General features: G+C 61.0%; 60 protein-coding genes and 2 tRNA genes (2 of these 62 cut by a window edge). 41 read left to right on the forward strand and 21 right to left on the reverse strand.

The genetic code is table 11. The annotated features are described in order from the left end of the window. The 31 genes from PDR5_RS05855 to recX form a co-directional block, all read left to right on the forward strand. Positions 1-1,387, forward strand: partial view of a phage tail tape measure protein gene (locus PDR5_RS05855; protein ID WP_064593828.1) — the 3' portion only. 815 nt of this gene lie to the left of the window's left edge; the window shows 1,387 of its 2,202 coding nt (coding positions 816-2,202); the start codon falls outside the window, past its left edge; its stop codon occupies positions 1,385-1,387. Then, complete coding sequence (locus PDR5_RS05860) at positions 1,384-1,767, forward strand: phage tail protein (RefSeq protein WP_064379038.1); 384 nt, start codon at positions 1,384-1,386, stop codon at positions 1,765-1,767. The genes PDR5_RS05855 and PDR5_RS05860 overlap by 4 nt, the downstream gene beginning before the upstream one ends. After that, on the forward strand, positions 1,760-1,972 hold the full coding sequence (locus PDR5_RS05865; protein WP_064593830.1) for a tail protein X: 213 nt from the start codon (positions 1,760-1,762) through the stop codon (positions 1,970-1,972). The genes PDR5_RS05860 and PDR5_RS05865 overlap by 8 nt, the downstream gene beginning before the upstream one ends. 9 nt (positions 1,973-1,981) lie before the next feature. After that, positions 1,982-3,010 carry a hypothetical protein gene (locus tag PDR5_RS05870; RefSeq protein ID WP_064593832.1) on the forward strand — a complete coding sequence of 343 codons (1,029 nt, stop codon included), beginning with the start codon at positions 1,982-1,984 and terminating at the stop codon, positions 3,008-3,010. Between the two features lie 59 nt (positions 3,011-3,069). After that, complete coding sequence (locus PDR5_RS05875; RefSeq protein ID WP_064593834.1) at positions 3,070-3,654, forward strand: phage tail terminator protein; 585 nt, start codon at positions 3,070-3,072, stop codon at positions 3,652-3,654. Then, positions 3,651-3,830: a DUF2635 domain-containing protein gene (locus tag PDR5_RS05880; protein WP_039771254.1), complete on the forward strand. Its 180-nt coding sequence runs from the start codon at positions 3,651-3,653 to the stop codon at positions 3,828-3,830. Before PDR5_RS05875 ends, PDR5_RS05880 begins: the two co-directional genes overlap by 4 nt. Further along, positions 3,830-5,326 carry a phage tail sheath subtilisin-like domain-containing protein gene (locus tag PDR5_RS05885; RefSeq protein ID WP_064593835.1) on the forward strand — a complete coding sequence of 499 codons (1,497 nt, stop codon included), beginning with the start codon at positions 3,830-3,832 and terminating at the stop codon, positions 5,324-5,326. Before PDR5_RS05880 ends, PDR5_RS05885 begins: the two co-directional genes overlap by 1 nt. A gap of 67 nt (positions 5,327-5,393) precedes the next feature. Continuing rightward, complete coding sequence (locus PDR5_RS05890) at positions 5,394-5,741, forward strand: phage tail tube protein (RefSeq protein WP_007908779.1); 348 nt, start codon at positions 5,394-5,396, stop codon at positions 5,739-5,741. Continuing rightward, positions 5,738-6,034, forward strand: coding sequence for a phage tail assembly protein (locus tag PDR5_RS05895; RefSeq protein ID WP_003222226.1), 297 nt, complete (start codon positions 5,738-5,740; stop codon positions 6,032-6,034). The genes PDR5_RS05890 and PDR5_RS05895 overlap by 4 nt, the downstream gene beginning before the upstream one ends. Positions 6,035-6,164: 130 nt before the next feature. Beyond that, entirely contained in the window at positions 6,165-8,060 is a 1,896-nt protein-coding gene (locus tag PDR5_RS05900; protein ID WP_156669309.1) for a phage tail protein, read from the forward strand. Then, on the forward strand, positions 8,047-9,282 hold the full coding sequence (locus PDR5_RS05905; RefSeq protein WP_064593837.1) for a DNA circularization protein: 1,236 nt from the start codon (positions 8,047-8,049) through the stop codon (positions 9,280-9,282). The genes PDR5_RS05900 and PDR5_RS05905 overlap by 14 nt, the downstream gene beginning before the upstream one ends. A 3-nt stretch (positions 9,283-9,285) precedes the next feature. Next, the gene (locus PDR5_RS05910; RefSeq protein ID WP_064593839.1) at positions 9,286-10,329 is read left to right on the forward strand and encodes a phage baseplate assembly protein; all 1,044 of its coding nucleotides are present in this window, start codon (positions 9,286-9,288) and stop codon (positions 10,327-10,329) included. 158 nt (positions 10,330-10,487) lie between these two features. Then, entirely contained in the window at positions 10,488-10,997 is a 510-nt protein-coding gene (locus PDR5_RS05915) for a phage baseplate assembly protein V (RefSeq protein WP_064593841.1), read from the forward strand. Further along, the gene (locus PDR5_RS05920) at positions 10,997-11,395 is read left to right on the forward strand and encodes a phage GP46 family protein (RefSeq protein WP_007954906.1); all 399 of its coding nucleotides are present in this window, start codon (positions 10,997-10,999) and stop codon (positions 11,393-11,395) included. The genes PDR5_RS05915 and PDR5_RS05920 overlap by 1 nt, the downstream gene beginning before the upstream one ends. Next, complete coding sequence (locus PDR5_RS05925; RefSeq protein ID WP_064593843.1) at positions 11,385-12,428, forward strand: baseplate J/gp47 family protein; 1,044 nt, start codon at positions 11,385-11,387, stop codon at positions 12,426-12,428. Before PDR5_RS05920 ends, PDR5_RS05925 begins: the two co-directional genes overlap by 11 nt. Continuing rightward, the gene (locus PDR5_RS05930) at positions 12,416-13,015 is read left to right on the forward strand and encodes a YmfQ family protein (RefSeq protein WP_011332730.1); all 600 of its coding nucleotides are present in this window, start codon (positions 12,416-12,418) and stop codon (positions 13,013-13,015) included. The genes PDR5_RS05925 and PDR5_RS05930 overlap by 13 nt, the downstream gene beginning before the upstream one ends. A 14-nt stretch (positions 13,016-13,029) precedes the next feature. Next, positions 13,030-13,965: a hypothetical protein gene (locus tag PDR5_RS30020; RefSeq protein WP_064593845.1), complete on the forward strand. Its 936-nt coding sequence runs from the start codon at positions 13,030-13,032 to the stop codon at positions 13,963-13,965. Positions 13,966-13,967: 2 nt separating this feature from the next. Then, positions 13,968-14,369 (forward strand): hypothetical protein, encoded by a 402-nt coding sequence (locus PDR5_RS05940; protein WP_064593847.1) that lies wholly within the window; start codon positions 13,968-13,970, stop codon positions 14,367-14,369. Between the two features lie 111 nt (positions 14,370-14,480). Continuing rightward, positions 14,481-15,632 (forward strand): hypothetical protein, encoded by a 1,152-nt coding sequence (locus PDR5_RS05945; protein ID WP_064593849.1) that lies wholly within the window; start codon positions 14,481-14,483, stop codon positions 15,630-15,632. Then, complete coding sequence (locus tag PDR5_RS05950; protein ID WP_064593851.1) at positions 15,629-16,144, forward strand: hypothetical protein; 516 nt, start codon at positions 15,629-15,631, stop codon at positions 16,142-16,144. Before PDR5_RS05945 ends, PDR5_RS05950 begins: the two co-directional genes overlap by 4 nt. A gap of 128 nt (positions 16,145-16,272) precedes the next feature. Next, complete coding sequence (locus tag PDR5_RS05955; RefSeq protein WP_064593854.1) at positions 16,273-17,352, forward strand: phage tail protein; 1,080 nt, start codon at positions 16,273-16,275, stop codon at positions 17,350-17,352. Between the two features lie 7 nt (positions 17,353-17,359). After that, a complete protein-coding gene (locus tag PDR5_RS05960; protein WP_064593856.1) occupies positions 17,360-17,926 on the forward strand; it encodes a tail fiber assembly protein in 567 nt (188 codons plus the stop codon). Between the two features lie 14 nt (positions 17,927-17,940). Further along, positions 17,941-18,861, forward strand: coding sequence for a gp53-like domain-containing protein (locus PDR5_RS05965; protein WP_064593858.1), 921 nt, complete (start codon positions 17,941-17,943; stop codon positions 18,859-18,861). Between the two features lie 2 nt (positions 18,862-18,863). After that, positions 18,864-19,304 (forward strand): phage tail assembly chaperone, encoded by a 441-nt coding sequence (locus tag PDR5_RS05970; RefSeq protein WP_064593860.1) that lies wholly within the window; start codon positions 18,864-18,866, stop codon positions 19,302-19,304. 29 nt (positions 19,305-19,333) lie between these two features. Further along, positions 19,334-20,536: a carbohydrate binding domain-containing protein gene (locus PDR5_RS05975; protein ID WP_064593862.1), complete on the forward strand. Its 1,203-nt coding sequence runs from the start codon at positions 19,334-19,336 to the stop codon at positions 20,534-20,536. Positions 20,537-20,547: 11 nt separating this feature from the next. Beyond that, positions 20,548-20,790, forward strand: coding sequence for a hypothetical protein (locus PDR5_RS05980; protein ID WP_064593864.1), 243 nt, complete (start codon positions 20,548-20,550; stop codon positions 20,788-20,790). A gap of 56 nt (positions 20,791-20,846) precedes the next feature. Continuing rightward, on the forward strand, positions 20,847-21,410 hold the full coding sequence (locus PDR5_RS05985) for a glycoside hydrolase family 19 protein (RefSeq protein WP_064593865.1): 564 nt from the start codon (positions 20,847-20,849) through the stop codon (positions 21,408-21,410). Beyond that, positions 21,392-21,922: a lysis system i-spanin subunit Rz gene (locus PDR5_RS05990; RefSeq protein ID WP_064593867.1), complete on the forward strand. Its 531-nt coding sequence runs from the start codon at positions 21,392-21,394 to the stop codon at positions 21,920-21,922. Before PDR5_RS05985 ends, PDR5_RS05990 begins: the two co-directional genes overlap by 19 nt. A 68-nt stretch (positions 21,923-21,990) precedes the next feature. Further along, positions 21,991-22,491 carry a CinA family protein gene (locus tag PDR5_RS05995; protein ID WP_039771296.1) on the forward strand — a complete coding sequence of 167 codons (501 nt, stop codon included), beginning with the start codon at positions 21,991-21,993 and terminating at the stop codon, positions 22,489-22,491. Positions 22,492-22,574: 83 nt separating this feature from the next. Then, positions 22,575-23,633 (forward strand): recombinase RecA, encoded by a 1,059-nt coding sequence (gene recA / locus PDR5_RS06000; protein ID WP_003222269.1) that lies wholly within the window; start codon positions 22,575-22,577, stop codon positions 23,631-23,633. An 8-nt stretch (positions 23,634-23,641) separates the two neighbouring features. Further along, positions 23,642-24,112, forward strand: coding sequence for a recombination regulator RecX (gene recX, locus PDR5_RS06005; RefSeq protein ID WP_064593869.1), 471 nt, complete (start codon positions 23,642-23,644; stop codon positions 24,110-24,112). Positions 24,113-24,190: 78 nt separating this feature from the next. Here recX and PDR5_RS06010 read toward each other — a convergent pair whose 3' ends face one another. Beyond that, complete coding sequence (locus PDR5_RS06010) at positions 24,191-25,309, reverse strand: TIGR00730 family Rossman fold protein (protein ID WP_064593871.1); 1,119 nt, start codon at positions 25,307-25,309, stop codon at positions 24,191-24,193. 349 nt (positions 25,310-25,658) lie between these two features. Between PDR5_RS06010 and PDR5_RS06015 the strand changes: the two genes are divergently transcribed. Further along, positions 25,659-25,853, forward strand: coding sequence for a hypothetical protein (locus PDR5_RS06015; RefSeq protein ID WP_011332745.1), 195 nt, complete (start codon positions 25,659-25,661; stop codon positions 25,851-25,853). Here PDR5_RS06015 and PDR5_RS06020 read toward each other — a convergent pair whose 3' ends face one another. Beyond that, positions 25,854-26,279 carry a PA3611 family quorum-sensing-regulated virulence factor gene (locus PDR5_RS06020; RefSeq protein WP_064593873.1) on the reverse strand — a complete coding sequence of 142 codons (426 nt, stop codon included), beginning with the start codon at positions 26,277-26,279 and terminating at the stop codon, positions 25,854-25,856. Between the two features lie 189 nt (positions 26,280-26,468). Here PDR5_RS06020 and PDR5_RS06025 point away from each other — a divergent pair, with 189 nt between their 5' ends. From PDR5_RS06025 to PDR5_RS06035, 3 genes are all read left to right on the forward strand, one after another. Further along, positions 26,469-27,212 carry a tRNA-uridine aminocarboxypropyltransferase gene (locus tag PDR5_RS06025; protein ID WP_064593874.1) on the forward strand — a complete coding sequence of 248 codons (744 nt, stop codon included), beginning with the start codon at positions 26,469-26,471 and terminating at the stop codon, positions 27,210-27,212. Positions 27,213-27,436: 224 nt separating this feature from the next. Continuing rightward, a complete protein-coding gene (gene erdR, locus PDR5_RS06030) occupies positions 27,437-28,087 on the forward strand; it encodes a response regulator transcription factor ErdR (protein ID WP_007954938.1) in 651 nt (216 codons plus the stop codon). A 75-nt stretch (positions 28,088-28,162) separates the two neighbouring features. Next, positions 28,163-28,525 (forward strand): diacylglycerol kinase, encoded by a 363-nt coding sequence (locus PDR5_RS06035; protein WP_003222276.1) that lies wholly within the window; start codon positions 28,163-28,165, stop codon positions 28,523-28,525. Here PDR5_RS06035 and PDR5_RS06040 read toward each other — a convergent pair. After that, entirely contained in the window at positions 28,522-29,448 is a 927-nt protein-coding gene (locus PDR5_RS06040) for a LysR family transcriptional regulator (RefSeq protein WP_011332748.1), read from the reverse strand. The genes PDR5_RS06035 and PDR5_RS06040 overlap by 4 nt on opposite strands. A 144-nt stretch (positions 29,449-29,592) precedes the next feature. Between PDR5_RS06040 and fpr the strand changes: the two genes are divergently transcribed. Continuing rightward, a complete protein-coding gene (gene fpr, locus PDR5_RS06045) occupies positions 29,593-30,372 on the forward strand; it encodes a ferredoxin-NADP reductase (protein WP_007908723.1) in 780 nt (259 codons plus the stop codon). 69 nt (positions 30,373-30,441) lie between these two features. Here fpr and tsaA read toward each other — a convergent pair whose 3' ends face one another. The 6 genes from tsaA to rimO all read right to left on the reverse strand — a co-directional run bounded on the left by tsaA (position 30,442) and on the right by rimO (position 35,411). Next, the gene (gene tsaA, locus PDR5_RS06050; RefSeq protein ID WP_172829470.1) at positions 30,442-31,140 is read right to left on the reverse strand and encodes a tRNA (N6-threonylcarbamoyladenosine(37)-N6)-methyltransferase TrmO; all 699 of its coding nucleotides are present in this window, start codon (positions 31,138-31,140) and stop codon (positions 30,442-30,444) included. Between the two features lie 113 nt (positions 31,141-31,253). Beyond that, entirely contained in the window at positions 31,254-32,024 is a 771-nt protein-coding gene (locus PDR5_RS06055) for an SDR family oxidoreductase (RefSeq protein ID WP_064593878.1), read from the reverse strand. A gap of 128 nt (positions 32,025-32,152) precedes the next feature. Continuing rightward, complete coding sequence (locus PDR5_RS06060; RefSeq protein WP_064593879.1) at positions 32,153-32,620, reverse strand: DUF1456 family protein; 468 nt, start codon at positions 32,618-32,620, stop codon at positions 32,153-32,155. Between the two features lie 74 nt (positions 32,621-32,694). Next, on the reverse strand, positions 32,695-33,405 hold the full coding sequence (locus tag PDR5_RS06065; RefSeq protein WP_011332751.1) for an rRNA pseudouridine synthase: 711 nt from the start codon (positions 33,403-33,405) through the stop codon (positions 32,695-32,697). Between the two features lie 83 nt (positions 33,406-33,488). Then, the gene (locus PDR5_RS06070; RefSeq protein WP_064593881.1) at positions 33,489-33,962 is read right to left on the reverse strand and encodes a GNAT family N-acetyltransferase; all 474 of its coding nucleotides are present in this window, start codon (positions 33,960-33,962) and stop codon (positions 33,489-33,491) included. Between the two features lie 111 nt (positions 33,963-34,073). Continuing rightward, the gene (gene rimO / locus PDR5_RS06075) at positions 34,074-35,411 is read right to left on the reverse strand and encodes a 30S ribosomal protein S12 methylthiotransferase RimO (RefSeq protein WP_064593883.1); all 1,338 of its coding nucleotides are present in this window, start codon (positions 35,409-35,411) and stop codon (positions 34,074-34,076) included. Between the two features lie 347 nt (positions 35,412-35,758). Between rimO and PDR5_RS06080 the strand changes: the two genes are divergently transcribed. Beyond that, positions 35,759-37,600: a potassium transporter Kup gene (locus PDR5_RS06080; RefSeq protein ID WP_442963859.1), complete on the forward strand. Its 1,842-nt coding sequence runs from the start codon at positions 35,759-35,761 to the stop codon at positions 37,598-37,600. Between the two features lie 67 nt (positions 37,601-37,667). On the opposite strand, the gene PDR5_RS06085 is transcribed toward PDR5_RS06080, so the two are convergent. From PDR5_RS06085 to PDR5_RS06105, 5 genes are all read right to left on the reverse strand, one after another. Beyond that, positions 37,668-37,994, reverse strand: a complete 327-nt coding sequence (locus PDR5_RS06085; RefSeq protein ID WP_064593889.1) for a DUF3077 domain-containing protein — start codon at positions 37,992-37,994, stop codon at positions 37,668-37,670. Positions 37,995-38,554: 560 nt separating this feature from the next. Further along, positions 38,555-39,850 (reverse strand): virulence factor family protein, encoded by a 1,296-nt coding sequence (locus PDR5_RS06090; RefSeq protein WP_064593891.1) that lies wholly within the window; start codon positions 39,848-39,850, stop codon positions 38,555-38,557. Next, the gene (gene mprF / locus PDR5_RS06095) at positions 39,850-42,489 is read right to left on the reverse strand and encodes a bifunctional lysylphosphatidylglycerol flippase/synthetase MprF (RefSeq protein ID WP_064593893.1); all 2,640 of its coding nucleotides are present in this window, start codon (positions 42,487-42,489) and stop codon (positions 39,850-39,852) included. The genes PDR5_RS06090 and mprF overlap by 1 nt, the downstream gene beginning before the upstream one ends. 279 nt (positions 42,490-42,768) lie before the next feature. Further along, positions 42,769-42,845: transfer RNA gene (locus PDR5_RS06100), tRNA-Met, on the reverse strand. Between the two features lie 204 nt (positions 42,846-43,049). Beyond that, positions 43,050-43,126 (reverse strand) — tRNA-Met (locus tag PDR5_RS06105). Between the two features lie 280 nt (positions 43,127-43,406). Here PDR5_RS06105 and dinB point away from each other — a divergent pair. Then, positions 43,407-44,468, forward strand: coding sequence for a DNA polymerase IV (dinB, locus tag PDR5_RS06110; RefSeq protein ID WP_039771321.1), 1,062 nt, complete (start codon positions 43,407-43,409; stop codon positions 44,466-44,468). Between the two features lie 45 nt (positions 44,469-44,513). On the opposite strand, the gene PDR5_RS06115 is transcribed toward dinB, so the two are convergent. The 4 genes from PDR5_RS06115 to PDR5_RS06130 form a co-directional block, all read right to left on the reverse strand. Further along, on the reverse strand, positions 44,514-45,467 hold the full coding sequence (locus tag PDR5_RS06115; protein ID WP_039771323.1) for a hypothetical protein: 954 nt from the start codon (positions 45,465-45,467) through the stop codon (positions 44,514-44,516). Positions 45,468-45,484: 17 nt separating this feature from the next. Next, positions 45,485-47,200, reverse strand: a complete 1,716-nt coding sequence (locus PDR5_RS06120; protein ID WP_064593895.1) for a proline--tRNA ligase — start codon at positions 47,198-47,200, stop codon at positions 45,485-45,487. A gap of 115 nt (positions 47,201-47,315) precedes the next feature. Continuing rightward, entirely contained in the window at positions 47,316-48,875 is a 1,560-nt protein-coding gene (locus tag PDR5_RS06125; RefSeq protein WP_064593899.1) for an AmpG family muropeptide MFS transporter, read from the reverse strand. A 43-nt stretch (positions 48,876-48,918) separates the two neighbouring features. Then, entirely contained in the window at positions 48,919-49,260 is a 342-nt protein-coding gene (locus PDR5_RS06130) for an MGMT family protein (protein ID WP_011332761.1), read from the reverse strand. 177 nt (positions 49,261-49,437) lie between these two features. Here PDR5_RS06130 and PDR5_RS06135 point away from each other — a divergent pair, with 177 nt between their 5' ends. After that, on the forward strand, positions 49,438-50,445 hold the full coding sequence (locus tag PDR5_RS06135; protein WP_064593901.1) for a DUF481 domain-containing protein: 1,008 nt from the start codon (positions 49,438-49,440) through the stop codon (positions 50,443-50,445). Between the two features lie 117 nt (positions 50,446-50,562). Here PDR5_RS06135 and PDR5_RS06140 read toward each other — a convergent pair whose 3' ends face one another. Then, entirely contained in the window at positions 50,563-50,772 is a 210-nt protein-coding gene (locus PDR5_RS06140) for a cold-shock protein (RefSeq protein ID WP_002554837.1), read from the reverse strand. Between the two features lie 353 nt (positions 50,773-51,125). Between PDR5_RS06140 and dcd the strand changes: the two genes are divergently transcribed. After that, positions 51,126-51,692 carry a dCTP deaminase gene (dcd, locus tag PDR5_RS06145; RefSeq protein ID WP_007954988.1) on the forward strand — a complete coding sequence of 189 codons (567 nt, stop codon included), beginning with the start codon at positions 51,126-51,128 and terminating at the stop codon, positions 51,690-51,692. A gap of 106 nt (positions 51,693-51,798) precedes the next feature. Continuing rightward, positions 51,799-52,008, forward strand: a complete 210-nt coding sequence (locus PDR5_RS06150) for a hypothetical protein (protein WP_011332763.1) — start codon at positions 51,799-51,801, stop codon at positions 52,006-52,008. A gap of 39 nt (positions 52,009-52,047) precedes the next feature. Here PDR5_RS06150 and pdeM read toward each other — a convergent pair whose 3' ends face one another. Beyond that, positions 52,048-52,704: a ligase-associated DNA damage response endonuclease PdeM gene (gene pdeM, locus PDR5_RS06155; protein WP_064593903.1), complete on the reverse strand. Its 657-nt coding sequence runs from the start codon at positions 52,702-52,704 to the stop codon at positions 52,048-52,050. Beyond that, positions 52,704-54,381 carry the 3' portion of a ligase-associated DNA damage response DEXH box helicase gene (locus PDR5_RS06160; protein ID WP_064593905.1) on the reverse strand. 809 nt of this gene lie beyond the right edge of the window, so only the last 1,678 of its 2,487 coding nucleotides appear in the window; the start codon falls outside the window, past its right edge; the stop codon is at positions 52,704-52,706. The genes pdeM and PDR5_RS06160 overlap by 1 nt, the downstream gene beginning before the upstream one ends.

A 54,381-nucleotide genomic window follows, 5' to 3' on the forward strand; every position in this document is an offset into this window, starting at 1 on the left:
GCTTAACAGTGGCACGAAAAAAGACGATGCCGGCAATGCGCTGAAGAACATTTCCGATGCACTGGGTAAGGGTGATCAAGCGTCCACTACCGAAAGGGGCGCCTGGGAGCAACTGGGGCTGGATCCAAAGGCAGTGGCCGAAGCCATGCGTGATCCTGATAAGCAAAATGCCCAAGGCGCCGTTCTATCGGTGCTTGCGGCGCTGAATGCCAGACCGGTGGAACAGCGCTCGACATTGGCCCGGACCTTGTTCGCGGACAGTGGAGAGGCCGCGTTGTCGCTGTCCCAGGACCTGGGCAAGGTGAATGAAGCCTTTTACCTCGTGAGCGACAAAAGCCAATACGCGACATCGAAGCTGGGTGATAAAAGCTCGGTAAGAGAGTCTGCACAGGCACTTGCCGATACTCAGCAGGGGCAGTGGAACATCAGGAATGCCCGTGAGGAACGTTTGGCGGTCGCCAAAGGCAATGCACTGGCGCCGGATATCGAAACGCCCGGTGAGAGCCATTCGATAGACAGGCTGAGCGATCTGGCCGAAACCTACCCGAAAGCCACGGGTGCTGTTCTGACGGCGACGGCCTGGATTAAACCGGTGTTCGACGCCGTGACCGATGCGGTGGTCGGGGAGCTGAAAGATCGTGTCGGCAAAGGGATCGTGGATAGAGCCGCCCGTTATCTTCCCGGTCGTTCAAGGGTCGGTTTGTCCGCAGCAACCTCTGCGACTGCCGTGGCTGAATCTCAGGGCCTGGCTCTGACCGGTCGCAGTGCCAGCGCTGGCAACGGTCTGAAAATACTCGAACAGACTGCAAGGGTTGCTACACCGCGGCTGGAGCCTGTGCTTGCATCGGTGCAGCCGGCCTCGCGCTGGATGCCTTGGCAGGCGAAGGCGGCGATTGGGGCTTCGCTTGTCGCCGAAGGTATTGCCAGCGGTGACAAACAACAGATTGGCAAAGGACTCGGTGCCGCCGGTGGTGCGTGGGCCGGCGCAGTCGCCGGCAGCTCGATCGGCGCCTCCATAGGAAGTGTGGGACTGGCGCCGGGCATGGCACTTGGCGGTCTGATTGGTGGACTGGTCGGGGGATGGCTGGGCGCTGAAGGAGGAGGTTTTTTGGGTGAGAAACTGACGACCACCGCGCCGGACAAACTCGCCCCGCCGGCCGAAGTCGCTAAAGACCTGGCGGGTGCACAGACGCAGAACCAGCAGGTTTCCTTCTCTCCGACGATCCAGGTCACCTGTCCTGCGCCCGACACGGCCCAGCAAATTCATTCGATCATCGAGCAACAGCTGTCCGGCCAGTTTCATGGCCAATTCATGCCGCTGCTAATGGGCGGTAACCCACTCGGGACGCGCCGCGATGCAGCCCTGACTGACGGAGCCGGTACATGAAACAACAAATGGCACTGGGCAGTTTCATCTTCGGTTTGTCCCGGGATTTTGCGTACAGCACGCTGTCGCGAAAATCCGAGGGTGGCTGGACCGAGTTGCAGATCCTCAACAGCAAACCCAGATCCCATCAGACAGGGCAGAAGCCTGAAACCCTGACCATCTCCGGCACCTCGATGTACGCCGTGGGGATGGAACGGCTCGATGAACTGCGTGCGCTGCAAGCACTGCGTGCACCGTTGCCGTTGATTGACGGCATCGGCCGCAACTGGGGTTTGTGGCGGATCAACAGCATCGACGAAAACCAGAGCGAGGTCATCGATGACGGCACCGCGATGGTGATCAAGTGGGTCATCGGATTGTCGGAGTTCAACAATGCGTAAGGTACGAAGCGTGGCCGGTGACTCGCTGAATCTGTTGCTCTACCGCGAAACCGGTCGCAGCGATGACAGCGCCGAAGAAACCCTCTGGAAACTCAACCCGACCCTGGCCGAGCACGGCCCGATCCTGCCGGCAGGTGTCTGGGTGACGCTGCCGGAACTCGACAGCAGACCGGCCGCAATCAAACCGGTTCTGGCCTGGGATTAAGGAGGCTGCATGGCACAGGGATTTACGCCGGCGATTGAAATCTACGGCGCCAACAAGGACCTGCTCAACCAGCGCCTGATCAGTTGGGAACACATCGATGCCGCTGGAATGGAGTCCGATCAACTGACGCTGGTGCTCGATCTGGAAGGCCTTGAAGGCTTGCCGACCCTGGGCGGAACCATCGGCCTGCGAGTGGGCTATCTGGAGACCGGACTGGTGGAAAAAGGCCAGTTCAAGGTGACCCGACTGACGCCGACGCTGTTCCCGCTGCGCCTGACGCTGGTCGCGACCGCCGCGCCTTTCAGCGGCAAGGACGACACCGGATTCAAGGAACGGCGCACGGCCAGTCATGGCCCTATAACCCTTGGCGGACTGTTTCGCGAGCTGGTCTCGAGACACGGATTCTCGCCGCGTGTGGATCCCGAACTGGCGCTGATCAGGATCGCCCATGTCGACCAGTCGAACGAAACCGACATGAGCTTCATCACACGCCTGGCGAAAAAGTACGACGCGGTGGCCAAACCGTTCAACGACCTTTACGTACTGGCGAAACCGGCACAGCTCAAAAACCTGTCGGGCCAGGTCATACCGGACGTCAGGCTGTCGGTCACCCACAACAATCGACCGGGCGATCACGCCTTCATCAGCGCCACGCTGGAAGAGACTGCCCGCACCCAGAATCAGGGTTGCAAAACCTCATTCTGGGACGGTGCTCTCGGCAAGCTGCGGGAGGTGATCACCGGTTCCGAACCCTACAAGGTCATTCGCCAGAAACTGGCCAGCGAAGAAGAAGCCAAAGCCATCGGCGAGGCCGAAGTGCGCAAGATGCTGCGCGAGAAATACAAGCTGAAGGTCACCTGCCCGGGCGATCCACTGCTGGCAGCCGAAGGTCTGCTGGTACTCGACGATACCTGGCCGGACTTCATGCGCGGTCGCTGGTCGATTGAAAAGGTCACGGCCAGCGGCAAGCGCGAGGAAAGCTATCGCTGCCTGATCGAAGCGACCGGCCGGGATCCCGAGGCAAAAGCCAAGGACTGATCCCCCGGTCTCACCGCCACACCTCTCTGTGGTCATTCACAAAACCTGGAACGCTCCCCATGAAGATCTCCCCGATCCTCACGCAGCTGCGTGCGCAATGCCCAAGCCTTGCCGGCCATATCGCGACAGGTGTCGACCTGGCGCTATTGCAAGGCGACCCGAATCTGCCGATGCCCTCGGCCCATGTTTCACCGCTGGCCGACGTAGCCAGCGCCAGCACCGCACAGAACTCCTACAGCCAACCGATCCGTGACCGCTTCGAAATCATCCTGGCACTCGATGCCACGGACGCCACAAAAGCGCTGGATCTGTTGCACGACCTGCGCGCCGAACTGTGGCGTGCGCTGGTGGGTTTCAAACCCGATTCCAACTACAGCGCCATCGTTTACGACGGCGGCGAAACGGTCTCGATCAACAGCAGCCGCGCGTTCTACCGGCTGCGCTTTTTTGCCGAGTTCCAGCTGGGCCGCAATCTGCCAAGTCAGCCTGCGGAGAGTTGGCACGAACGCGAACTGGACGGTTTGTCGTCCTTTACCGGGGCCACCGTGCGGGTCGATGCGATCGACCCGGCCGACCCCAACCTGAAACGCCCGGGCCCTGACGGGCGCGTGGAAATGACTTTCTCTGGAGACGTAACCCCATGAGCAACCGCATCACCGTAGTGCCGGCCCCTGGCCGTGCCGTGCCGGACCCGGAAGCCGGCGACCTGCTGCCACTGGAAGGCCGTGAAGTGCTGGACAGCGCCTGGTGGCGCCGGCGTCTGGCCGACGGCGATATCACCCTCAAAACCGCAACAGCCAAACAAAAGGGAGCCAAATAATGGCGATCGGATTCAGCAACATCCCTGCGGACATTCGTGTACCGCTGTTCTATGCCGAAATGGACAACTCGGCCGCCAATAGCGCGTCCTCGTCCATGCGCCGCCTGATCGTGGCGCAGGTCAACGACAACATCGCTCCGAGCGAAGTCGGCAAACTGGTGCTGGTCTCCAGCGTGGCGCTGGCCAAGAGCATTGGCGGCCAGGGCTCGATGCTCGCGTCGATGTACGAGACCTTCCGCAAGGCCGACCCGATCGGTGAGATCTGGTGCCTGCCCCTGCACAACGCCACCGGCGCCATCGCCAAAGGCGTATTGACCCTGACCGGCACCGCGACTCAGGCCGGCGTGCTCAACCTGTATGTCGGCGGCGTTCGCGTCCAGGCCACCGTGGTCAACGGTGCCACCGCTGCCCAGGCGGCCACCGCCCTGGCACAGAAAATCAACGCCACCGCCGATCTGCCGGTGAGCGCTGCGGCCGCTGAAGGCGTCGTCACTCTGAACGCCAAATGGACCGGCGAGAGCGGCAACGACATCAGCCTGCAATTCAATCGCCTGGGCAAGAGCAACGGCGAAGAAACCCCGGCCGGCCTGACCACCGCGATCACCGCCATGACCGGCGGCGTCGGTGTGCCTGACCAGGTTGAAGCGGTTGCGGCATTGGGCGACGAGCCATTCGAATTCATCGCGCTGCCATGGTCCGACCTGGCCACCCTCAACACCTGGCAAGCGGTGATGGATGACAGCACCGGTCGCTGGTCGTGGGCCAAGCAACTGTTCGGTCACGTCTACAGCGCCAAGCGCGGCACCGTCGGCACGCTGGTGGCAGCCGGTCAGGCACGCAACGACCAGCACATGACCATTCAGGCGCTGGAACCGGGCGTTCCGCAACCGGTGTGGGTACAAGCTGCAGCACTGGCCGCGCGCACTGCGGTGTTCATCTCCGCCGACGCCAGCCGTCCGACCCAAAGTGGCAGCCTGCCGGGCGTCGATCCGGCCCCGGCGAGCGAGCGCTTCACCCTGACCGAGCGTCAGTCGCTGCTCAACTACGGCATCGCCACCGCGTACTACGAAGGCGGCTACGTGCGCATCCAGCGCTCGATCACCACCTACCAGAAGAACGCTTACGGCCAGGCCGACAACTCGTACCTGGACAGCGAAACCATGCACCAGTCGGCGTTCATCGTGCGTCGTCTGCAAAGCGTGATCACCAGCAAGTACGGTCGCCACAAACTGGCTTCCGACGGCACCCGTTTCGGCGCCGGCCAGCCGATCGTCACCCCGGCGACCATTCGCGGCGAGCTGATCGCCCAGTACGCCAAGCTCGAACTCGAAGGCCACGTGGAAAACGCCGAGCTGTTCGCCGAGCACCTGATCGTCGAGCGCGACGTGCAGGACCCGAGCCGCGTGAACGTGCTGTTCCCGCCGGATTACATCAACGGTCTGCGCGTGTTCGCACTGCTCAACCAGTTCCGCCTGCAGTACGACGACGTCGCCTGATCGGCCCGTTTGACACTGTGATTTCAGCCCACCTTGCGTGGGCTTTTTATTTGAAGGGAGTAACACCATGGGTCAACTGATTGCAGGCACCTGCTACGTCAAGGTCGACGGTGCACAACTGACTATCAATGGCGGCTGCGAAGCCCCGCTGATGGCCGTCAAACGCGAAACCGTCGTGCCGGGTTTCTACAAGGAAACCGACATCGCGCCATCGTTCAAGGTGACCGCGCTGCACACCGCCGACTTCCCGTTGAAGAAGCTGATCGAAGGCACCGACATCACCGTCACCTGCGAATTCAGCAACGGCAAAGTCTACGTACTGGCCGGTGCCTACCTGGTCGAAGAGCCAGTCTCCAAAGGCGATGACGCCACCATCGAACTGAAATTCGAAGGCATCAAGGGGACCTGGCAATGAGCGGCGCCGTGAAGCTTCAGGTTGCGATCGAAGCTCACGGCGAGCCCCTGACCGAACTCGTCCTGCGCCGCCCGACGGTGCAGGAAGTGCGAGCGATCAAGGCGCTGCCGTACAAGATCGACAAGAGCGAAGAGGTCAGCCTCGACATGGACGTGGCGGCCAAATACATCGCCGTGTGCGCCGGCATTCCGCCGTCGTCGGTCAACCAGCTGGATCTGGCTGACCTCAACGCGCTGAGCTGGGCCGTTGCGAGTTTTTTCATGAGTGCGGCGTCGGAGCCATCACCGACCTGATTTCGGTCGCCTATGACCTGGCCTGGTTCTGGAAGGTTGACCCCGAACAGATGATGGCCAGGCCACTGGATGTGCTTCGCGAATCGCTGGAGCACGCGCAACGGATCAATGCGATGCAGCAGGTGCAGTGATGGCAGAAGAAACCAAAGCTAAAGCGTCGGTGCTGCTTACCGGCATCGACGAACTGTCACCCAAACTCGGCGCCCTGCGAGTGAAGGTCGATGACTTCAAGAAAAACCTCGAACAGACCGGCCTCGGCAAACTGGACATCAGCGGTCTGTTCAAGGGCGGCAGCGTGATTACGCCGTTCGTGGACGGCATCAAGTCGGCTGCGGCGTTTCAGGGCAAATTGACCGAGGTCAGCGAGACGGCGAAAACCGTCGACCTGCCGGACACTCCCAAAGCCGCCGCGCAGAACATGAACGTGTTCAGCGCATCCATGGAGAAGGTATCCGCTGCGGTGGACGCCGCACTGGTGCCGGCGGTGGGCGCATTGGTCGTCGGGCTGGAGCCGATGCTGACCCAGGTCGGCAGCCTGCTGGCCGACAACCCGAAACTGGTCGAAGGCCTGGCAGCGGGGGCGATTGCGTTTTCCGCCATGCAAACCGCCGTGACCGGCATGACCCAGGTGATGGACGTCATGAGCATGGTGCTCAAGACCAACCCGATCATGCTGATCGCCATGGGCATTGCCGTGGCGGCCGGTCTGATCGTGGCCAACTGGACACCGATTTCCGCGTTCTTCACCGGATTGTGGGAGGGCGTGAAAAACGCCGGAGCCAGTGCAATGGCGACGTTGCGCTCGGTGCTCGACTGGCGGCCGCTGGATGCACTGGCGGCGTTGTGGGAACCGGTCACCGGTTTCTTCTCGGGAATCTGGGACAAGGTCAAGGCTGTGACCGCGCCGGTGATCGACTTCTTCAAGTCGGTTTTCTCGTGGTCGCCCGCAGGCTTGATCCTGGAAAACTGGGGACCGTTGACCGGTCTGTTTTCGGCAATCTGGGAACTGCTCAAGGCCTTGAGTGTGCCGGTGATGGCGTTCCTCAGAAACCTGTTTGACTTCTCGCCAATGCAGATGATCGACAGTGCATGGGGCGGTGTGGTCCGGTTCTTCGAACCGATGTTCAGCAGCCTGCGAAAAGCCGCGCAACCGGCCAAAGAATTCCTGGTGTCGTTGTTCGACTTCTCGCCGATGCAGATGATCACAAGCGCTTGGGGCGGTGTTGTTGCGTACTTTCAGCCGGTGTGGACGACGCTGCAATCGGCCGTGCAAATCACCCGTGATACGCTGCGGGCACTGTTCGATTTTTTCCCGATGGAAATGATCACCAGCGCCTGGGGTGGTGTCGTCGGATTCTTCGAACCGATCTGGACGGCACTGCAAACGTCAGTGCAACAGGTCAAAGGCTTTTTCACCGGTCTGTTCGAGTGGTCGCCGCTGGAGCAGATTGCGCAGTACTGGCAGCCCATCGGTGAGGTTTTCTCGGCGCTGTGGGGTGTTGTGCTGGCGCTGTCCGCGCCGGTTGTGGATTTTTTGCACGGCCTGTTCGAATGGAAACCCCTGGATCAGATCATCGAGAGCTGGGGGCCGATTGTCGGGTGGTTCGGCGAGCTGTGGCAAAAGCTGCAAACCGTCATTGCACCGATCAAGGAACTGTTCGACGGTGGCTTCGCCGGGCTGATCGCCAAGGTCACCGGCAAGGTCGAAACCCTGACCGAAGCGCAACGCCAGACCAATGCCGAAGGCAAGGGCGAACTGGCGCCAGCGTTCTTCGGTGCCAGTGCGAAATCCGAGGGTGGCAGTGCGTTGCAGGGCGGTTCGTTGCCGCAATCCTCAGGCGCCCTGATCCAGCAAAGCGCCGCCAACAACCGCACGCAACTCGAAGGCGGCCTGACAGTACGCTTCGAAAACGCGCCGGCGGGGCTACGCACCGATCAACCGCAAACCAATCAACCGGGGCTGGCGCTCAGTTCGCGCATCGGCTATCGCTCGCTCTCCATGGGAGGTTCCAATGAACTGGCGTGACCGTTTGTTGCCGGCATCCTTTCGCGGTGTCGGTTTCTGGATCGACCAGGCGAAAACCCCGGTCGGTCGCAAAGGGCAGCTGCACGAATATCCGCAACGCGACCTGCCGTTTTTCGAGGACCTCGGCCAGCAGGCCAAGACCCACGACCTGACGGCGTTCATCATCGGTGCCGATTGCCTGGAGCAGCGCGACAAGCTGCTCCAGGCCCTGGAGCAGGGCAGCGGCGAACTGGTGCATCCTTGGCTGGGGCGCTTGCAGGTCAAGGTCGGCGAGTGCGACATGACCCACACCCGCCAGGACGGCGGGATGGTGACGTTCAGCCTGAAGTTCTACCCCGACCGGCCGCTGCCGTTTCCGACGGCGACGGTCAGCACGCAAAAAGTCCTGCTGATCAAGGCCGAAGGTTTACTCGGCTCGGCGGTGGCGCGTTTCGAACAGGCGATGACCCTGATCAAGGCCGCGCGGATCGGCATCGCCAATCTGCGCAACAGCCTCACCGGCGTGTACGACGTGATCAAGGAGCAGCTCAAACCGCTGATCGCGCAGTACAAGCAGATCACCGAGCTGGTCAGGGCCGTGAAGGAGCTGCCCAAGGAAGTGGCGGCGGAGTTCAAGGGGTTGCTCGGCGATATCAAGGAGCTGAAGGCATTCGCGAAGGAGGGCTACCGTGGCGTGATTGCCGACGTGTCCCAACAGATCGAAGCCATCCGCAAGGCCGACGCGCCGAAAATCACCACCGGCAAGGACACCAACGCCGCGGCGCAAGCGATGGCCAACCTGGTGCAGGACACGCTGATCGTCAAAGTGGCGCAGTGGGTGGCCTCGATGCCGGTGGCGTCGACGCCGGTGAAACTGACCTCGACACCTTCGCTGGACCAGCAATCGAAGCAGCCGGTCACGCGTCAGGAAGTGCCGGTCACCGACGATCTGCAAACGCTGCAAAAAGAGTTGAGCGAAGCGCTGCAAAAGGCCCAGGACAAGGCCGACCCCGCGCACTACCAGGCCATCGCCGATGTGAAGGAAGCGCTGATCGCGCACCTCAAGGCCGTGGCTTCATCCGGTGTGCGACTGGTCAGCAAAACCTTTCAGGAAACCTTTCCGGCAGTGGTCGTGGCCTACAAACAGTTTGGCGACGCCACCCGTGTGACCGAGGTCATTCAGCGCAACGGTCTGTCTCATCCGAGCTTCCCACCCAACGAAGTCAAAGTTTCCAGGGAGTAAGCCATGAGCGAGATGGACAACCGCGTCACGCTGACCGTCGACAACATGGAATACGGCGGCTGGAAAAGCGTGCAGATCACCGCGGACCTGGAGCGTCAGTTCCGCACCTTCAAACTCGACATCACCTGGCAATGGCCGGGGCAGACCTTGGATCAGCGGATCAAGGCCGGCGACCCGTGCGAAGTGCGGATCGGCCAGGATCTGGTGCTCACCGGTTATGTGTTCAAGGCGCCGATCAGCTATGACGGGCGGCAGATCAGCCTGAGCATCGAAGGCAGTTCCAAGACCCAGGATCTGGTCGATTGTGCGGCGCGAAACATTCCCGGCCAATGGCAGGAACAGCCGCTGTTGAACATCGTCCAGGCCCTGGCCGGGGAATACTCGCAGTTTGTGGTCAACGAGATTCCCGAGACCGCACGCCTGAGCAAACACACCATCGTTCCGGGTGAAACGGTGTTTCAGTCGATCGACCGTTTGCTCTCGCTGTACCGGGTGTTTTCCACCGATGACGCCGAAGGTCGGCTGGTGCTGGCCAAACCGGGCAGCGGCGGCCGCGCGAGCGATGCGCTGGAGCTGGGCAAGAACATTCTCTCGGCCAATGCGCCGATGGATCACAGCCAGGTGTTCTCCGAATACCGGGTGATCGGCCAGCAAAAGGGCAACGACAAGAAGAGCGGGGCGGCGGTCAGCGAGGTTGAATCCAGCGCCACCGACCTGAGCTTCAAGCGTCGGCGCACCACGATCATCAACGAAGGCTCGCAACTGACGTTCGAACTGGCCCAGCAGCGGGCCCAGTGGGAAAGCGCCACGCGCATGGGCCGGGCGCTGACCACCACGTATCAGGTGCAGGGCTGGCGCCAGTCCAACGGCGATCTGTGGCGCCACAACACGCTGGTGAAGGTCAAGGATCCGGTACTCGGTTTCGATGGCGACATGCTGATCTCCAAGGTGACGTATTCGCTGTCGGCACAAGGCTCGGTGACCACGCTGCAAGTGGCGCCGCCGCATACCTTCGATCCTGACCCGACGCCCCCGAAAAAAACCTGAGCCTGACGCCGAACCTGACTGGCATCACCTGGCCCTGTGGGAGCGGGCTTGCCCGCGATAGCGGTAGTTACCGCAAACACTACTTTGCCTGACACACCGCCATCGCGGGCAAGCCCGCTCCCACAGGTTTTGTGTTGGCAAAGTCCTGAGGACAATTCATGAGCCTACTGACACGCCTGCTGGCGCGCGGCACTGTCGTGCTCGCCAATTCGGCATCCAAGCTGCAATCGCTGCAAATGCGCCTCACCGCCGGTGAAGTGAACGACGACCTGGAGCACTTCGAACCCTACGGTTTCACCAGCCATCCGCTGGCCGGTGCCGAAGGCGTCGTCACGTTTCTCGGCGGCGACCGTTCCCACGCCATCGCCCTGGTGGTCGCCGACCGCCGTTACCGCCTGCAATCGCTGGCGGCCGGCGAGGTGGCGATCTACACCGACGAGGGCGACAAAATTCACTTCAAGCGGGGGCGGATCATCGACATCGAAACCGCCACGCTCAATATCCGCGCGAGCACCGCCGTGAACTTCGACACGCCGGTGATCAACCAGACCGGCAAGATCGTCTCAACCGGCGATCAGTTGGCCGGCGGCATCAGCCAGATCAAACACGTGCACGTTGGCGTGCAGGCCGGCAGTGGCCAGACCGGCGCGCCGGCGGGAGGTCAGTGATGCTGTTCAGTCAGAACCTCCACGCCGCGCTGACCCGTGCGGTGCTGATCAGCCTGTTCACCTGGCGCCGTGCCGCCGACGACGATGCCCTCGATGACGAGGAGCGTTTCGGCTGGTGGGGCGACACCTTTCCCACCGTGGCTGACGATCGCATTGGCTCGCGGCTGTGGCTGCTGCGCCGGGTCAAGCTGACCCGCCAGACCCAGATGGACGCCGAGTTCTATGCCCGCGAAGCCTTGCAATGGCTGATCGATGACGGCCACTGCAGCGCCATCGACATCATCAGCGAACGCCTCGACGCCCAGCGCCTGAACCTGCGCACGGTCCTGACCCTGGCCGACGGCGAACGCCTGGACATCAACCCCGATAACAGTTGGCAGGTGATCTATGCCGTTTGAAACCCCTTCGCTGCCGGTGCTGATCAAGCGCACCCAAAGCGACCTGGCCGGCGATTCGCTGCGCCAGTCCGATGCGCAAGTCCTGGCCCGCACACTCGGCGGCGCCGCTTATGGCCTGTACGGCTACCTCGACTGGATTGCCGAGCAGATCCTGCCCGACACCGCCGATGAATCGACCCTGGAACGCATCGCCGCACTGCGCCTGAACCAGCCGCGCAAACCGGCGCAGGTCGCCACCGGCAACGTCAGCTTCAACGCGACGGCGGGCGCGGTGCTGGACGCCGATACGTTGCTGCAGTCGAGTGACGGCCGCACCTTCAAAGTCACCGCCACCCGCACCACCGTCAATGGCGTCAACAGCACCAGCATCGCCGCGCTGGAGGCCGGCAGCCTGGGCAATGCCGAGGCCGGGCTGGCGTTGACGCCGGTGCAGCCGATCACCGGCGTGGTCGGCAACAGTTTTGTGGTGCTGGCGCCGGGGCTCAATGGCGGCGTGGCGCGGGAAAGCCTGGAGTCGTTGCGCTCGCGGGTGATTCGTTCCTACCGCGTGATCCCTCACGGCGGTTCGGCCAGCGACTACGAGACCTGGGCGCTGGAAGTGCCGGGCGTGACTCGTGCCTGGTGCCGAGGCGGCTTCCTCGGGCCGGGCACCGTCGGCGTGTACATCATGCGCGACGATGATCCGCAACCGGTGCCGAATGCCGAGCAACTGGCCGAAGTGCAGGCCTACATTGAGCCGCTGCGCCCGGTGACCGCCGAAGTCCATGTGCGTCCGCCGGTGCAGAAACCGGTGACCTATCAACTGAAGCTGACCCCCGACACCACTGCGGTGCGTGCCGCCGTCGAAACCCAGTTGCGCGACCTGCATAACCGTGAAGCCGACCTGGGCGAAGATCTGTTGATCAGCCACATCCGCGAAGCGATCAGCAGCGCGGCGGGTGAAACCGATCACGTGCTGTCGGCGCCGCTGGCGAACGTGGCCGCGGGTGACAGCGAACTGCTCACCTTCGGGGGTTGCGTATGGCTGCCATAAGAACCGCCGCGCAATACCAGGCGCAACTGCGCGCCTTGCTGCCGAGCGGTCCGGCGTGGGATCCGGAGCGCGTGCCGGAACTCGAGGAAGTGCTGCAAGGCGTCGCCGTCGAACTGGCGCGCCTCGACGCCCGCGCCGCCGACCTGCTCAACGAGATGGACCCGGCCGGCGTCAGCGAACTGGTGCCGGACTGGGAACAGGTGATGAACCTGCCCGACCCGTGCCTCGGCGCCACGCCGCTGTTCGACGACCGCCGCCTCGCCGTGCGCCGCCGCTTGCTGGCGGTCGGCAGCCAGGCCGTCGGCTACTACCTGGAAATCGCCAAAAGCCAGGGTTACCCCAACGCCACCATTACCGAACTCGAAGCCCCGCGCATGGGCCGTTCGCGTTTCGGCGCGGCGCATTGGGGCACCTGGGAAGCGCAGTTCATGTGGACGCTCAACACCGGCGGCCGCTTGCTGCTCGGCCGGCGTTATGGCGCGAGCTACTGGGGCGAACGCTTCGGCGTGAATCCGGGCTCGGCGCTGGAGTGCCTGATTCATCGGGCGGCACCGGCGCACACCAAGGTGCATATCAACTATGACTAGGAAGGAGTGACGGGATGGATTATCCGAAGAGTGTGCCCAGCTCCGGGCTGGTGGATGGACGGTTTGTCGATGAAAACCCGCTGACCGGAACACCGGGCTCGTTGATTCCCGCAACTTGGGGTAATGGTGTAACGGAAGAGCTGCTGAACGTGATCCGTGCGGCGGGGATGGTCCCCTCCGAAAGCGAGTCGGATCAGTTGCTCAAGGCACTGAAGAATGTCTTGTCTCAGGATGCGATGCCGTTCGCCGCATTGGCTTTTCCAACAGTGGCCACTGCCGACGGGCGCATTCCGGTCAGTGCTGCGAGTGCTGCCGCTGGCGGCACCGTGTCAGTGCCGGGCGGTGTGCTGGTCTGCCTCGGCGAAGAAATTGGCGCTGGCATGACGGCCCGCCCGCGTACGTTGCTGACCTCTGCGTGGACCTCCGCCGGACTGGATATCAACAGCACCTATTTTCTACGGATGCAGATCCGCAACGGGGCACTGGTCTGCTACACGCAAAAAGGTCTCGATACCGATGTGATCCCGGCAGGGATGAAGGCGGGAACCGGGAGCAGTGGCGGTGGTTTCGACTCCACCTGCATCGACATGCTGGTGGCCAGAGTGGTGACCGCAGGAGCCGGGACTTTACCCAAGCTCACGCTGTTGGCGAACAAGGCCCGCATGGAAGCGGTCGGTGTCTGGTCCGGTGCCAATGGCAATTACTCGGTCCCGTTGAACTGGGCGCGCAAACCTCGCGCGTACATTGCAGGGATTTATGATTTTGATGACAACGTCAAAACCGACTATGGCGTGATCAGTGAGGAGATCGGGGTCAACTTTGTCGGTACTCAGTTCATGCCAGAGGGTGGTTTTACTGACCGTTATACGGCGCGTGTAGCGATCGCTGCGTGGTCACAGAACCTGAGCACTTCAGGCCGAATCAACGCTCGCGTCAGATGGGAGGTATGAGGATGAAGGCCATTATCGAAAATGGAGTGGTGACGGCGCTGATGACGGGGGACGTCGATTGCGGCATTCCGGTGCCGGTCGGCCTCCCGGTTTCCACCGGATGGCTGTTCGACAACGAGCGCTTCAGTGCGCCGCCGCAAGTCGATGTTTCGCCGGATGCGCAAATCGAGGCAGAGCGTCAATGGCGCATGGCTGAGCTCATGGCCACTGACTGGCTGGTGACCCGTCATCGCGACGAGCTGGACGTCGGGGCGCAACCGTCCCTGAGCAACAAACAGTTCTCGAAATTGCAGGCCTGGCGTCAGGCGCTGCGCAACTGGCCGGCCTCCAGCGACACGCCGGATAACCCGTCGCGCCCCGAACCGCCCAAGTGGCTGGCGCGGTTGCCCCTTCGGGCACAGTGAACAAGCGCTCCACCTCTGGCCCGACGCCCGCCCTGTGCGGGCGTTTTTCATCGGTGCGCAAGCTGACAGCCGATCGCTGGAGCCACAGCGAATACCTACAGGAATTGAACAGTGGACTACCCAAAGAGTGTCCCCAGCGCCGGTCTGGTGAATGGGAAATTTGTTGATGAGAACCCGCTGACCGGGACGCCGGGATCGTTGATTCCGGCGGATTGGGGGAACAGCGTCACGCAGGAAATTATCAACGTGATCAAGGCCGGGGATCTGAACCCGGACGAGAAGAAATACGATCAACTGCTGCAAGCGATTCAGAGCGTTTCGGCCAAGGGCTGGAGTCTGGATTCAGCATTGCCCGTCGGCTCATTGCCGTTGCCGACCGTCGCGACGCCTGATGGGCGCTTGCCGATCACGCCAACGGCGGTGTTGACCAGCGGCGGACGTGTGTCGATTCCTGCGGGCGTGTTTGTGAGCATTGGCCAGGAGGTGGTTTCAGGCCAGTTGGGCAGGTCTCGCACGTTCACCACTCAGGCCTGGAGCAGTGCGGATCTGTTGCCGGCCACCGGCTACTTCCTGAGGGCACAGGTCATTAGCGGTGCACTGACGTTCTACATGCAGCGCGGAACGATCTATGACCCGGCACCTGAAGGATTGAAGGGCACCGTCAACAGTGCAGCAGGGGGTGGTTTTCAATCCACGCCGCTGGATATGTGCCTGGCCTGGGTGGTGACTGCCGGGCCCGGCTCGGTACCGATCGTCAGACCGGTCTACAACCGCAAGCATCTGGCATGGAGCCAGACCGTCAACGGCAATGGCGTGGTCTATTTGCCTGTCGATCCCCACACCCGAGCGGCTCGACTGGTGGTGGGCAACCCGACACCGCATCCTACAGGCATTACCGGCGTGTCCTTTGCACCGGGCGGTTGGTTGGGCGGCAACTATTGCTACCTGAATCCGACCGTGGGGACTTCGGGCAACTGGGACGGTTGGTCCACTGCAGGTGCGATGGCGTGCATCTTCACCAGCAACGTGCTCAACGACACAACCGTATCGACCCTGACAGCGAGCTTCGACCACAACGAATTGCGCTCTCTCTGGCAGGTCTATCAGGCCGAGCACACTTTGGGCGCCAGTAATGCTTCCAGCGATGAACTGCTGTTCAGCATGGGTCTGAAAAACCTGTCACCCGGCGACTACTCCAATGGGATCGCCATCAATTTCAGCTCTGCGGTCAACGTCAATTTTTCATGGGAATTGATCCGATGAACATCATTCAGGAACTGCATCAATTCGAAGAGGGGTTGCGTCCACTTCAGCCGTCCGCTGCCCATGACTGGGATGGAAAAACCTGGGTAATGGACAGCGCACGAGGCAGTCAGCTGGATCAGCAGGAAGGCGAAGGGCTTTGCGTTCGGGTCGATGCGGCCGCCGACAGCGCCCGTGCGGTGCTGGCCGGCGATCCGCTCAAGGCGCTGGAGTACGCTCAAGCGGCTGTCGACGCGCAGTCCTTTCAGGACGCGGGCTACCCGAGAAACGATGTGCCACTGTCCGTCGCAGCCTGGGTCGCCAGAGGGCGCAGTGCCAGGCAGGCAGCCGATCAGATTCTCGACAAGGCGACCCGGCTCAGCAACAGCCTGCTGACCCTGCGCACCTTGCGCCTGAAAGCCAAGACCCGGATCCGCACCTTAGCAACCAACAGTCAGATGGATCAGGCCCGCGCTGCTGCCGATGAGGCGCTGCAGGCCATTCGTGAACTGATCGCCAATCCGACCTCGTAACCGCAGTCAGCGTTATCCAGGCCCACTTCATTGTGGGCTTTTTATTTTCAGGAACAGAAACGTCGGCACCGTCGCGAAGGCTTGCCCGCTGCTGCGTTTGATTTGTCATTACAGAGGAACGAACACCAATGGACTATCCAAAAAGCGTCCCCAGCGTCGGCTTGGTCGATGGCCGGTTCGTCGATGAAAATCCGGTGGCGGGAACGCCGGGTTCATTGATACCGGCGGTGTGGGGCAACAGCGTAACCCAGGAAATCCTGAACGTGATCACGGGGGCCGGAATGACGGCTGCCGAGGCGGATACCGGTCAGTTGTTCAAAGCCATTCAATCGATCATCGGTGCTACCAGCCCAATGCGCTCGGTGGTAACGCGGCTTGTCGCTTCGAAGGCTCTGAGCGACCAGGAGCTGGGTCTGGTATTGATCGATGGCAGCCCCGGTGCCACGACGATCACCTTGCCCGGCGCTAATGTCGGGTTGGGTGTGCGCGACGTGATTGTTCGTCGTGTCGACAACAGCGGCAATCGAATGGTGGTGCAGGCATCCGGAACCGACCGGATCCGTTTTCACACGCATTTGTCTGCTAGCGGATACCCGTTTCTGGTGCTGATGGGTGGCGGTGACTGGTGGCATTTGCGCAGCGACGGCGCGGGTAGCTGGTGGCCGGTCGGACGTTTGGACGGTTCGTCACTGGGCCACATTGCCTTTGAGACAACTCTCTCGGTCTTACCGGGTGGCTATGCCGCTTTGAATGGCTCGTTACTCAGCCGCTCGGACTGGCCTTGGCTTTGGGACCACGCGCAACAGTCCGGCATGTTGCGTTCCGAAGCTGATCGTGCCGGTGCATGGTCCTTGGGGGATGGAGCTACAAACTTCCGATTACCAGAAGCCCGTGGCGAGTTTCTAAGGGTACTGGCTGAGGGTGGCCTGATTGATCCGGGACGTATGCCGGGCTCTTGGCAAAAAGGCTCGTTGGTCCAGGGCGACAATGGCATTGGCGACAATATCTTGTTTGCTACGCACATCAGTACCCAAAAGGCCCAGTTGGGGTTCGATATGGGGAATTACACCGATTACTCCGGCTCCACCGTCAAATACATCACCCCTTCTGAGACTGTTTCGCCGATTTCGGACGCAGACCTGTTGAATCATGGCGGCATCACGCGTCCTCGAAACATCGCCTATCCGGGTCGGATCAAACTTATCTGAGGTGCTCATGTTTAATTACTTGTTTGATCACGTGGGCTGTCTGTCTGGTCCCGTTGAGTTTGTCGAAACTCCTGGTCTTGGCGTCCAGTTGCCCAGTAATTCGGTGCAACTGCCTTTTGAATTGCCATCGGCTGGAAGTGGTCGTGTCTGGGCTCTGGTGAACAACATTCCTCGTGAGGTAAGCGATCACCGAGGAGTGGTTTACAGAACGGACAGTGGGGCGAAACAGATGTGGGGTGAACCAGGTGAATTACCGGATTACCTCACTGCCGAGCTCTGGCCTGGGGAGGGGTATATCTGGAACGGTCAGGCATGGAAGCTCGATGAAGCGGCACACTTGTCCGCGATCAAGTCTGTCCTTGTCGACAAGCGCGACACGCTGCTGCGCGACGCCATCCTGCGCATCGCTCCCCTGCAATACGCCGAGGACATCGGCGACGCCAGCCACGAAGAGCAACTGCAATTGCTCGAGTGGAAGCTCTACAGCGTGGAGCTGAACCGTATCGAAAAACAGGCCGGTTTCCCGGAGCAAATCACCTGGCCTTCAGTGCCTGGCACCCGCACAGCAGATTGATAAGGAGATGAATCTTGGACTATCCCAAAAGCGTACCCAGCGTCGGGCTGGTGAACGGGCAATTTGTCGATGAGGATCCCGTCGCCGGAAAACCCGGCTCGCTGATTCCTGCCGCTTGGGGCAACGGCGTCACGCAGGAAATTCTCAGTGTCGTACAGGCCGCCGGCATGACGCCCAACGAGGCGAACACTCATCAACTGCTCGACGCACTGCGCAGTCCGGGGTTGTTCACGACGGCTGCGCAATTCGATGTCAGCCGATCGGCTGCAACGGCCGAGTTTGTCCAGCGGGCGCTGGGCAACTACGCCAGCGCTCGCGGCATCTCCGGCTCGACCCAACTGACCCTGGCCGATATCGGCTGCTCGATCGGGATGGGCGGTAACGCTGCGTACACCGTGACCTTGCCGGACGCCACTGCAGTGCCCAGCGGCGCGACGATCAGCCTGCATTGCCGAAACAGCGCAGCGGTCACGGTTGCCAGTAAAACCGGTACGCAGATCAGCCCCCAGGGGGCCTATCTGGGTTCGATCACGATGAACGCGGGCGAGAGCGCAACCTTCGTCCGGGAGTCGGGTGTCTGGGTCGTTTACGGCACCGCAGCGTTGAAGTATTCGGCGCTCTATGCGTCGCAGTTCGCCACGGCCGGATATCAGAAACTTCCCAGCGGCTTGATCGTGCAGTGGGTGACCGGGGGCTCCGATGCGAATGGAGTCATGACGGTGTCGTTGCCGATGATGTTTTCCAATGCTGTCCTCGGCGGGATCGCCAATGAGGGTTATCCGGCAGGCTGGGGCAGTTCCAACGTCACTGTCTGGGCATTCGACGGGGCCAACTCCACGACATCGACGGTTGTTGCCAGGGTTCGCAATGTCCTGGCGTCGAGTGTGAAGGCTGAACCTGGAATTTCGGGGCGCATATTGGTTTGGGGACGATAACCATGGCTATTTATTTTCATGCACAGACACGCGGCTTTGAACTGGTCGACAGCCCCTATCCGGAACCACCTGAAGGCGCCGTGGAAATCACCCGCGCCCAATACGCCGAACTGTTTGCCGGGCAGGCAAGCGGCAAGGTCATCAGCGCCAGTGCCAGCGGTCAGCCCGTATTGAACGACCCGGTCATCTCCCCGCAGGCACTGGCTTCCCGGGAGCGCGCGTGGCGCGACAACGTCCTGCAAGACACTCAATGGCTGGTGTGGCGTGACGCTGAAGAGCTGGAAGTCGGCGAGGGCACGACGCTGCGTACCGAAGAATTCAAACAGCTTCTTGCCTATCGGCAGGCAATGCGCGACTGGCCCAATGATCCGGAATTTCCGGATGCCCAGGCTCGCCCTGTAGAGCCCGACTGGCTTGAAGGCTTGCTGCGGTCGAACGGCTGAACCGTTGACCCGATCAATGAGGAATCAAAGTGGATTATCCGAAAAGCGTTCCCGGCTCAGGCCTGGAGAATGGCAAGTTCGTCGATGAAGACCCGATTGCCGGAAAACCGGGATCGTTGATCCCGGCCAGTTGGGGCAACAGTGTGACCCAGGAAATTCTCAACGCGATCACGGCCGCCGGCCTGACGCCGGATGAGGAGCAGACCGATCAACTGGCCCAGGCCATCCGGCAACTGGCGAAACCGGATCCGTTGCAGCAGTTTCCTGTGCAGGTGTATCGCAAGAATCTGTTGATCAATGGCGGATTCAATATCTGGCAACGCGGCACGACCAATCAGGCGCCGAACATCGGTGGGTATGTGGCGGATCGCTTCCGGTGCGACTGGAACGGCAACGCTGGTGTCAGCATTTCGCGCCAGGAATTTGCCCTCGGTCAAACGGAAGTCGTGGGTGAACCCGCTTATTTCCTGCGCTGGCAGCAGGCCACCGCAGGCACGGGAGCAACGGTGCATAAAGTCGCCCAGAGCATTGAATCGGTCAGGACCCTGGCCGGACGAATGGCGACAGTCAGCTTCTGGGCGCGATCCGATGCGACGCGTCCTTTGCGTGTCACGATTGCCCAGCAATTCGGGGCGGGCGGTTCGGAGGGTGTCGTGAAGGTTGTCGACGTCTTTCAACTGAGTACGTCGTGGAAGAAATACAGCGCAACGTTTCAGGTGCCAACCATCGCCGGGAAAATGCTAGGCGTGAATGACTGCCTGACCTTGTCGTTCGATCTGCCGCTCAACGTGTTGCAGACCGTCGATCTGGCACAGATGCAATTGGAGGAGGGGCCGGTTGCGACAGCGTTTGAATACCGTCCGGCGGCGGAAGAGCTGAGCCTTTGCCAGCGTTATTTTGAGAAGTCTTTTGCTAACCGTCTGCAGATCCGTTCGAACAATGGTGCCGCAACCTGCATTGGTAACTTCACCCAGGCTGCGGTAGCCAATACCGGTCAGTACGGTATGAGCATCGATATGCAGGTGCTCAAGCGCGTACAACCTACCATCGTGCTGTATTGCCCGGGAGATGCGAGCAATCAAGTCTGGCATCAGGGCCTGATGAAGGCGTGTACGGGAACCGTTTTGCAAAGCGTGACCGAGAGAAGCTTTGCCATTGCCACTGTGACTCCTGTCGGCAGTGTTCCCGGGCAGATTTTGCAGATCGAATGGACCGCGGACGCGGAAATCTAGGAGGCAAGTCCATGAGCTATCAGCTCACATCGTCTGGCGTTCTGCGCCTGGGTGATTCAGCGTTCATTCCACAGGATCCGACCAACCGTGACTGGCTCGAGTACCAGGAGTGGCTGGTTTCCGGGGGACAGGTACTGCCTCTGGATCTGCCGCTCGAGAGTGCGACGGCCAGCCAGGGCATGCTGGGGTTGTTCAAGCGAATGATCCAGGTTTCCCCGGACAGCACGCTGAAAACTGAGGTAAACAATGGCTGATCAGCTTTGGTCGCCAACCGTGATTCAATCGGCGCATCCAGGGAGGACCGAGCATTATGCAAATCACTGAAGACAACCTACTCAACATCATGCCCAACGCCCGCCGCCAAGCGGGCGTTTTTGTTTCTGCGCTCAACGACGCCATGGCGCGCCATCGCATCGACACGCCCAAGCGAGTTGCTGCGTTTCTGGCGCAAATCGGCCACGAGTCGGGGCAATTGCAGTACGTGCGTGAACTGGGCAACAACCAATACCTGAGCAAATATGACACCGGTACGCTGGCGTTGCGTCTGGGCAACACGCCCGAGGCCGATGGCGACGGGCAGAAGTATCGCGGTCGTGGACTGATCCAGATCACCGGTCGCAGCAATTACCGCCAGTGCAGTCTCGGGCTGTTCGGCGATGAACGTCTGCTGGCGCTGCCGGAACTGCTGGAGCAACCGCAATGGGCGGCCGAGTCCGCCGCGTGGTTCTGGGCGCAGAACGGCCTGAACGAGCTGGCGGATCAGGATCAGTTCAACAGCATCACTCGGCGAATCAACGGCGGGTTGAACGGTTTGCAGGATCGCCTGGAACTCTGGGGGCGGGCGAGGGCGGTGCTATGCCTGCCTTCGGTCTGAGCGTCTGGCGGCTGATCGGCCTGATGCTGCTGGCCGCAGGGTCGGCGGCGCTGGCCTGGCAGTTTCAGGACTGGCGCTACGGTCGCCAATTGGCCGAACAGGCGCGGTTGCACACCGAAATCCTCAATCAACTGACCCTGACGGCCGCCACCGCGCAACAGGCCGAACAGGACAAGCGTCTGGCCCTGGAGCAACGGCTCACGGCCAGTGAACAAACCCATTACCGAGCTCTGAACGATGCCCAACGTGATCAGGATCGCCTGCGCGATCGTCTTGCCACTGCTGATCTGCGCCTGTCAGTCCTCATCGACGCAGGCGACGCTGCCCAAGGCTGTGGTGTGCCAGCCGCCTCCGGCACCGGCGGCGTGGATCATGCAACCGTACGCGCCCGACTTGACCCGGCGCATGCTCGACGAATTGTCGCCATCACCGGCGAAGGCGACCGCGGACTGATTGCCTTGCAGGCCTGTCAGGCCTATATCAGAGCGCTGGCGCCTGCACATTTTGAATAAGCTTGTGTATTGAAAGCGCAACCGGCTCGTGTACGGTGGTACCCATTCCATCCGATCCGGAGCGCGCCGTGAAAGAAATCACTCAACTGGCGGCCGAACTTGGCCGACGTCTGCAATTGCTTAACGCTCACGTCACGACGGCCGAGTCCTGTACCGGTGGCGGGATTGCCGAAGCCATTACCCGCATTCCTGGGAGTTCGGCGTGGTTCGAGGCGGGTTACGTGACCTACTCCAACCGCCAGAAAACCCAGCAACTGAATGTACCGACGGAGCTGTTCGGCACCGTGGGTGCAGTCAGTCGCGAAGTGGTCGAGGCCATGGTGCGCGGCGCCCAGGAAAAAAGCCTGGCGCGGTTTGCCGTGGCGGTCAGCGGCGTGGCCGGTCCGGACGGTGGTTCGCCGAACAAACCGGTGGGCACCGTCTGGCTGGCGTGGGGCGTGGGCGACCAGGTTTCCAGCGAGATCCAGCACTTCCCCGGCAACCGCGACGAAGTCCGCCGACAAACGGTGAAGGCCGCGCTAGAGGGCTTGCTGCGACTAGCGGCACGAGAAATCGAAAATCAGGGGTAGGCGATCCGTGAACGCTGTGGAATAATACTGGCTACTTATACAGGTGTTGGCCGTCAGGCCTTATTGATTACGTGAGGACTTTAATGGACGACAACAAGAAGAAAGCCTTGGCTGCGGCCCTGGGTCAGATCGAACGTCAATTCGGCAAGGGTGCCGTAATGCGTATGGGCGATCAGGACCGTCAGGCGATCCCGGCCATTTCCACCGGCTCTCTGGGTCTGGACATCGCTCTCGGCATCGGCGGCCTGCCAAAAGGCCGTATCGTTGAAATCTACGGTCCTGAATCTTCCGGTAAAACCACACTGACGCTGTCCGTGATCGCCCAGGCTCAAAAAGCCGGCGCGACCTGCGCCTTCGTCGACGCCGAACACGCCCTCGACCCTGAGTACGCCGGCAAGTTGGGCGTCAACGTCGACGACCTGCTGGTTTCCCAGCCGGACACCGGCGAACAGGCCCTGGAAATCACCGACATGCTGGTGCGCTCCAACGCCGTAGACGTGATCATCGTCGACTCCGTGGCCGCTCTGGTACCGAAGGCTGAAATCGAAGGCGAAATGGGTGACATGCACGTGGGCCTGCAAGCCCGTCTGATGTCCCAGGCGCTGCGTAAGATCACCGGCAACATCAAGAACGCCAACTGCCTGGTGATCTTCATCAACCAGATCCGCATGAAGATCGGCGTGATGTTCGGCAGCCCCGAAACCACCACCGGTGGTAACGCGCTGAAGTTCTACGCCTCGGTTCGTCTCGACATCCGCCGTACCGGCGCGGTGAAGGAAGGCGACGAAGTGGTCGGCAGCGAAACCCGCGTCAAGGTTGTGAAGAACAAGGTTGCTTCGCCGTTCCGTCAGGCCGAGTTCCAGATTCTTTACGGCAAGGGTATTTACCTGAACGGCGAGATGATCGACCTGGGCGTACTGCACGGTTTCGTCGAGAAGTCCGGCGCTTGGTATGCCTACGAAGGCACCAAGATCGGTCAGGGCAAGGCCAACTCGGCCAAGTTCCTGGCGGACAACCCGGAAGTCGCGGCCAAGCTTGAGAAGCAACTGCGTGACAAACTGCTGTCGCCAGCAGTGATCGCCGACTCCAAGGCTTCTGCGGTCAAAGAGACCGAAGACGACCTGGCTGACGCTGACATCTGATTGCACCGATGACAACTGCCGTACTCGATACCCTCGTCGCGGTGCGGCGAACCGCCATGGACCTGCTCGCACGTCGCGAGCACGGTCGAGTCGAGTTGACGCGCAAACTGAGTCAGCGTGGCGCTCCCCCCGAGATGATCGAAACCGCCCTCGACCGTTTGACGGAAGAAGGGCTGCTTTCCGAAGCCCGTTATCTTGAAAGCTTTGTTTCCTATCGCGCCCGCTCCGGTTACGGCCCTCTGCGGATTCGCGAAGAACTGAGCCAACGCGGTTTGCAACGCGCCGATATCGAACTCGCCTTGCGTGAGAGCGGTATCAACTGGCAGGAGCAGCTAACGGACACGTGGCAACGGAAGTTCTCCGGACAGCTTCCCGGCGATGCCAAGGAACGCGCCAGACAAGGTCGATTCCTGGCGTACCGGGGATTCTCGATGGAGATGATCAACCGCTTGTTCAGCGGCAGAGGGATGGACGATTAAATCGCTCCAGCTTCAGCTCAGCTTCATCTAAAAAGTAAACGGCCCGCTATTTCGATAGCGGGCCGTTTTTTTTTGCCTTCACGTTACCTTCGACGGTTCGCGGGTGCGTTGCGCGGTCTGGGGTTTTGACTGGGCCCAGTTTTCCGGCTGGTTGATGTAGTCCACCAGCTCCCGCAGACGCCCGTGATTTCGGGCATTGAACGCGAATGCCAGGCGCGTCAGGTGGCTGAATTGAGCCTCGTCGTGTTCTTCGCCGGCGTAGGCGTGTTGATGGAACTGATCGCTCAGGCACAGATCGGCAAAAGCCTCCTGCATATGGTCGAGGGCCTGATCGCTAAGTTTGTGATTCATGCGAATGACAAACTGGCGCTTGAGCCAGCGGCTGGAATGGAAGTTGCCGTAGAACTGGTTGATCTGCTCCACCGCCTCTTCAACGTTGTAGACCAGGCGCATCAGCTTCATGTCGGTCGGCAGGATGTAGCGGTTTTCCTCCAATTGCTGACGGATGAAGTCCAGCGCGCCTTGCCAGAATGTCCCGCCCGGTGCGTCCAGCAGCACCACCGGCACCAGGGGGCTTTTGCCGGTCTGGATCAGCGTGAGCACTTCCAAAGCTTCGTCCAGGGTGCCGAACCCGCCTGGGCACAAGACCAGCGCATCGGCTTCCTTGACGAAGAACAGCTTGCGGGTGAAGAAGAAATGGAACGGCAGCAGGTTGTTGGTGCCGTCCACGGTGGGGTTGGCATGTTGTTCGAAGGGCAGGGTGATGTTGAAGCCCAGGCTGTGATCGCGACCGGCCCCTTCATGGGCGGCGGCCATGATTCCGCCGCCGGCACCGGTGATGACCATCATGTTCGAGCGAGCCAGCGATGCCCCGAGTTCCCGAGCCATGGCGTAAAGGGGATGTTCGACCGGTGTACGAGCTGAGCCGAACACCGTGACCTTGCGTCGTCCCTTGAACTGTTCGAGCGTGCGAAAGGCCTGCTCCAGTTCGCGCAGGGCTTGCAGGGTGATCTTGGCATTCCAGCGGTTGTGATCTTCCTGGGCCATGCGCAGCACGGTCAGGATCATGTCGCGGTAGATGGGGGAATTCGGGCTGTTGGGTGAAACCAGGTTGAGTTGTTCTTCGACCTTGCTGATGAGGTCGTGGCCGCTTTCCTGAAAATGACGGCTGAGCAGGTCATTCGGTTGGTAAGGCATGCAACTTCTCCTTCTGCACAGAGCTTCCGGCCCTGACGTGCGACGTCAGTGCCGCGCTGCAAGAAAACAAACAGCCGGCAGCTCCTTCCTGCCGTAATAAAAGATCGGAATACGTTGAATCTAGACCCTCAATGCATTTTTCGCTCACTGAGCATCGCGCCGCAAAGTCTTTGCTGGCAACTGCTTATTGCCGCTTTGCGAGGTGTTTTCACCGCTCGTCCGATGCAGCGTCGAGGGCTGAATGCTCTGATTTACTAAGTTAAAGGCGCCTTACGACAACTTTGCGTCAACGAGCGTACGCAAGGTGCACGCTATTCAAGGATTTGCGGGTGGCAAGGAGGCGGGACACATGACCAGAGTCATTCTGGAGATCGATGCGCAGCTGTATCGATTGTTGAAAGCATCGGCCGAGACCAACCATGTGAGTCTCGAAGAGGAGTGCTGCCGACGCCTGGCGGGAGGGGAGCGCCGCTCGCGTTACTTGCAGGCCTTGCTGGCCGAACTGCGCGCCGAGGATGAACAGCGGCGCGCCACGTCGAGATGATTACTTCTTCTTCGCTGGAGCCGCTTTCGGGCAATCCGATTCCTGGTAGCTGGCGGAGCCGATCGCCTTGTTGCTTTTCACTTCGGTGAAGTCATAACGCATGATCGCGCCCTTGGCCATCAGCTTGCGGTACGACGGGTTGTTGCAGACCGAGGCGCCCAGCTGAAAATACACGGCTTTGGGATCGGCGCGCATTTTGTCGGCGTGGCTCTTTTGCACGCTCAGGTGATTGACCAGCGTGGTGCCTTCGACGGTGTAGCCCTGATCAAGAATGTCTTCGTTGATCGCCCGTGGCGTGCCGACGCTGCTTTGTGCGGCGACATTGCGCAGCTCTCGGTTCAGATTCTGCTCACTCAGGGACGCAGCCTGAGCGCTGAAGGACGAAGCCAGCAGAATGGCAGCGGTGGGAACGATAAGGCGCAGCATGAAACTCTCCTGGTTCAGTGACTGGTGGTTCGACCAGCCACGTGACTGTGCGTTCAGTGGCGGCGAATTATAGGGGAGCCGGTCGGGAGGGTACAGGCTTGTCCCCATCGCTCTGGTAAACTGCCGCCCTTTATTGCCTTGCCGAGTGTCGTTCGTGTCGAGTTTTCCTGTCTGCCGGTGCCGCCTGCGATGAATCATGCCCCCAACGCCGTGGCCCGCCTGCGCGACCAGCGCGAGGATGAAGGCATCAAGCCGATCCAGGCCCGTGGCTTTCGCTCCCCGCGCTGCCGCGATTGCCGGGTGATCATCAGCCATTGCCTGTGTGCCTGGCGGCCCACGGTCGATGCGCGCTCGGGCGTTTGCCTGATCATGACCGGCAAGGAAGTGTTCAAACCCAGCAACACCGGCTGGTTGATCGCCGACATCGTGCGCGACAACCATGCCTTTATCTGGTCGCGGACCGAGCCCGACGAGCAACTGCTGGCGCTGCTGAACGACCCGCAATGGCAGCCGTATCTGGTGTTTCCCGGCGAGTACGTCGAACCTTCGCGGGTGACCAACACCGTGGATCTCGATAGCAGCAAGCGCCCGCTGTTCATTCTGCTGGACGCGACCTGGACCGAAGCCCGGAAGATTTTCCGCAAGAGCCCGTATTTCGACCGTTTGCCGATCCTCAGCCTGTTGCCCGACAAACTGTCGCGCTATCGCCTGCGCCGTTCGACCCGCAGCGAGCACCTGTGCACCGCCGAAGTGGCGGCATTGTGCCTGGAACTGGCCGGCGATTCGGACGCGGCGTCGGCGCTGGATGCCTATTTCGATGTGTTCAGCCAGCATTACCTGGGGGCCAAGCAGCAACTGGACGTCGATGTGTCGACGCCGGCCCACGCCGAATTGCTGCCCTATATCCGAAACGCGGCGCCAGTACCGGCCTGATCCTGGCCCATACTGCTAAAGCAGTGGCCGTGCGGCTTGACCACCTAGGCTTCGCTGGTCATGCTTGGCGCCGATTGGGGTGCGGCCAAGGTTTGAAACGCCGTTTTTGTTCGTGATTGGCGTTGAACGTGCCCCTGTGGATGCCGCTGCCGGGCGGTATCTGGATTTGCTTTGGCACGACCCGAATGCGCGGGCCTGCCATCAAAAACAGGATCATTTGAAAAATGGCCACATACGACATCCTGATTGCCGATGATCACCCTCTTTTTCGTAGCGCACTGCATCAAGCGGTGACGATGGGCCTTGGCCCGGATGTACGCATGGTAGAGGTGGCGAGCATCGCGGAGCTGGAAACCCGCCTGACCGAAAAGGCTGACTGGGATCTGGTGCTGCTGGACCTGAACATGCCGGGTGCTTTCGGGTTTTCCGGGCTGGTGATGCTGCGCGGCCAATACCCGCAGATTCCGGTGGTGATGGTTTCGGCCCAGGAAGAAGCCTCAGTGATGGTCAAGTCCCGGGAATTCGGTGCCAGTGGTTTCATTCCCAAGTCCAGCGACCTGAGCGTGATTCAGGAAGCGGTGCGCAAAGTGCTGGACGGCGACGTGTTCTGGCCGCCCCAGGCGTTCGAGGCGGTCAGCGTTTCGGATGAAGCCAAAGCCGCCAGCGATGGCCTTGCGAGCCTGACACCGCAGCAGTTCCGGGTGTTGACCATGGTCTGCGAAGGTTTGCTGAACAAGCAGATCGCCTACGAGCTGAGTGTGTCGGAAGCGACCATCAAGGCCCACGTCACGGCGATTTTCCGCAAGTTGAACGTGCGGACCCGGACCCAGGCAGCTTTACTGCTGCAACAACTTGAGTCAATTCCGAGCCAGTAAGCACTGGCGTCTTCACGCTTTTTTGACTTTCGTTGATCTAGCTTCCCCACTTCCTTTCGGTCGGTTATCTACTTTATGTCACCTTTCAAGGGCCAGACGGGCCTGAAACGCATCCTCAATGCATCCGGTTATTCGCTGGACGGCTTGCGCGCCGCCTTCACCGGCGAAGCCGCTTTCCGCCAATTGGTACTGCTTAACGTGGTGCTGATTCCGCTGACGTTTTTCCTCAATGTCAGCCGGGTCGAGCAGGCGCTGCTGATCGCGGTGTGCCTGCTGGCGCTGATCGTCGAGCTGTTGAATTCGGCGGTGGAGGCGGCTATCGACCGCATCTCGCTGGAGTTGCACCCGCTGTCCAAGAACGCCAAGGACATGGGCAGTGCCGCACAATTCGTGGCACTGAGCATGATCGCGCTGGTGTGGGCGGTGATTCTGCTTTAAGCGATGCTCGGCAGAACGATCTCGTCGCTGCGTTGCACCCCGGCGGTGAAGGCGCGGCACAGATCGAGGAATTCGCGCATGGCAGAGGTCTGGTACTTCTGCTTGTGCCAGATGAAATAGAACTGCCGCGCCAGATCCAGATCCGGCGTCTCCACCGGCACCAGGCTGCCGCGCCGGAAGGCGTCACGCAGCGCCAGACGCGAGATGCAGCCAATCCCCAGGCCTGATTCCACGGCGCGCTTGATCGCTTCGGTGTGTTCCAGCTCCAGCCGGATGTTCAGCGCGCTGCGGTGATGCCGCATCGCCTGATCGAAGGTCAGGCGCGTCCCCGAACCCTGTTCCCGCAAAATCCACGCTTCATGGGTCAGTTCCTCCATGGTCGCGCTGCCGCGTTTGGCCAACGGATGTTGTGGGGCGCAGAACACCACCAATTCATCCTCGACCCAGCTCTGTACTTCGATGTCCGGGTGGCTGCAATCGCCCTCGATTAGACCCAGATCAATTTCGTAATGCGCCACTTGTTGCACGATATTGGCAGTGTTCTGCACATGCAGCTTTACCTGACTTTCCGGGTGGCGCTGCATGAAACCGCCGATCAGCAGCGTCGCCAGGTAATTGCCGATGGTCAGGGTTGCGCCCACCGACAGTGAGCCGAAACCGGATTTGCCGTTGAGCAGGTCTTCGATTTCCTTGGCCTGATCGAGCAGGGCCACCGCTTGCGGCAACAACTGTTTGCCGAGGGCGTTGAGGCTCAGGCGTTTGCCGGCGCGATCGAACAGCTGGCAGCTGGACTGGCGCTCCAGTTCGGTGATGGACGTGCTGGCGGCCGATTGCGACAGGTTGAGTAGACCCGCAGCACGGGACACGCTTTCCTGCTGGGCGACGGCGACGAAGACTTGCAGTTGACGAAGAGTAAATCGCATATCGATATAACCGATAACCCTTATCTTAATAATCCAGTTAACAGATATTGTCGGCGCTATTAGAATGCGATGCAATTGCGCACCGTCGGCATTCTTCAACACGAGCCGGGCAGGCGCAGATCAATCTCCAGGAGTCCCACGTACATGAGCAACATGAACCACGAGCGTGTCCTCAGTGTTCATCACTGGAACGACACTCTGTTCAGCTTCAAGTGCACCCGCGATCCGGGCCTGCGCTTCGAGAACGGTCAGTTCGTGATGATCGGCCTGCAACAGCCAAACGGCCGCCCGCTTATGCGCGCTTATTCGATCGCCAGCCCGAACTGGGAAGAGCATCTCGAGTTCTTCAGCATCAAGGTGCAGGACGGTCCGCTGACCTCCCAGCTGCAGCACCTGAAGGAAGGCGACGAGATCATCATCTCGAAAAAACCGACCGGCACCTTGGTGCTGGACGACCTGAACCCGGGCAAGCACCTGTACCTGCTGAGCACCGGCACCGGTCTGGCGCCATTCATGAGCGTGATCCAGGACCCGGAAACCTACGAGCGCTTCGAGAAAGTGATCCTGGTTCACGGTGTTCGTTACGTCAACGAAGTCGCCTACCGCGAATTCATCACCGAGCACCTGCCGCAGAACGAGTTCTTCGGCGAAGCGCTGCGTGACAAGCTGATCTACTACCCGACCGTGACCCGCGAGCCGTTCGAAAATCAGGGCCGTCTTACTGACCTGATGCGCAGCGGCAAGCTGTTCAGCGACATCGGCCTGCCACCGATCAACCCGCAGGACGACCGCGCGATGATCTGCGGCAGCCCGAGCATGCTCGACGAGACCAGCGAAGTGCTCGACAGCTTCGGCCTGAAGATCTCGGCGCGGATGCGCGAGCCGGGTGACTACCTGATCGAGCGTGCATTCGTCGAGAAATAATCCCGACGATGCCGATAGAAAAGCCCGCGTTGCCTGAGAAGGCAGCGCGGGCTTTTTCGTTTTCGCGATTCAGTCAGCGGCGGGGATGACTTCCAGGACGCGGATCTGCTCCGGTGTCGGGTAATGCCAGCGCACATCCAGATCCCAGAACTGCGCGCCGTATTCGCGCTCTGGCGCGGGCGTCTGATAGGCCGGTCGCGGATCCTGGGCCAGGCATTGCTCGATCAGCTCGACCAGCGGCTCGGCCAGGCGCTGAGCGTGCGTGTGCGCCTGTTGCAGCGCCGCGTCCGTCCACTGCACGTCGATCAGTTGCGGCGCGGCACTGGCGATGCTGTTGGAGGCGTCAGCAATGATGTCGGCATAAGGTACGTAGGGTTTGATGTCGAGAATCGGCGTGCCGTCCAGCAGGTCGATGCCGGAGATGAACAGGCGATTGGCCTCGACCTTGTCCAGCTTCACCACCGACTGGCCGATGCCATTCGGCCGGTGCGTGGCGCGGGTGGCGAACACGCCCATGGACTTGTTGCCACCCAGGCGCGGAGGGCGGACCTTGAGGCGTGGTTTTTCTTCCAGCGCCTGATGGAACAGGAACAGCAGCCAGACATGACTGACCTGCTCGAGCCCCTGCACAGCGTCGCCCTGATCGAACGGCGCCACCAGTTCCAGCACGCCACGGGCAGCGGGGGCCAGTTGCGGCTGGCGCGGGATGGCGAACTTCTCCTTGAAGCAGGAGCGGACGAAGCCGATGGGGGAGACGCTGTAAGTCATGGTGTGCATTCGAAGCGGAGCAGGGCGGGCATGATAACCCGGCAGGCTTCAAGTCTGGTGCTAACAGATCTGGCGCCATCGCTGGCTTGCCAGCGATAGCTTCACCGCCGATGTCAGAGGCTGAACCCGCCATCCAGCGGAATGATGTTCCCGGTCATGTAGGCCCCGGCAGTACTCGCCAGGCTGATCGCCAGTGCTGCCATTTCTTCCTCGCGGCCCCAACGTTTCATCGGAATCAGCGCGGTGTCTTCGGCCAGTGCCTGCTGGTCGCTGCCGATGTGCTGGGTCATCTTGCTCGGGAAGCGCCCCGGTGCGATGACGTTGACGTTGATGTGCTGGCTCACCAGTTCCCGGGCGAGAATTCGTGACAGTTGATGCAGGGCAGCCTTGCTCGGCCCATAGGCATAGGCCTGTTCGCCAAAGGAAGAAATCCCCGCCACCGAACCAATATTGATAATCCGCGCCGGATTGGCCGCCGATCCGGATTTGCGCAGCAATGGCAGAAATTGCTGGATGCAACTGAACACCGAGGTCACGTTGAGCTGCATGACCTTCTCCCAGCCCTTGACCGGGTAGCTCTCCAGCGGCGCGCCCCAGGTGGTGCCGGCGTTGTTCACCAGAATGTCCAGATGAGTGATCTGCTCGCCCATTCGCGCAACCAGCTCTTTCACGCCTTCTTCGGTCGCCAGATTCGCCGCCATGCCCTGACAAGTGCCCAGAGCACTGAGTTCTTCAGCGGTTTGATGACAGGCTTCAGCGTCACGGGAGCAGACGTACACGCGGGCGCCGGCCTCGACAAAGGCCTTGGCGATCATTTTGCCGATACCACGGGTGCCGCCGGTCACCAGGGCGGTGCGGCCTTGCAGGGAAAAATACGGGTGCATGGCGAATCCTGAGGGCTAGGGGTTCAGTACACCCTAGTCGCCGGCCGCGAAAAGCGGAGCCACTATTTTTGGAAGGAATGGAGGGGCATGCATGAAAACGGCGACCGAAGTCGCCGTGATCGAATGGGTCAGCCGCGAACGCGCAGGGTCAGGCCCTTGAGGAAATTGCGCAGCAACTGATCGCCGCACGGGCGGTAGTTGGTGTGGCCGACCTTGCGGAACAATGCGCTCAGCTCAGGCTTGGACACCGGGAAGTCGGCAGCCTTGAGGATCGCGTGCATGTCGTCTTCCTTCAGTTCGAAGGCCACACGCAGCTTTTTCAGGATGATGTTGTTGGTCACCGGCAGTTCGATCGGCAGCGGCGGACGGCTTTCGTCCTTGCCGCGCTTGAAAATCACCAGACCGTCGAGGAAGTGCGCGATGACTTCGTCCGGGCAGCGCACGAAACCTTCTTCGTCTTCTTCTTTCTTGTCGAGGTACTTCACGACATCAGCCAGCGTGACGTCCAGGCCGCCGAGTTTGATGATCTCGACCACTTTCTTGTCGCTGATGTCGAGCATGTAGCGCACGCTGCGCAGAACGTCGTTGTGAACCATGTGTGCAATCCTGATCTTTTCGCTGTGGGCATCACGCGGGCGCGATGCCGGAAATGTAGGGTGGCTTGCGAGCCTTAGAATTTCTCTTTGCCGGACAGGTAGCGCCATTGGCCGACCGGCACCTTGCCGATGGACACGCCGCCGATGCGGATCCGGCGTATGCCGATGACCTTCAGGCCGACCGCTTCGCAGAACTGAGCGATGATCCCCGGCTGCGGGTTCTTCATGGCGAAGCGCAGACGGTTTTCGTTCTGCCAGCTGGCCTTGACCGGCGGCAGCTCCTTGCCCTTGTGGGTGAGGCCGTGCTGCAGGCGATTGAGACCGTGGGCAACCATGTCGCCTTCGACTTCGACCACGTATTCCTGCTCGATCTTGGCCGCGTCGGCGGTGAGCTTGCGCAAAACCTTCCAGTCCTGGGTGAACACCAGCAGGCCGCTGGCCTTGGGTTGCAGGTCAGCGCTGGCGGTCAGGCGCAGGAAATGCCCGCGCAGCGGACGCTTGCCGTAGCGGTGTTCTTCGCTGAGGGTCTCGGCGTTCAGCGACTGCATGGCGCTGTCGACATCCATGCCCGCCGGCACGTTGAGCAGGATAGTCACCGGCTCCGGCGCGGTGGCCTTGGCGTCCTTGTCGAGCTCGACCTTCTGGTCGCCGACCTTGAACTGCGGCTCGTCGATGACTTCGCCGTCCACGGTGACCCAGCCGCCCTCGATGAACAGCTCGGCCTCCCGGCGGGAGCAACCGACCAGCTCGATGAGGCGTTTGGAGAGGCGAATCGGGTCAGTCATGACAGGGGCCGTAACAAAAAAGGGGTGGGCATTGTACCTGCCTGGGGCCGGTTAAGCCCGATTGCATTTGCGCCGTGTGGCTTTTAGCCGCGTACCGCGCGCTGCTCCGGTTGTTTCAGACGCATATGCAGCAGTGGATACGGCTGGCCCATGCCATCGACTTCCGAGCGGCCAATCACCTCGAACCCTTGCTTGAAGTAAAACCCCAGGGCCTGCGGATTCTGCTCGTTGACGTCCAGTTCGTCGGCGTTCAGGTGTTCCATCGCGTACTTCAACAGTTTCTTGCCAAGGCCCTGGCCGCGATGAGCCGGGTCGATGAACAGCATTTCGATCTTGCCCGCCGCGACACCGGCAAACCCGGTGATGCGCTGGTGGCTGTCCCGGGTGCAGATCAACATCACCGCATCGAGGTAGCGGGTCAGCACCAGATTCTTCAGCAGCTCGATGTAGGATTCCGGCAGGAAATCATGAGTCGCACGGACCGAGGCCTCCCAGACCCGGGTCAGTTCCTGATAATCGCTGAGTTTCGGCGTGTGGATGACCGAATGCTGACGCATGCCCGATAGCCTCTTTGTCATGGATGAGGGAGTCCTTCCCCTCACAAACTCTAGCCGTAAAAAAGCCCCGCATCTCGTAAAAGAGAGCGGGGCTTTCTGTATTTTTCGCGCTTAGATCTGTTCGGCCCAGAGGTCGTATTCGTCGGCGTCGGTCACCTTGCACCAGACCTTGTCGCCCGGCTTGAGGTTGCTGCCGTTGTCGATGAACACGTTGCCGTCGATTTCCGGGGCATCGAAGAAGCAGCGGCCGACCGCGCCTTGCTCGTCGACTTCGTCCACCAGCACTTCGATTTCGCGGCCGATGCGCATTTGCAGGCGCGCCGAGCTGATGGCCTGCTGGTGCGCCATGAAGCGCTCCCAGCGATCCTGCTTGACGTCGTCCGGAACGATGTCGAGGTTCAGGTCATTGGCCGGCGCGCCTTCGACCGGCGAGTACTGGAAGCAGCCGACGCGGTCGAGCTGGGCTTCGGTCAGCCAGTTCAGCAGGTATTGGAAGTCTTCTTCGGTTTCGCCCGGGAAGCCGACGATGAAGGTCGAACGGATGATCAGGTCCGGGCAGATTTCGCGCCAGTTCTTGATCCGCGCCAGGGTCTTGTCTTCGAACGCCGGGCGCTTCATCGACTTGAGGACTTTCGGGCTGGCGTGCTGGAACGGGATGTCCAGGTACGGCAGGATCTTGCCGGCGGCCATCAGCGGGATCAGTTCGTCGACGTGCGGGTACGGGTAAACGTAGTGCAGACGGACCCAGACGCCGAGGGTGCTCAGCGCTGCGCACAGTTCGGTCATGCGGGTTTTCACCGGCGCGCCGTTCCAGAAACCGGTGCGGTATTTGACGTCAACGCCGTAGGCGCTGGTGTCCTGGGAAATCACCAGCAGTTCCTTCACGCCGGATTTGACCAGGCGCTGGGCTTCGTCGAGCACGTCGCCCACCGGACGGCTGACCAGTTTGCCGCGCATCGACGGGATGATGCAGAAGCTGCAGCTGTGGTTGCAGCCTTCGGAAATCTTCAGGTATGCGTAGTGACGCGGGGTCAGCTTGATGCCTTGCGGCGGCACCAGGTCGATCAGCGGGTTGTGATCCTGCTTCGGCGGCACGACTTCGTGCACGGCGTTGACCACTTGCTCGTACTGCTGCGGACCGGTGACGGCCAGCACGCTCGGGTGCACGTCACGGATGTTGCCTTCTTCCACGCCCATGCAGCCGGTCACGATGACCTTGCCGTTTTCCTTGATCGCTTCGCCGATGACTTCCAGCGATTCGGCCTTGGCCGAGTCGATGAAGCCGCAGGTGTTGACCACGACCACGTCGGCGTCCTGATAGGTGGACACCACGTCATAGCCTTCCATGCGCAGCTGGGTCAGGATGCGCTCGGAGTCGACCAGTGCTTTCGGGCAACCCAGAGAAACGAAGCCGACCTTTGGATTGGCCGGCGCAGGAGTGGTGGACATGTCTAACCTCGGTGTTTTGTGACGTCGATTACCTGATTCAGGAACCGACGGACGGGCGCTTAAGGCGCGCCTCTGATCAAAAAGTGCGCAATTCTAGCGACGAGCAGCGCACTTGACCAGCTTTATGCAGGGAAATACGACGAGTGCTGCGCTATGCTTCGCGCCGTTGCGCTTTACTGAATTTTTACAGTCAAGAAAACGTCTGTTACAGGGCGTAAAAACGCGCATGCTGCACACAAAGCATAGTGCTTCATATAAGAAGCCGGTCTGGGAATCAGGAGTGTTGGATGGGTCAGGCAAGTAGTCACGCGGCGGGCGCCGAAGGTTCGGCCACCAAGCCGCTGAGCATGCTGGTCGCGGCGGTCGGGGTAGTTTACGGCGACATCGGCACGAGCCCGTTGTACACCCTCAAAGAAGTGTTTTCCGGCACTTATGGCGTGCCCGTCAATCACGACGGAGTGCTCGGCATTCTGTCGCTGATTTTCTGGTCGCTGATCTGGGTCGTTTCAATCAAGTACATGATGTTCGTCCTGCGCGCCGACAACCAGGGCGAAGGCGGGATCATGGCGCTCACCGCGCTGGCGCGGCGGGCAGCGGCGGGGCGCAAGCGATTGCGTACGTTGCTGGTGGTCTGCGGGCTGATCGGCGCGGCGCTGTTCTATGGCGACAGCATGATCACCCCGGCGATTTCCGTGCTCTCGGCCATTGAAGGTCTGGGCCTGGCCTTCGACGGCATCGACCACTGGGTCGTGCCGCTGTCGCTGGTGGTGCTGGTGGCGCTGTTTCTGATCCAGAAGCACGGCACGGCGCGGATCGGTATTCTGTTCGGGCCGATCATGGTCACCTGGTTCCTGGTGCTCGGCGCCCTCGGCGTGTACGGCATCAGCCACACCCCGGAAGTGCTGCACGCGATGAATCCTGTGTGGGCGGTGCGGTTCTTCACCGTCCATCCGGGCATGGGCGTGGCGATCCTCGGCGCCGTGGTGCTGGCGCTGACCGGTGCCGAAGCGCTGTACGCCGACATGGGCCACTTCGGTCGCAAGCCGATTGCCCGTGCGTGGTTCCTGCTGGTGCTGCCGGCGCTGGTGCTGAACTACTTCGGTCAGGGCGCCTTGTTGCTGGAGAACCCGGACGCCGCGCGCAACCCGTTCTACCTGCTGGCCCCGAGCTGGGCGCTGATTCCGCTGGTCGGTCTGTCGACCCTGGCCACGGTGATTGCCTCCCAGGCGGTGATTTCCGGCGCGTTCTCCCTGACCCGTCAGGCGATCCAGCTCGGTTACATCCCGCGCATGTACATTCAGCACACTTCCAGCGACGAGCAGGGCCAGATCTACATCGGTGCCGTGAACTGGTCGCTGATGGTCGGCGTCGTGTTGCTGGTGATCGGCTTCGAATCTTCCGGCGCCCTGGCCTCGGCCTACGGCGTGGCCGTGACCGGCACGATGCTGATGACCACGATTCTGGTGTCGGCAGTCATGTTGCTGCTGTGGAAATGGCCACCGATTCTGGCGGTGCCGGTGCTGCTCGGCTTCCTGCTGGTGGACGGTCTGTACTTCGCCGCCAACGTGCCGAAGATCGTCCAGGGCGGTGCCTTCCCGGTGATCGCCGGTATCGCGCTGTTCGTGCTGATGACCACCTGGAAACGCGGCAAGCAACTGCTGGTCGAGCGCCTCGACGAAGGCGCGCTGCCGCTGCCGATCTTCATCAGCAGCATCCGCGTCCAGCCACCGCACCGCGTGCAGGGCACCGCCGTGTTCCTCACCGCCCGCTCCGACGCGGTGCCGCACGCGTTGTTGCACAACCTGCTGCACAACCAGGTGCTGCATGAGCAAGTGGTGCTGCTGACTGTCGTTTACGAAGACATCCCGCGCGTCCCGCCATCGCGCCGCTTCGAAGTCGAAGCCCACGGCGAAGGCTTCTTCCGGGTGATCCTGCACTTCGGCTTCACCGACGAACCGGACGTGCCGCAGGCGCTGAAGCTGTGCCATCTGGATGATCTGGACTTCAGCCCGATGCGTACCACCTACTTCCTCAGCCGCGAAACGGTCATCGCCTCGAAACTCGAAGGCATGGCCCGTTGGCGTGAAGCGCTGTTTGCGTTCATGTTGAAGAATGCCAACGGCAACCTGCGGTTCTTCAATCTGCCGCTGAACCGGGTGATTGAGTTGGGGACGCAGGTGGAGATGTAGGCCTCGTCGCAACTGAAAAGCCCCCGTCAGCTTTGCGGCTGGCGGGGGCTTTTTCGTTTTTGCGCCGTTACATGCTTTCTGGCAGCTCTGCCTCAGATTCGGTCTTCGTTCGCGCAGGTCGCGGCATCAGGGCCTTCATCACGTCGTCGACCAAGGCCTTGCCGATTATCGTCAGGTAATGCGCGGCCCAGGCGTGGCGGTCGCTTTCCTTGTCGTAGGCGGCGTCCTCGGCGAAGGATTTGGCGAGGAACAACAGGTCTGAAGCCTGGGACAGTGCTTCGACGATGGGGACGCCGGAGCGAACGTTGAGTAAAGCCTGATCCGAGCTGTAGAGGAAAGAGGTGAAACCGATGGTCGTCAGGTCTGAAGGTGATGAAGGACTTTGTTTGCTCATTGTTTCGCTCCATAAAACGAGGAGCTGCCGCATTCGTTACCACACGAATGGGTGGCAGCTGTACGCAGGGTGGTAAACCGGGGGAGCAAAGAAACCGGCAGACCCGAAGGTCTCCCACGCACAGCCGCCATGACTCGAATTGCAGGCATAAAAACACCTGAGCCGTGTTTGGAATGCTGTTGCACTTTGCCTTGCCGGGTTACCACACCCGATCACTGAAATAGTCAGCGACCTCTGGAGAGTATCCCGTCGAAAAACAGCGCAACAGGGCGGCAAAGTGCCCAAACACGAGATTAGGAGTTTGCCTACAAGGTATGCGGACGTCATCTGATATTGCGACACCAGACGTAAACGAAACTAAACGTTGATGGCGGTTTTGCGCGGCTTTGGTGCGGCAGATGAATGTGGAGTTGACGACTCGAAAAGGCCAATCAAGCAGGTGTCCACGTTTTATGGAATGTGGACACCTCGCGATTTCAGTTTCATGAAGAGTCAAGCATTAAATGAAAAAGCCCCCGCAACCCTAAGGTTGCGGGGGCTTTTCGTTGGTGCGCTTCAGATCACTCTTCCGCCACCTGCGCCGTGTTCTGGCGCTTCTCGATCAAGTCCACAAGACGCTTGGCCAGCGCCGGGTAGTTCTCGTCGAAGTGGTGACCACCAGGAAGCTTCACCGCTTCGCCTACGGCCGTCTTGTCGGTGCAGCCGCTTTCGTCGGTTTCTTCTTCACCGTAGATGCACACGACCTTGGCCGGTGGCAGCTTGGCCATTTCCGGGCCGGTGGCGGCTTCTTTGCCGGCGTTGCCGAGCCAGCCTTCGACTTCGATTTCGAAGCTGCCGGTGCGGGCGAAGGCCAGCAGGATGATTGCGTCAACGCGTTGCTGCTCGGTTTCCGGCAGGCGGTTGTAGATGGCCGGCAGGACGTCGGCGCCGAATGAGTAACCCGTCAGGATGAAGCGCTTGGTGCCCCATTTCTGGCGGTAGTGCTGCATCAGTTCGGTCAGATCCAGCGCGCTCTGTTCCGGGCTCTTGTGCTGCCAGTAGTAGCGCAGGGTGTCGATGCCGACCACCGGGTAGCCGATCTTGGCCATTTCGCCGGCCACGTCGCGGTCCAGATCGCGCCAGCCGCCGTCACCGGACAGGAACAGGGTCACGGTGTCCTTGGCCTGGCCGGCCGGGACTTCCACCACCGGGATCTGCAGGCCGCCGTTGGCCTTGTCGCCGCCGACGAGGATCTTGCGCAGTTCGTTGTTCAGCACTTGCGGCAGGTTGATGTCGTAGTCGCTGATGCTGGTTTCGGCGTTCGGTTGGTCGCGCACGAAACCGGCGCTGGTGTCGTCCGGGTTGTCGTTCCACGCCACCAGCCAGTGGCCGTGGGCGGCGGCTTTCGGCAGCAAGTGGGTGCAGCCGGGTTTTTCCAGTGCCAGGTCGACCGATACCGCCTGGGCCTTGTCGTCTTTTTGCTCGGACAACCAGCGCCACGCCAGCACCGCGCCGGGGCCGATGCCGCTGACCAAGGTCGCCGGGCCGTTCAGTTCACGCAGGCCCGCTTGCAGGGCGCGGCTTTGCAGCAGGCAGTCCTTGGGCAGGATCACCTGGACGATCTGCGCCGAGGCGCTGCGGCTCAGGGTGCTCAGTTGCTTGTCGCTGAGTTTCTGGTCGTCGTTGACCGCCACCAGCACCTGAGCCTTGGGCTTGGTGCCGGGGATGACCCGGGTCATGGCGGCGCCATCGGCCGGGGTGAGCTGTTCGAGGGTCGGTTCCGGTGCCGGGCGTTTGAGGTACCAGAAACCGCCACCGGCAATCGCGGCCAGCACCAGCAGTGCGACCAGGATGTACTTCAGGGAGCGTTGAATCATCAGCGTTTCACCAATCCAGTCAAGCCGCCCGCGATCAGGGCAGCAGTGTCGGCCAGCGCCACCAGCGGATCCAGTCCGGCGGGCACGGCCATATAACGGGGTTCCCAGTCAGGCTGGAACTTGTCTTTGAAGCGGCGCAAGCCTTGGAAGTTGTACAGCTGCTCACCACGGCGGAAAACCATCGAGCCCAGACGCTGGGTCAGCGGTGCCCCGCGCCGGGGTTGCAACCCCGACAGCGGCACCATGCCCAGGCTGAAGCGCGCGTATCCGTGACTCTTATAGTGTTGAATCAGACCGACCATCATGAATTCCATGGTCAGCTTGGGGGCGTCCGGGTGCGCGCGCATCAGGTCGAGACTGGCCAGGTCATGGCTGTAGGTCTCGAGCAGGTTGGCGAATGCCACCGGGCGCCCTTCGAAGCGAATCACCGCGATGCGGAAATGCTTCAGGTAATCGTCGCTGAAACGGCCAAGGGAGAAGCCTTTCTCGCGCACGTTCTTGCCGGTCAGCCAGGCATCGGAAATCACCTTGAGCTCATCCATCGGCGCCTGGCCCGGCTCATGGATTTCCAGTGACAGGCCATCGCGAGTGCCACGGTTCCAGGTGTAGCGCAGGTCCTTCATCTCCTTGCCCTTGGCTTCCAGGTCAAAGCGATGCAGATCGACTCGGGCTTCCTCGCCCAGCTTGATCGCGGTCAGGCCGATGTCCATGTAGTACGGCAGGTTTTCGGCGCGCACCTGATAGAACACCGGACGGGCGTGATGGATGTCGCACAGGTCGCGGAACTGCCAGATCATCTCGGCCCGTTGCTGGCCAGGGCCGATCGGGTCGTACAGGGCCACCAGACTGCGACCGCGGCGGGCGTACATCAGGAAGGCTTCGTCGTTGGGATGAAACAGCAGCGCCTTGTCGCCGGTCAGGGCCAGGCCGCCGTCCGGTTGCGAGGAGGCCATCAGGATCTTCGAGGCGCGTTCCAGCTCATCGGGTGTCGGCAAGTGGATCACCGGGCGAGCGGTGCGCAGCAGCCAGGTCAGGGCGATCACCAGCAGCAACACGGCGGCGCCGAGCAGCGAGCGCAGGCCGCGCGGGGCGTCGGCATCGAGGGTGAACTGCCACCACAGTTGATGGCTGTACGGAACGTCCTGATAAGCGAACAGCAACAGCCAGGTCGAAGCACCGAGTACGCACAGGCTGGCCACCAGATACAGTGGCGAGAACGGCAGTTCGGTCAGACGGCTCGGGCGGTAGAACGAGCGACGGAACACCCCCAGCAGCGCGGCGGTGAGGGTCATCAGGGTCGCTTCTTCCCAGTCGAAACCCTTGAGCAGTGAGAGCAGGGCGCCCACCAGCAACAGAATGGTGGTCAGCATCCACGCCGCCGACAGCCGGCGACGCAGGCCTTGAGCGAGCATCAGGCACAGCACGCCGATCAGGCTGGCGCCAAAGTGCGAGGCGTCGACCAAACGATGAGGAATCAGAAAGCCGATGTGTTCCAGACGGGTGTCGATCTCTGGCGTCGCGCCGGAAAACAGCAGCACCACGCCGGACAGGAACACCAGCACCGCGAGAATCGGTGCCGCCAGACCGGAGGCTGCACGCATCGTCTGCGACTGAAACAGACGCTGGCCTTCGTTGAGCAGCAACAGCACGCAGGCCACCAGCAACGGCAGCACCACATAGATCAGGCGATACAGGAGCAGGGCAGCGGCCAGTGGCGCGGCGCCAAGCTTGTCGGCGAACGCCGCGAGCAGAATCGCTTCGAAGACCCCCACGCCACCCGGCACGTGGCTGAGTACACCCGCCGCCAGCGCCAGCAGATAAACCAGCAGGAACGCACCGAAGGGCGGCGCTTCCGGCAGCAGCAGATAAAGGACGGTCGCAGCGGCGGCGACGTCGAGGGCGGTGATGACCAGTTGCAGGAACGTCAGGCGACGACCCGGCAGGCGCAGGGTGCGACGGCCGGCTCGAACCAGCAGATTGTCCGGATAAGGTTGTTCCGGCAGGCGACGGCGATAGATGCCGATAGCCAGGATCGCGCCGAGCAGCAGCACCACGCCGGCAATCGTCCCCAACAAGGTCTCGGACAACCCCAGTGCCTGCGATGCAGCAGGCAGGTTGCTCAGGGTCGCAAGGGCAGCCAGCGGCGGCAGGGCGCAGCCCAGCGACAGGCTGGCGAACAGCGTCATGTGCGCGACTTCGGACGCGCCCAGGCCATGCCGTGCATATAAACGGTAACGCACCGAACCGCCGGACAGCATCGACAGGCCGATGGCGTTGCCGATGGCAAACGCGGTGAAGCCGCCAAGGGCCAGAACTTTCGGTGCCAGCGTCACGCGGGCGTAACGACTGGCCGACCATTCATAGCCGAGCAGAATGATGAAGCCGACGAATGTCGCACCGAGGGCACCGAGCAGGGCCGGTTTCGGCACCTCCAGAATCGAGTCGTGCAGTGCGTCGAGATCGAGTTCGCTGAGCAAATGGCGACAGGCAATCAGCGCGATGGCGAACAGCAGCAAAGTAACCGCCAGACCGATCGGTTGCCGGTATTTGCTGATCCGATCCAGCAGGCGCAGACGCTCAGGCTTGATCGGTGGGGTCGCTGTGACGGTGTCTTGTGAATCAGACGAGTTGGCGCGCATCAATCACCTCTTGGATTGTGCGCGACAGGATGGAGGTATCCAGCCAAGTTACCAATCCCTGTAGAAAAAAATAATCACAAAATACTACGCCTCTCACCGGGTATCGGCGAGGGCAGGTCTTGGATTGCAGATGCCTTGTCCGCGACTCAAGCATAGTCGCAAATCGGCGAGTCTTCAGATCCTGAACGGTTCACTGCACAGTGACAGATCATTGTTGCGAAAGGACTTTTTCCACAGATACAAAAAAGGCCACTCTTTCGAGTAGCCTTTTTTGATGTTTGGTTGCGGGAGCCGGATTTGAACCGACGACCTTCGGGTTATGAGCCCGACGAGCTACCAGACTGCTCCATCCCGCGTCTGTGTGGCGGCATTCTACAGGCGAACGGCGAGCTGTCAACCGATAATCCCGTGATGGGTCAAATAAGTGTGCAATCGCGGCAAACGGTCGCAGGGGGAGCGCTAAGTTTCGGAATCGGAACGATTTCCGCTTGGCGCGACTGGATCCGAAAAACCGACGCGCACAAAAAAGGCCAATCTTTCGATTGGCCTTTTTTGATGTTTGGTTGCGGGAGCCGGATTTGAACCGACGACCTTCGGGTTATGAGCCCGACGAGCTACCAGACTGCTCCATCCCGCGTCTGTGTGGCGGCATTCTACAGAGGAACGCCGGAGTGTCAACCTTCAATTCGGATAAAACCTGTTCAGCTTCAATTGGTTAGCGCTGACGGACGGTCTTTTTCCCGGCTGCAGGTCAGGCAGCACAAGGGTTTCAGCTCTATTGGAGGTTGCTTTTCGATTGAGAAAATAAATTCAAAGTCCGTTTCCTACAAACTGAAAAGAACATTCATACCACTGGTGCTATATACAGGTGTCAGTGAGATACTGCTGGTCCGGCTCGCCATGTTTCCTTTTCTGTCATGACTCAGCGAAAAATCATCCACGTCGACTGTGACTGTTTCTACGCCGCCATCGAGATGCGGGATGACCCGAGTCTCGCCGGCAAGCCGTTGGCGGTGGGTGGATCGGCGGACAGGCGCGGGGTGATCGCTACTTGCAACTATGAGGCGCGGGCTTACGGCGTTCGCTCGGCGATGTCGTCCGGACATGCCTTGAAACTGTGCCCGGACCTGACCATCGTCAAGCCACGCATGGATGCCTATCGCGAGGCGTCGAAGGAAATTCATACGATCTTCAGCGATTACACCGACCTTATCGAGCCGCTTTCCCTGGACGAAGCCTATCTCGACGTCTCGGACAGCGCGCACTTCGGCGGCAGCGCCACGCGGATCGCCCAGGACATTCGCCGCCGGGTTTCCAATCAATTGCACATCACCGTCTCCGCCGGCGTGGCGCCGAACAAGTTTCTGGCCAAGATCGCCAGCGACTGGAAAAAGCCCAACGGCTTGTTCGTGATCACCCCGGACCAGGTCGAAGACTTCGTCAGTGGCCTGCCGGTGAGCAAGCTGCACGGGGTGGGCAAGGTCACGGCCGACAAGCTGGGCAAGCTCGGTATCAGTGACTGTCTGCAATTGCGCGAGTGGGACAAGCTGGCGCTGGTGCGGGAATTCGGCAGTTTCGGCGAGCGTTTGTGGAGTCTGGCCCGTGGGATCGATGAGCGGCTGGTGCACAACGACAGTCGTCGTCAGTCAATCAGTGTGGAAAACACCTACGACGTCGATCTGCCGGATCTGCGCAGTTGCCTCGACAAGCTTCCGGAACTGTTGGAAACCCTGAAAACCCGTATGGCGCGGATCGACAGCAGCTACCGGCCGGGCAAGCCGTTCGTCAAAGTGAAGTTTCACGATTTCACCCAGACCACACTGGAGCAGGCCGGGGCAGGGCGGGATCTGGGCAGTTATCAGTTGATGCTGACGCAGGCGTTCAACCGAGGTGGCAAACCGGTGCGGCTATTGGGAGTAGGCGTGCGGCTGGAGGATTTACGCGGCGGGTTCGAACAAATGGAGCTGTTCGAGCGATAAGTGGAAAAAATGCCCGAACCAGGTTCGGGCATTTTTTCAAGGGTTTCAGTTCGGCCCCGGATCCGCCACCAGACGCCCCGCATCCCGGGTCAGGGACTTGAGGAATTCGGCCTGCAACTCGGGATCGTTGCGGGTCAGTTCGATCAGGCTTTGTTCCAGTTCACTGGCTTCTTCTTCCAGACCCAGTTCCGACAGACGCTTGACCCGGTGCACCCATTGGCTCACTTCGTCGTCTTCCAGATCGTCGTAGATCAGCCCGTGAGCTTCCAGCAGCTTGCCACGCAGATGACTGCTGATCGCCAGAGACGAATCGGAATGCACGTCATCCTTGCCGTCTTCGACGCTGATCTGCAGTTTGCCTACATGATTGAGGTCGTTTTCGGCGAACGGGCTGTCCAGCAGGTTCAGACGCAGCACGCCGTTGCGATCGGTGGTCATGTCGAAGGTCTGCTTGCCGGCCTTGACCTGAACCGGGCGCTCGCTCCACGGCAGGCTCGAATATTCCGTGCGCTTGTCGCGCTGGACTTCGTCTATACCGGCCAGGTTCTGTTGCGCGCGACCGTTGGATTGCACGTTCATGAACGGGTTGAGCCCGGCGAAACCGTAGCTGAGCCAGTCCCGTGTCACGCTGTCGGGCAGATTGCCGAGGGCAAACACGTTGACCACGTTCGCGCCGACGCCGCCGACCACCGCCACCGCGCCCAGCGGAATCTCGTAGATCTCCCGCCATGGCTGGTAAGGCGTGTAACGGTCGTAATGGCGGGTGACCTCGAACTCGGTGACTTCGAAAGTCTTCTGTTCGTTGATCTTCACGCGCCGTTGCGGCAGCTCAAGCACCTTGGGCTCGCCGACATCGATCTGCAGGCTGTGATCGAGCAGTTTGCGCTCGACACGTTCCTCGTGCTCGCTGCGTTGTGACATGTGATTGGCACAGCCGCTGACCAGCAGGGTGCCGCACAGGGCGGCACCACCGAGGCCTAAGGTGTTTCGCTTGAACATGACGTCTCTATCTGGTTTCAGCGGCGGATACGGGCCTGAAGGAAGGACAGCACGTCGGCAACCGGCAGCGCTTGCGCCTGGCCTTCGGTACGGCTCTTGTATTCCAGGTTGCCTTCGGCGAGGCCGCGGTCGCTGACCACGATCCGGTGCGGAATGCCGATCAGCTCCATGTCCGCGAACTTGATGCCCGGGCTGGTTTTCTTGTCGCGGTCGTCCAGCAGCACTTCGAAGCCGGCCGCGGTCAGTTCCGCGTACAGCTTGTCGGTGGCTTCACGCACCAGCTCGGTTTCATAGCGCAGTGGCACCAGAGCGATCTGGAACGGTGCCAGGGCGTCGCTCCAGATGATGCCGTTCTCATCGTTGTTCTGCTCGATGGCGGCAGCCACCACGCGGGACACACCGATACCGTAGCAACCCATTTCCAGGGTCACCGGCTTGCCGTTCTCGCCCAGCACTTCGCACTTCATCGCCTTGCTGTACTTGTTGCCCAGCTGGAAGATGTGCCCGACTTCGATGCCGCGCTTGATTTCCAGGGTGCCCTTGCCGTCCGGGCTCGGGTCGCCGGCCACGACGTTGCGCAGGTCGGCCACGGTCGGAACCGGCAGATCACGCTCCCAGTTCACGCCGAAGTAGTGCTTGTCGTCGATGTTGGCACCGATGGCGAAGTCGCTCATCAGCTCCACCGAACGGTCGATGATGATCGGCAGCGGCAGGTTCAGCGGGCCGAGGGAGCCGGCGCCGGCGCCGATGGCGTCACGCAGTTCGGCATCGGAGGCCATGACCAGCGGGCTGGCAACGCCTGGCTGGTTGGCAGCCTTGATTTCGTTCAGCTCGTGGTCGCCGCGAATGATCAGGGCGATCAGCTTGCCTTCTTCTTCGGCGTGCACGATCAGGGTCTTGATGGTCTTTTCGATCGGCAGACCGAATTTCTCCACCAGGGCCGCGATGGTCTTGGTGTCTGGCGTATCGACCAGACGCAGCTCTTCGCTTGGCGCGGCGCGCGAGGTTTCACGCGGCACGGCTTCGGCTTTCTCGATGTTCGCTGCGTAGTCGGAACCGTTGCTGAAGACGATATCGTCTTCGCCGGACTCGGCCAGTACGTGGAATTCGTGGGAGCCGGCACCACCGATCGAACCGTTGTCGGCTTCCACCGGACGGAATTTCAGGCCCAGGCGGGTGAAGATGTTGCAGTACGCTTCGTGCATGCGGTCATAGGTGATCTGCAGCGACGCCTGATCCGCATGGAACGAGTACGAGTCCTTCATGATGAATTCGCGACCGCGCATCAGGCCGAAGCGTGGACGGATTTCGTCACGGAATTTGGTCTGGATCTGGTACAGGTTGATCGGCAGCTGTTTGTAGCTGCTCAACTCGTTGCGCATCAGATCGGTGATCACTTCTTCGTGGGTCGGGCCCGCGCAGAAATCACGACCGTGGCGGTCTTTGATGCGCAGCAGCTCAGGGCCGTATTCTTCCCAGCGCCCCGATTCCTGCCACAGCTCGGCCGGTTGGGTGCTCGGCATCAACACTTCCAGAGAGCCGGCGGCGTCCATTTCTTCACGAACGATGGCTTCCACCTTGCGCATCACTCGCAAGCCCATCGGCAGCCAGGTGTACAGGCCCGAGGCGAGTTTGCGGATCATGCCGGCGCGCAGCATCAGCTGATGGCTGATCACGACCGCGTCGGAAGGCGTTTCTTTCTGTGTGGCGAGCAAAAATTGACTGGTGCGCATGGTTGGCCGTTGTCGGTTGCTATGACTGGAAATGACGGAGCAGTGTAACGGCGAGATCCGCCGACGTACAGAAGTGCAGCCCCGGCGCAAACCCTCTCGCCGGGTGCGAGATGTCTTACGATTCTTCCACGACGGAGGTCGGTACAGGTTCCGGGGTCGGCGTCGGGCCTTCGCGGCGGCTTTCCTGGAACCAGTGCAGGGCGATCAGCACCAGGGTCGGAACGCCGAGCAGCGCGGTGATCAGGAAGAAGTTGTGATAACCGAACTTCTCCACCATCACCCCGGAGTAGCCGCCGATCAGGCGTGGCAGCAAGAGCATGATCGAGCTGAGCAGGGCGTACTGGGTGGCGGAGAACTTCAAGTTGGTCAAGCTCGACAGGTAGGCGACGAACGCTGAGGTGGCCAGGCCGGAGCTGAAGTTGTCGAGAGAGATCGTCACCACCAGCATCTGCAGGTTCGGGCCCATGTCGGCCAGCATCAGGAACAGCAGATTGGTGCCCGCCGACGCGGCACCGCCGATGAACAGGATCGGCAGGATGCCGAAGCGCACGATCAGCAGACCGCCCATGCCGGCGCCGACGAGGGTCATGATCAGACCGAAGATCTTGCTGACGCTGGCGATCTGGTCCTTGGTGAAACCCTGGTCGATATAGAACACGTTGGCCATCACGCCCATCACCGTGTCGGACATCCGATAGGTGGCGATCAGGCCGAGCAGCAGCAACGCCTGCCAGCGGTAGCGCAGGATGAAGTCGTTGACCGGCGTCAGCACTGGCGCCAGACCGCGACGGCCCATGGCCGAGAGGCACAGGCAGGTCAGCGTGGTGTAGAGAATTGCGCGCAGGAACGCCCGGTCTTCCAGCAGCAGGTCCAGCGGGCTCATGTCGCCAAACAGCACGCTGGCGAAATCGGTGTTGTAGAGCTGGGTGAACATGGCCGGCACGGAGACCAGCAAAATGATCAGCACGAACACCGACATCAACTGATGCATGAAGGTGTAACGCCCCGCCTGCAACTGGGTGCGCAACGGCACCGGCGGCTCGCGCATCAGCAGGGTGGTGAGCAGGGCAGGCACCATCAGGGCACCGAACAGCACGTAGGTGCCGGTCCAGGCCGAATGCTGGTACTTGAAGCCTGTAGAGCCGAAGCCCTCGGCGAAGAACAGCGCACCCGCGGTCGCGAGCAGGGCGGCGATCCGATAGCCGGACATATAGCTGGCGGCCAGCGCGGCCTGACGGCTGTCTTCGGCGATTTCCAGGCGATAGGCGTCGACCGCGATATCCTGGGTGGCGGAAGCGAACGCCACGACCACGGCGATGGCTATCAGCCAGGACAGGTGTTTCTGCGGGTCGCAAAAACCCATACCGATCAGGCCGAGGATTACCAGCGTCTGGGAGAGCACCAGCCACGAACGGCGGCGACCCAGCTTGCCCAGCAACGGCAGGCGCCACTGGTCGAGCAGGGGCGACCAGACCCATTTGAAGGCGTAGGCAAGACCGATCAGGCTGGCGTAGCCGATCGTCTCGCGGGCTACACCGGCTTCACGCAGCCAGACCGAAAGTGTCGAGAACACCAGCATGTACGGCAGGCCGGCGGCGAAACCCAGCAACAACAGCACGAGCGTCGAAGGACTGGCATAGGCGGCGAGCGCGGCGCGCCAGGTTTTACGGGGCATGGGCTGAAGTCTGCCTCAAGATTGCGAAAACAAAGCGCGCACTCTAACCGCTGTGCTCTACCGGACGCCAGCCATGGCGCCGAATATCCACACGATTGTTCAGGACGGTGATGCCTTCCATGCGCAATCGCGCCCGCTGTTCGTCCCCGGACGGGCTGCCCGCCGGCAGGCTGATCCGACCGCCGGCGCCGAGCACGCGGTGCCAGGGCAGTTTGGTGTCGCCGGGCAATTGGCTGAGAGTCCGGCCGACCCAGCGGGCGGCGCGCCCCAACCCCGCCAGTTCGGCCAACTGACCATAGCTGACGACTTTGCCCTCAGGCACTTGGGCGAGGGTGGAATAGAGTGCCGTGCGTCGGATTTGCGGATCGTTTTCGCAGGCATGCATCGGGTCTGTCACGTGCGCGGTTCCTGAACTTGATCGCGTTATGTGCTTAAGCGTAATCGGTGGATGGGCAATTGAGAAATGAACTCAACAGAATTAGCCGGGTCACTCCTTGTCAGGGAATTATTCCTACGGATAATGCCGACCCTTTTTTCGCAAACTTGAGTCTTCGATTCGCTTATGTTGTCCAGAACCCTGCTGTGCCTTGCTGTCTTCAGTGCGTCCACACCTTTGCTTGCCGACACCGTCTGGTTGAAGAACGGTGACAAGCTGAGCGGTAAAATCACGCTGTTCGACGGCGGCAAGTTGCTGGTCCAGACCCAGTACGCCGGGGCCGTCACCATCGACTGGAAGCAGGTCAAGACCCTGGAGAGTGATCAGGAACTGCTGGTCAAGCAGGACGCCTACAATGGCGAGAAGGCCAAGTCCCTGAGTGCTGCCGAAGATGGCAAGGTCACTCTGGCCAACGGCGAGGCGCCGAAAACCGTGGAGTTGGCGAGCATTCAGCAGATTCTCAAGCCCAAGCCGGTGGTCGAGGATCTGGTGTGGAAGGGCAACGTCGATCTGGCGCTCGACTACCAGCGCGCCGAGAAAGATACCGACGACTACGATGTCGGCTTCAAGACCACTGCTCGTCACGGCCGCTGGCGCCATATCGCCGAGGGCGAATACAACCGCGAAGTGCAGGACGACGTGACCACCACCGACAACTGGCGCGCCGAGTACTCGCTCGACCGCTTCCTCACTGATCAATGGTTCTGGCAGGGGCGGTTGAATTACAAGCGCGATCACATCGAAGAGCTGGCGCGCCAGCGCGTGGTGGGTACCGGCCCGGGTTACCAGTTCTGGGATGACGAGCTGGGAGCGTTCTCCCTGGGTTCGCTGCTCAACCGAACCGATTACGAGTACCGCGATGGCAGCAAGGACAACTTCTATTCGGTCGCCATGAAGTGGGACTACAACCGCTACCTGATCGGCAAGAAGGTCGAGTTCTTCACCAATGGCGAAGTCGGCAAGCCACTGTCCGGCGTCGCCGATTACGCGCTGGATGCGGAAATGGGCCTGCGCTACAAAGTCACCGAGTGGGCCTCGCTCAACCTCAAGGCCGAACGCGACATCATCAGCGGCACCGAGGATGCGGACCTGAGCAAGACCCGCTACACCGCCGGTTTCGGCGTGGCCTGGTAAGCAACGCAAAAGATCGCAGCCTTCACGGGCTGCGATCTTTTTTGCGCCCGGAAAAACAGACGCCCACAAAAAAGCCCCGCTTTTGAGGGCGGGGCCTTTTTCTAAAGAAGCTACAAGTTAGATAACTTGTACTTCTTCAGCTTGCATGCCTTTCTGACCGCGGGTAGCGATGAAAGAAACCTGTTGGCCTTCTTTCAGGCTTTTGAAGCCGTCGGATTGGATAGCTTTGAAGTGAACGAACAGGTCGTCACCGGATTGTGGAGTGATGAAGCCGAAGCCTTTTTCATCGTTGAACCACTTAACGGTACCGGTTTGGCGATTAGACATGGTGTAACTCCTTGAACAAAGATAACTGCGACTCAGGAAGAACCCTGGCCGAGACTGAGTGCAAAGAGCAGGAAAAATTCTTGTAGATGGTTGGATCGAAATTCAACATATCGTGTAGAGATTCTCAGTGACACAAGCAGCACAGTGGCGCCACCTTAACCCTTTTTCCGGAACGTGCCAATGCTTCTTGCGAAGGTTTCTCTGTTTTAGGGATCGACGGTGTGACGGTTCGTCGCGAAGCCGCGTAAATCCCGCACGTTCGGCGAGAATTGAACCCCGCACTTTGAACCCGGCGGCGCGCCCGGTAAGATGCCGGACAGATTTTTTCCACCTCGCTATTCAGGACACCCGCCATGAGCATCAAATCGGACAAGTGGATTCGCCGCATGGCGCAGGAACACGGCATGATCGAGCCGTTCGTCGAGCGCCAGGTACGCGGCAGCGACGACAGCCGTGTGATCTCCTACGGTGTGTCGAGCTACGGCTACGATGTGCGCTGCACCAATCATTTCAAGGTGTTCACCAACATCAATTCGGCCATCGTCGATCCGAAGAATTTCGACGCCGGCAGCTTTGTCGACGTCCACAGCGACGTCTGCATCATCCCGCCAAACTCCTTCGCCCTGGCCACGACCGTTGAATACTTCCGTATTCCACGCAACGTCCTGACCATCTGCCTGGGCAAGAGCACCTACGCCCGCTGCGGCATCATCGTCAACGTCACCCCGCTTGAGCCCGAGTGGGAAGGCCAGGTGACCCTGGAATTCTCCAACACCACCAACCTGCCGGCGAAGATCTACGCCAACGAAGGTGTGGCGCAGATGCTGTTCCTGGAATCCGATGAGGAATGTGAAGTCTCCTACAAGGACCGTGCCGGCAAGTATCAGGGCCAGCGTGGCGTGACCCTGCCGCGTACCTGATCCGTCCATCCGGCAGTTACCGGGAATTCTTCGGCGGGTAGACACTCTATGAGGTGTACTGCCCGTTTCGCGAACAGCGGGACGGGCCTTCGCCGAGGAGTGCTCCATGAAGATCGATCCGCAAATCACTGCCGAACTGGCAAGGCTCGAGCCCAATCAGGTTGGCGTAATGGCCTGGTCGTTGTTGGCACACCCCCCCATCACCACGGCCGGCGGAATCCCTCACCAGCCCGATCCCGATACCCCCAACGAAGAACCGACCGAGCCCGGCGAACCTACGTTGCCGGACAAACCGCCACCCGCGCCCGTCGCCTGATTGAACGTATGGCCCGTCGGCTGAATCCTGAACAGGACGTCAGCCGACGGGCCATATTTCGTTGTCGCCAATGACGAAGATCCGACAGCTGTCTTCCTTCTCTACCGGATAACCGCCGGTGAAGGCGCCGAAGGCCGGCAACAGGCTGATGCGCTCCCCCAGCCTGAAACACGCCAGCCGCAAACGCTGGCGCCCCTTGCCGATCAATCGATAAACCGGGTGTACGTGCCCTGCGAGGACATGCCGTTCAGGGTGCGGATCCGGCTCGTGCTGCAGCGAGAAGGGACCCAGCAGCATGGGCTCCGGCACCACCCGGATGTTCAGCGCTACCGGTGGATCGCCCGCGCGCTTGTCGTGATTGCCGCGAATCAGTGTCATCGGCAGATCGGCATGACGCGCCCGCCACTGCGCCAGTGCCTGCAAGGTGCCGGGTGCATGGGAGCCGGGGCCGTGCAGGAAATCTCCCAGAAAAATCAGTTGCCGACATGGCAGCTTTGCCAGCAACTGCTCGATCACGCCGATATTGCTCGTCGTAGTGCCCTGCGGCACCGGCTGTCCCAGGCGACGATAAGCTGCCGCTTTGCCGAAATGCACATCGGCAATCAGCAGCGTCTGCTGCGCCGGCCAGTACAGCGCCTTTTCCGGCAGCAACCAGAGGTCTTCGCCCGCCAGACGCACGGGGTAAGGCGCGTACATCAAGATTGGCCCTTGTCGGCGGTGTTCTCCAGATCGCCGACCATACGCCGGATGCGGTCAGCGAGTTTTTCCGAGCTCATGCTTTCGCGCATGCGTTCCACCAGCAATGGAAAGCCGAGCGGTGTCGGACGTTTGATCAAGTGCATATCGAGTTTCATCCGGTTGATTCGCTCCAGTGTCTGCTCCAGCCGACGAATATCCAGTTCTTCCCGCAGGACTTCTTCCCCAGCCTGGGCCAGCAGCAGGTTGCCGGCGTCGTATTGTTTGAACACTTCGAAGAACAGCCCGCTGGAAGCCTGGACCTGACGGGTACTTTTCGGCGCGCCGGGGTAACCGGCGAACACCAGTCCGGCAATCCGCGCAATTTCCCGAAATCTGCGCAGCGCCAGTTCGCCCGCGTTGAGGCTGGCCAGCACATCCCTCAACAAACCCTCGGGACCGAGCAGGGCGCCATCCAGTTGCACAGACCAGTCAACGGGCGTGGCGCTGAGCAATTCCAGTCCGTAATCGTTGACCGCAATCGAGAAGGTTACAGGCAGGCGCTGACTGACCCGCCACGCCAGCAGGCTGGCCAGCCCCAGATGCACCTGACGTCCGGCAAACGGGTAGAGGAAAAGGTGCCAGCCTTCGCGGGATTTCAACACTTCGGCCAGCAGATTGTTGACGGTCGGCAGGCCTGACCAGCGCATCTGCGTTTCCAGTAACGGGCGCAAGGCCTGCATTTCCGGGCCGGCAAACTCGCCTTGTGCCGCCGCGCTGAACCGGCTGACCACCGCTTCGGCCAATTCATTGGAGAGCGGCATGCGCCCGCCATTCCAGCGCGGCACGGCGGCTTTTTTCGCGGTGCTGCGTTTGACGTAGGCGGTCATGTTTTCCACCCGCACCAGCTCCAGCAAGCGCCCGGCGAACAGAAAACCATCGCCGGGTTTGAGGCGTGCGATAAAGCCTTCTTCAACGCTGCCCAGTTGTTTGCCGCCACCGCCCTTGCTCCAGAACTTCAGATGAATGCTGGCATCGCTGACGATGGTGCCGATGCTCATGCGATGGCGGCGCGCCAGGCGGGCATCGGGGACGCGCCAGATCCCGTGTTCATCCGGCTCGACCCGGCGGTAATCCGGATACGCCGTCAGCGACATCCCGCCGTGGCGCACGAACGCCAGCGCCCAGGCCCAGTCCGCGAGCGTCAGGTCACGATAGGCCCAGGCACCACGGACTTCTTCGTACAGCTCATCGGGAACAAAGCCACCGCCCAGGGCCATGCTGACCAGATGTTGCACCAGCACATCCAGCGGTTTGTGCGGTGACAGTCGCGGTTCGATCCGCCGCTGTGCCACGGCATCGCCAGCGGCCGCAGCTTCGATCAGCTCCAGGCTGTGGGTCGGCACCAGGGTGACCCGCGACGTTCGACCGGGCGCATGCCCCGAACGTCCGGCACGCTGCATCAGCCGCGCCACGCCTTTGGCCGAGCCAATCTGCAGCACCCGCTCTACGGGCAGGAAATCCACCCCCAGATCCAGACTGGAAGTGCAGACCACGGCTTTGAGTTGGCCATTCTTCAGCGCTTGCTCGACCCAATCGCGGGTGTCCCGGGACAGCGAGCTGTGGTGCAGGGCGATCAATCCGGCCCAATCTGGCCGCGCTTCCAGCAAGGCCTGATACCAGATTTCCGATTGCGCC

Origin of the sequence: Pseudomonas sp. DR 5-09 (assembly GCF_001655595.1) — a bacterium.
In the GTDB taxonomy this organism is placed as follows: Bacteria; Pseudomonadota; Gammaproteobacteria; order Pseudomonadales; family Pseudomonadaceae; genus Aquipseudomonas; species Aquipseudomonas pharyngis.

Excerpts from the sequence above, each read along its gene's own strand:
- PDR5_RS05985 (WP_064593865.1), top strand. The coding sequence starts at position 20,847 with ATGCAAATCACTGAAGACAACCTACTCAACATCATGCCCAACGCCCGC.
- PDR5_RS06055 (WP_064593878.1), bottom strand. The coding sequence starts at position 32,024 with ATGCACCCGTATTTTTCCCTGCAAGGCCGCACCGCCCTGGTGACCGGC.
- PDR5_RS06080 (WP_442963859.1), top strand. The coding sequence starts at position 35,759 with ATGCTGGTCGCGGCGGTCGGGGTAGTTTACGGCGACATCGGCACGAGC.
- rimO (WP_064593883.1), bottom strand. The coding sequence starts at position 35,411 with ATGTCCACCACTCCTGCGCCGGCCAATCCAAAGGTCGGCTTCGTTTCT.
- PDR5_RS06060 (WP_064593879.1), bottom strand. The coding sequence starts at position 32,620 with ATGGTTCACAACGACGTTCTGCGCAGCGTGCGCTACATGCTCGACATC.
- fpr (WP_007908723.1), top strand. The coding sequence starts at position 29,593 with ATGAGCAACATGAACCACGAGCGTGTCCTCAGTGTTCATCACTGGAAC.
- PDR5_RS06115 (WP_039771323.1), bottom strand. The coding sequence starts at position 45,467 with ATGTTCAAGCGAAACACCTTAGGCCTCGGTGGTGCCGCCCTGTGCGGC.
- PDR5_RS05885 (WP_064593835.1), top strand. The coding sequence starts at position 3,830 with ATGGCGATCGGATTCAGCAACATCCCTGCGGACATTCGTGTACCGCTG.
- PDR5_RS05920 (WP_007954906.1), top strand. The coding sequence starts at position 10,997 with ATGCTGTTCAGTCAGAACCTCCACGCCGCGCTGACCCGTGCGGTGCTG.
- PDR5_RS06010 (WP_064593871.1), bottom strand. The coding sequence starts at position 25,309 with ATGCCTTACCAACCGAATGACCTGCTCAGCCGTCATTTTCAGGAAAGC.
- PDR5_RS06120 (WP_064593895.1), bottom strand. The coding sequence starts at position 47,200 with ATGCGCACCAGTCAATTTTTGCTCGCCACACAGAAAGAAACGCCTTCC.
- PDR5_RS05895 (WP_003222226.1), top strand. The coding sequence starts at position 5,738 with ATGAGCGGCGCCGTGAAGCTTCAGGTTGCGATCGAAGCTCACGGCGAG.
- PDR5_RS05900 (WP_156669309.1), top strand. The coding sequence starts at position 6,165 with ATGGCAGAAGAAACCAAAGCTAAAGCGTCGGTGCTGCTTACCGGCATC.
- PDR5_RS06085 (WP_064593889.1), bottom strand. The coding sequence starts at position 37,994 with ATGAGCAAACAAAGTCCTTCATCACCTTCAGACCTGACGACCATCGGT.
- PDR5_RS06070 (WP_064593881.1), bottom strand. The coding sequence starts at position 33,962 with ATGCGTCAGCATTCGGTCATCCACACGCCGAAACTCAGCGATTATCAG.
- PDR5_RS05960 (WP_064593856.1), top strand. The coding sequence starts at position 17,360 with ATGTTTAATTACTTGTTTGATCACGTGGGCTGTCTGTCTGGTCCCGTT.
- PDR5_RS06020 (WP_064593873.1), bottom strand. The coding sequence starts at position 26,279 with ATGCTGCGCCTTATCGTTCCCACCGCTGCCATTCTGCTGGCTTCGTCC.
- PDR5_RS06035 (WP_003222276.1), top strand. The coding sequence starts at position 28,163 with ATGTCACCTTTCAAGGGCCAGACGGGCCTGAAACGCATCCTCAATGCA.
- PDR5_RS05880 (WP_039771254.1), top strand. The coding sequence starts at position 3,651 with ATGAGCAACCGCATCACCGTAGTGCCGGCCCCTGGCCGTGCCGTGCCG.
- PDR5_RS05870 (WP_064593832.1), top strand. The coding sequence starts at position 1,982 with ATGGCACAGGGATTTACGCCGGCGATTGAAATCTACGGCGCCAACAAG.
- PDR5_RS05930 (WP_011332730.1), top strand. The coding sequence starts at position 12,416 with ATGGCTGCCATAAGAACCGCCGCGCAATACCAGGCGCAACTGCGCGCC.
- PDR5_RS06140 (WP_002554837.1), bottom strand. The coding sequence starts at position 50,772 with ATGTCTAATCGCCAAACCGGTACCGTTAAGTGGTTCAACGATGAAAAA.
- PDR5_RS05925 (WP_064593843.1), top strand. The coding sequence starts at position 11,385 with ATGCCGTTTGAAACCCCTTCGCTGCCGGTGCTGATCAAGCGCACCCAA.
- PDR5_RS05955 (WP_064593854.1), top strand. The coding sequence starts at position 16,273 with ATGGACTATCCAAAAAGCGTCCCCAGCGTCGGCTTGGTCGATGGCCGG.
- tsaA (WP_172829470.1), bottom strand. The coding sequence starts at position 31,140 with ATGACTTACAGCGTCTCCCCCATCGGCTTCGTCCGCTCCTGCTTCAAG.
- PDR5_RS06150 (WP_011332763.1), top strand. The coding sequence starts at position 51,799 with ATGAAGATCGATCCGCAAATCACTGCCGAACTGGCAAGGCTCGAGCCC.
- PDR5_RS05990 (WP_064593867.1), top strand. The coding sequence starts at position 21,392 with ATGCCTGCCTTCGGTCTGAGCGTCTGGCGGCTGATCGGCCTGATGCTG.
- PDR5_RS05940 (WP_064593847.1), top strand. The coding sequence starts at position 13,968 with ATGAAGGCCATTATCGAAAATGGAGTGGTGACGGCGCTGATGACGGGG.
- PDR5_RS06065 (WP_011332751.1), bottom strand. The coding sequence starts at position 33,405 with ATGACTGACCCGATTCGCCTCTCCAAACGCCTCATCGAGCTGGTCGGT.
- dcd (WP_007954988.1), top strand. The coding sequence starts at position 51,126 with ATGAGCATCAAATCGGACAAGTGGATTCGCCGCATGGCGCAGGAACAC.
- PDR5_RS05950 (WP_064593851.1), top strand. The coding sequence starts at position 15,629 with ATGAACATCATTCAGGAACTGCATCAATTCGAAGAGGGGTTGCGTCCA.
- PDR5_RS05915 (WP_064593841.1), top strand. The coding sequence starts at position 10,488 with ATGAGCCTACTGACACGCCTGCTGGCGCGCGGCACTGTCGTGCTCGCC.
- recX (WP_064593869.1), top strand. The coding sequence starts at position 23,642 with ATGACAACTGCCGTACTCGATACCCTCGTCGCGGTGCGGCGAACCGCC.
- PDR5_RS05860 (WP_064379038.1), top strand. The coding sequence starts at position 1,384 with ATGAAACAACAAATGGCACTGGGCAGTTTCATCTTCGGTTTGTCCCGG.
- PDR5_RS06015 (WP_011332745.1), top strand. The coding sequence starts at position 25,659 with ATGACCAGAGTCATTCTGGAGATCGATGCGCAGCTGTATCGATTGTTG.
- PDR5_RS05875 (WP_064593834.1), top strand. The coding sequence starts at position 3,070 with ATGAAGATCTCCCCGATCCTCACGCAGCTGCGTGCGCAATGCCCAAGC.
- PDR5_RS05980 (WP_064593864.1), top strand. The coding sequence starts at position 20,548 with ATGAGCTATCAGCTCACATCGTCTGGCGTTCTGCGCCTGGGTGATTCA.
- PDR5_RS05890 (WP_007908779.1), top strand. The coding sequence starts at position 5,394 with ATGGGTCAACTGATTGCAGGCACCTGCTACGTCAAGGTCGACGGTGCA.
- PDR5_RS05970 (WP_064593860.1), top strand. The coding sequence starts at position 18,864 with ATGGCTATTTATTTTCATGCACAGACACGCGGCTTTGAACTGGTCGAC.
- PDR5_RS05910 (WP_064593839.1), top strand. The coding sequence starts at position 9,286 with ATGAGCGAGATGGACAACCGCGTCACGCTGACCGTCGACAACATGGAA.
- PDR5_RS06025 (WP_064593874.1), top strand. The coding sequence starts at position 26,469 with ATGAATCATGCCCCCAACGCCGTGGCCCGCCTGCGCGACCAGCGCGAG.
- recA (WP_003222269.1), top strand. The coding sequence starts at position 22,575 with ATGGACGACAACAAGAAGAAAGCCTTGGCTGCGGCCCTGGGTCAGATC.
- PDR5_RS06125 (WP_064593899.1), bottom strand. The coding sequence starts at position 48,875 with ATGCCCCGTAAAACCTGGCGCGCCGCGCTCGCCGCCTATGCCAGTCCT.
- dinB (WP_039771321.1), top strand. The coding sequence starts at position 43,407 with ATGACTCAGCGAAAAATCATCCACGTCGACTGTGACTGTTTCTACGCC.
- PDR5_RS05865 (WP_064593830.1), top strand. The coding sequence starts at position 1,760 with ATGCGTAAGGTACGAAGCGTGGCCGGTGACTCGCTGAATCTGTTGCTC.
- pdeM (WP_064593903.1), bottom strand. The coding sequence starts at position 52,704 with ATGTACGCGCCTTACCCCGTGCGTCTGGCGGGCGAAGACCTCTGGTTG.
- PDR5_RS06135 (WP_064593901.1), top strand. The coding sequence starts at position 49,438 with ATGTTGTCCAGAACCCTGCTGTGCCTTGCTGTCTTCAGTGCGTCCACA.
- PDR5_RS06090 (WP_064593891.1), bottom strand. The coding sequence starts at position 39,850 with ATGATTCAACGCTCCCTGAAGTACATCCTGGTCGCACTGCTGGTGCTG.
- PDR5_RS06130 (WP_011332761.1), bottom strand. The coding sequence starts at position 49,260 with ATGCATGCCTGCGAAAACGATCCGCAAATCCGACGCACGGCACTCTAT.
- PDR5_RS06040 (WP_011332748.1), bottom strand. The coding sequence starts at position 29,448 with ATGCGATTTACTCTTCGTCAACTGCAAGTCTTCGTCGCCGTCGCCCAG.
- PDR5_RS30020 (WP_064593845.1), top strand. The coding sequence starts at position 13,030 with ATGGATTATCCGAAGAGTGTGCCCAGCTCCGGGCTGGTGGATGGACGG.
- PDR5_RS05905 (WP_064593837.1), top strand. The coding sequence starts at position 8,047 with ATGAACTGGCGTGACCGTTTGTTGCCGGCATCCTTTCGCGGTGTCGGT.
- mprF (WP_064593893.1), bottom strand. The coding sequence starts at position 42,489 with ATGCGCGCCAACTCGTCTGATTCACAAGACACCGTCACAGCGACCCCA.
- erdR (WP_007954938.1), top strand. The coding sequence starts at position 27,437 with ATGGCCACATACGACATCCTGATTGCCGATGATCACCCTCTTTTTCGT.